55 protein-coding genes and 4 pseudogenes (1 of these 59 running past the window's edge) are annotated in these 57,671 nt (G+C 39.2%); 52 read left to right on the top strand and 7 right to left on the bottom strand.

Features of this window, described 5'->3' with window-relative positions:
• A protein-coding gene (locus G5B06_RS12610) for a YodL domain-containing protein (RefSeq protein ID WP_118338489.1) crosses the window boundary here: on the top strand, nucleotides 1–529 show its 3' portion. Its footprint begins 323 nt before the window's first position; the window shows 529 of its 852 coding nt (coding positions 324–852); the start codon falls outside the window, past its left edge; it ends in the stop codon at nucleotides 527–529.
• Between the two features lie 82 nt (nucleotides 530–611).
• Here G5B06_RS12610 and G5B06_RS12605 read toward each other — a convergent pair whose 3' ends face one another.
• Complete coding sequence (locus G5B06_RS12605; RefSeq protein WP_029730851.1) at nucleotides 612–812, bottom strand: helix-turn-helix domain-containing protein; 201 nt, start codon at nucleotides 810–812, stop codon at nucleotides 612–614.
• 103 nt (nucleotides 813–915) lie between these two features.
• On the opposite strand from G5B06_RS12605, the gene G5B06_RS12600 reads away from it, so the two are divergent.
• Complete coding sequence (locus G5B06_RS12600) at nucleotides 916–1,353, top strand: hypothetical protein (protein WP_055282517.1); 438 nt, start codon at nucleotides 916–918, stop codon at nucleotides 1,351–1,353.
• Nucleotides 1,354–1,416: 63 nt separating this feature from the next.
• Here G5B06_RS12600 and G5B06_RS12595 read toward each other — a convergent pair whose 3' ends face one another.
• Both G5B06_RS12595 and G5B06_RS12590 read right to left on the bottom strand, forming a co-directional pair.
• Nucleotides 1,417–3,069 (bottom strand): relaxase/mobilization nuclease domain-containing protein, encoded by a 1,653-nt coding sequence (locus G5B06_RS12595; protein WP_173772212.1) that lies wholly within the window; start codon nucleotides 3,067–3,069, stop codon nucleotides 1,417–1,419.
• A complete protein-coding gene (locus tag G5B06_RS12590) occupies nucleotides 3,041–3,430 on the bottom strand; it encodes a plasmid mobilization protein (protein ID WP_173772211.1) in 390 nt (129 codons plus the stop codon). Before G5B06_RS12590 ends, G5B06_RS12595 begins: the two co-directional genes overlap by 29 nt.
• 362 nt (nucleotides 3,431–3,792) lie before the next feature.
• Between G5B06_RS12590 and G5B06_RS12585 the strand changes: the two genes are divergently transcribed.
• From G5B06_RS12585 to G5B06_RS12555, 8 genes and pseudogenes are all read left to right on the top strand, one after another.
• Nucleotides 3,793–4,053, top strand: coding sequence for a DUF6870 family protein (locus G5B06_RS12585; protein ID WP_044994015.1), 261 nt, complete (start codon nucleotides 3,793–3,795; stop codon nucleotides 4,051–4,053).
• Nucleotides 4,054–4,227: 174 nt separating this feature from the next.
• Nucleotides 4,228–5,883, top strand: coding sequence for a recombinase family protein (locus G5B06_RS12580; RefSeq protein WP_029730856.1), 1,656 nt, complete (start codon nucleotides 4,228–4,230; stop codon nucleotides 5,881–5,883).
• Nucleotides 5,871–6,068, top strand: a pseudogene (locus tag G5B06_RS19805) (hypothetical protein); the annotation flags it as partial. The gene G5B06_RS12580 and the pseudogene G5B06_RS19805, both read left to right, overlap by 13 nt.
• Before the next feature lie 207 nt (nucleotides 6,069–6,275).
• Nucleotides 6,276–7,370 (top strand): recombinase family protein, encoded by a 1,095-nt coding sequence (locus G5B06_RS12575; RefSeq protein ID WP_244094565.1) that lies wholly within the window; start codon nucleotides 6,276–6,278, stop codon nucleotides 7,368–7,370.
• 2 nt (nucleotides 7,371–7,372) lie between these two features.
• Nucleotides 7,373–9,067 (top strand): recombinase family protein, encoded by a 1,695-nt coding sequence (locus G5B06_RS12570; protein WP_029730858.1) that lies wholly within the window; start codon nucleotides 7,373–7,375, stop codon nucleotides 9,065–9,067.
• Nucleotides 9,060–10,670, top strand: coding sequence for a recombinase family protein (locus G5B06_RS12565; protein WP_173772210.1), 1,611 nt, complete (start codon nucleotides 9,060–9,062; stop codon nucleotides 10,668–10,670). Before G5B06_RS12570 ends, G5B06_RS12565 begins: the two co-directional genes overlap by 8 nt.
• A complete protein-coding gene (locus tag G5B06_RS12560; protein WP_029730860.1) occupies nucleotides 10,667–11,002 on the top strand; it encodes a DUF6050 family protein in 336 nt (111 codons plus the stop codon). Before G5B06_RS12565 ends, G5B06_RS12560 begins: the two co-directional genes overlap by 4 nt.
• A 123-nt stretch (nucleotides 11,003–11,125) precedes the next feature.
• Nucleotides 11,126–12,445 carry a hypothetical protein gene (locus tag G5B06_RS12555; RefSeq protein ID WP_029730861.1) on the top strand — a complete coding sequence of 440 codons (1,320 nt, stop codon included), beginning with the start codon at nucleotides 11,126–11,128 and terminating at the stop codon, nucleotides 12,443–12,445.
• 97 nt (nucleotides 12,446–12,542) lie between these two features.
• Here the strand turns inward: G5B06_RS12555 and G5B06_RS12550 are convergent, their stop codons facing one another.
• Nucleotides 12,543–13,166 (bottom strand): helix-turn-helix domain-containing protein, encoded by a 624-nt coding sequence (locus G5B06_RS12550; RefSeq protein ID WP_173745063.1) that lies wholly within the window; start codon nucleotides 13,164–13,166, stop codon nucleotides 12,543–12,545.
• Between the two features lie 253 nt (nucleotides 13,167–13,419).
• Between G5B06_RS12550 and G5B06_RS12545 the strand changes: the two genes are divergently transcribed.
• The 3 genes from G5B06_RS12545 (at nucleotide 13,420) to G5B06_RS12535 (ending at nucleotide 15,674) form a co-directional block, all read left to right on the top strand.
• The gene (locus G5B06_RS12545; protein ID WP_021860389.1) at nucleotides 13,420–14,355 is read left to right on the top strand and encodes a ParM/StbA family protein; all 936 of its coding nucleotides are present in this window, start codon (nucleotides 13,420–13,422) and stop codon (nucleotides 14,353–14,355) included.
• A gap of 12 nt (nucleotides 14,356–14,367) precedes the next feature.
• A complete protein-coding gene (locus tag G5B06_RS12540; protein ID WP_021860390.1) occupies nucleotides 14,368–14,721 on the top strand; it encodes a hypothetical protein in 354 nt (117 codons plus the stop codon).
• Nucleotides 14,722–14,864: 143 nt separating this feature from the next.
• On the top strand, nucleotides 14,865–15,674 hold the full coding sequence (locus G5B06_RS12535; RefSeq protein ID WP_173772208.1) for an HNH endonuclease: 810 nt from the start codon (nucleotides 14,865–14,867) through the stop codon (nucleotides 15,672–15,674).
• 112 nt (nucleotides 15,675–15,786) lie between these two features.
• Here G5B06_RS12535 and G5B06_RS12530 read toward each other — a convergent pair whose 3' ends face one another.
• A complete protein-coding gene (locus G5B06_RS12530) occupies nucleotides 15,787–16,140 on the bottom strand; it encodes a helix-turn-helix domain-containing protein (protein WP_021860392.1) in 354 nt (117 codons plus the stop codon).
• A gap of 178 nt (nucleotides 16,141–16,318) precedes the next feature.
• Here G5B06_RS12530 and G5B06_RS12525 point away from each other — a divergent pair, with 178 nt between their 5' ends.
• The 9 genes and pseudogenes from G5B06_RS12525 to G5B06_RS12485 all read left to right on the top strand — a co-directional run bounded on the left by G5B06_RS12525 (nucleotide 16,319) and on the right by G5B06_RS12485 (nucleotide 24,026).
• The gene (locus G5B06_RS12525) at nucleotides 16,319–17,290 is read left to right on the top strand and encodes an AAA family ATPase (RefSeq protein ID WP_021860393.1); all 972 of its coding nucleotides are present in this window, start codon (nucleotides 16,319–16,321) and stop codon (nucleotides 17,288–17,290) included.
• Nucleotides 17,287–19,140: a recombinase family protein gene (locus G5B06_RS12520; RefSeq protein WP_173772206.1), complete on the top strand. Its 1,854-nt coding sequence runs from the start codon at nucleotides 17,287–17,289 to the stop codon at nucleotides 19,138–19,140. Before G5B06_RS12525 ends, G5B06_RS12520 begins: the two co-directional genes overlap by 4 nt.
• Nucleotides 19,133–19,849, top strand: coding sequence for an integrase (locus G5B06_RS12515; protein ID WP_173772205.1), 717 nt, complete (start codon nucleotides 19,133–19,135; stop codon nucleotides 19,847–19,849). Before G5B06_RS12520 ends, G5B06_RS12515 begins: the two co-directional genes overlap by 8 nt.
• A 40-nt stretch (nucleotides 19,850–19,889) precedes the next feature.
• Nucleotides 19,890–20,261, top strand: a complete 372-nt coding sequence (locus G5B06_RS12510) for a hypothetical protein (protein ID WP_114001415.1) — start codon at nucleotides 19,890–19,892, stop codon at nucleotides 20,259–20,261.
• 131 nt (nucleotides 20,262–20,392) lie between these two features.
• Nucleotides 20,393–20,650 (top strand): annotated as a pseudogene (locus G5B06_RS12505) (sugar transferase); the annotation flags it as partial.
• Nucleotides 20,651–20,696: 46 nt separating this feature from the next.
• Nucleotides 20,697–21,092 carry a hypothetical protein gene (locus tag G5B06_RS12500; protein WP_173772201.1) on the top strand — a complete coding sequence of 132 codons (396 nt, stop codon included), beginning with the start codon at nucleotides 20,697–20,699 and terminating at the stop codon, nucleotides 21,090–21,092.
• The gene (locus tag G5B06_RS12495) at nucleotides 21,058–22,524 is read left to right on the top strand and encodes a hypothetical protein (protein ID WP_173772198.1); all 1,467 of its coding nucleotides are present in this window, start codon (nucleotides 21,058–21,060) and stop codon (nucleotides 22,522–22,524) included. The genes G5B06_RS12500 and G5B06_RS12495 overlap by 35 nt, the downstream gene beginning before the upstream one ends.
• A gap of 1 nt (nucleotide 22,525) precedes the next feature.
• On the top strand, nucleotides 22,526–23,473 hold the full coding sequence (locus G5B06_RS12490; protein WP_173772197.1) for a sugar transferase: 948 nt from the start codon (nucleotides 22,526–22,528) through the stop codon (nucleotides 23,471–23,473).
• A gap of 13 nt (nucleotides 23,474–23,486) precedes the next feature.
• Entirely contained in the window at nucleotides 23,487–24,026 is a 540-nt protein-coding gene (locus tag G5B06_RS12485; RefSeq protein ID WP_173772195.1) for a hypothetical protein, read from the top strand.
• Here the strand turns inward: G5B06_RS12485 and G5B06_RS12480 are convergent.
• Nucleotides 23,972–24,490 carry an IS110 family transposase gene (locus G5B06_RS12480; protein WP_173772193.1) on the bottom strand — a complete coding sequence of 173 codons (519 nt, stop codon included), beginning with the start codon at nucleotides 24,488–24,490 and terminating at the stop codon, nucleotides 23,972–23,974. The two genes, G5B06_RS12485 and G5B06_RS12480, sit on opposite strands and share 55 nt — an antisense overlap.
• Before the next feature lie 449 nt (nucleotides 24,491–24,939).
• Between G5B06_RS12480 and G5B06_RS12475 the strand changes: the two genes are divergently transcribed.
• From G5B06_RS12475 to G5B06_RS12455, 4 genes are all read left to right on the top strand, one after another.
• Complete coding sequence (locus G5B06_RS12475) at nucleotides 24,940–26,280, top strand: lipopolysaccharide biosynthesis protein (RefSeq protein WP_173772191.1); 1,341 nt, start codon at nucleotides 24,940–24,942, stop codon at nucleotides 26,278–26,280.
• A 5-nt stretch (nucleotides 26,281–26,285) separates the two neighbouring features.
• Entirely contained in the window at nucleotides 26,286–27,497 is a 1,212-nt protein-coding gene (locus G5B06_RS12470) for a glycosyltransferase (RefSeq protein ID WP_173772189.1), read from the top strand.
• Nucleotides 27,498–27,513: 16 nt separating this feature from the next.
• Nucleotides 27,514–28,209 carry a CatB-related O-acetyltransferase gene (locus G5B06_RS19255; protein WP_202030858.1) on the top strand — a complete coding sequence of 232 codons (696 nt, stop codon included), beginning with the start codon at nucleotides 27,514–27,516 and terminating at the stop codon, nucleotides 28,207–28,209.
• A gap of 117 nt (nucleotides 28,210–28,326) precedes the next feature.
• On the top strand, nucleotides 28,327–28,791 hold the full coding sequence (locus G5B06_RS12455) for a hypothetical protein (protein WP_173772187.1): 465 nt from the start codon (nucleotides 28,327–28,329) through the stop codon (nucleotides 28,789–28,791).
• A gap of 147 nt (nucleotides 28,792–28,938) precedes the next feature.
• On the opposite strand, the gene G5B06_RS12450 is transcribed toward G5B06_RS12455, so the two are convergent.
• Entirely contained in the window at nucleotides 28,939–30,195 is a 1,257-nt protein-coding gene (locus G5B06_RS12450) for a transposase (protein ID WP_173772185.1), read from the bottom strand.
• A gap of 583 nt (nucleotides 30,196–30,778) precedes the next feature.
• Here G5B06_RS12450 and G5B06_RS12445 point away from each other — a divergent pair.
• The 26 genes and pseudogenes from G5B06_RS12445 to G5B06_RS12320 all read left to right on the top strand — a co-directional run.
• Entirely contained in the window at nucleotides 30,779–31,552 is a 774-nt protein-coding gene (locus G5B06_RS12445) for a NifB/NifX family molybdenum-iron cluster-binding protein (RefSeq protein ID WP_148447085.1), read from the top strand.
• A gap of 560 nt (nucleotides 31,553–32,112) precedes the next feature.
• A complete protein-coding gene (locus G5B06_RS12440; RefSeq protein ID WP_173772183.1) occupies nucleotides 32,113–34,731 on the top strand; it encodes a cation-translocating P-type ATPase in 2,619 nt (872 codons plus the stop codon).
• A gap of 2 nt (nucleotides 34,732–34,733) precedes the next feature.
• The gene (locus tag G5B06_RS12435; RefSeq protein ID WP_294409018.1) at nucleotides 34,734–35,948 is read left to right on the top strand and encodes an AI-2E family transporter; all 1,215 of its coding nucleotides are present in this window, start codon (nucleotides 34,734–34,736) and stop codon (nucleotides 35,946–35,948) included.
• Between the two features lie 59 nt (nucleotides 35,949–36,007).
• Nucleotides 36,008–36,421: pseudogene (locus tag G5B06_RS19635) on the top strand (EamA family transporter).
• A gap of 13 nt (nucleotides 36,422–36,434) precedes the next feature.
• A complete protein-coding gene (locus G5B06_RS12425; protein WP_173763022.1) occupies nucleotides 36,435–38,408 on the top strand; it encodes a bifunctional metallophosphatase/5'-nucleotidase in 1,974 nt (657 codons plus the stop codon).
• Between the two features lie 173 nt (nucleotides 38,409–38,581).
• Nucleotides 38,582–39,004 carry a MarR family winged helix-turn-helix transcriptional regulator gene (locus tag G5B06_RS12420; protein WP_148447076.1) on the top strand — a complete coding sequence of 141 codons (423 nt, stop codon included), beginning with the start codon at nucleotides 38,582–38,584 and terminating at the stop codon, nucleotides 39,002–39,004.
• 4 nt (nucleotides 39,005–39,008) lie between these two features.
• A complete protein-coding gene (locus tag G5B06_RS12415) occupies nucleotides 39,009–39,452 on the top strand; it encodes a hypothetical protein (RefSeq protein ID WP_148447074.1) in 444 nt (147 codons plus the stop codon).
• Nucleotides 39,449–40,126 carry a hypothetical protein gene (locus tag G5B06_RS12410; RefSeq protein ID WP_148447072.1) on the top strand — a complete coding sequence of 226 codons (678 nt, stop codon included), beginning with the start codon at nucleotides 39,449–39,451 and terminating at the stop codon, nucleotides 40,124–40,126. The genes G5B06_RS12415 and G5B06_RS12410 overlap by 4 nt, the downstream gene beginning before the upstream one ends.
• Nucleotides 40,127–40,571: 445 nt before the next feature.
• A complete protein-coding gene (locus tag G5B06_RS12405) occupies nucleotides 40,572–40,913 on the top strand; it encodes an AbrB/MazE/SpoVT family DNA-binding domain-containing protein (protein ID WP_244092697.1) in 342 nt (113 codons plus the stop codon).
• A gap of 3 nt (nucleotides 40,914–40,916) precedes the next feature.
• Nucleotides 40,917–41,210: a type II toxin-antitoxin system RelE/ParE family toxin gene (locus tag G5B06_RS12400; RefSeq protein WP_173763023.1), complete on the top strand. Its 294-nt coding sequence runs from the start codon at nucleotides 40,917–40,919 to the stop codon at nucleotides 41,208–41,210.
• Between the two features lie 162 nt (nucleotides 41,211–41,372).
• Entirely contained in the window at nucleotides 41,373–41,663 is a 291-nt protein-coding gene (locus G5B06_RS12395; protein WP_148447067.1) for a hypothetical protein, read from the top strand.
• Between the two features lie 146 nt (nucleotides 41,664–41,809).
• Nucleotides 41,810–42,082: a hypothetical protein gene (locus tag G5B06_RS12390; protein ID WP_148447065.1), complete on the top strand. Its 273-nt coding sequence runs from the start codon at nucleotides 41,810–41,812 to the stop codon at nucleotides 42,080–42,082.
• A 440-nt stretch (nucleotides 42,083–42,522) separates the two neighbouring features.
• Nucleotides 42,523–42,990: a DUF6075 family protein gene (locus G5B06_RS12385; protein WP_117548357.1), complete on the top strand. Its 468-nt coding sequence runs from the start codon at nucleotides 42,523–42,525 to the stop codon at nucleotides 42,988–42,990.
• Nucleotides 42,977–43,141: a hypothetical protein gene (locus G5B06_RS12380; RefSeq protein WP_166462287.1), complete on the top strand. Its 165-nt coding sequence runs from the start codon at nucleotides 42,977–42,979 to the stop codon at nucleotides 43,139–43,141. The genes G5B06_RS12385 and G5B06_RS12380 overlap by 14 nt, the downstream gene beginning before the upstream one ends.
• Nucleotides 43,142–43,156: 15 nt before the next feature.
• Nucleotides 43,157–43,933, top strand: coding sequence for a ParA family protein (locus tag G5B06_RS12375; RefSeq protein ID WP_173772181.1), 777 nt, complete (start codon nucleotides 43,157–43,159; stop codon nucleotides 43,931–43,933).
• Entirely contained in the window at nucleotides 43,926–44,831 is a 906-nt protein-coding gene (locus tag G5B06_RS12370; protein WP_117640271.1) for a ParB/RepB/Spo0J family partition protein, read from the top strand. Before G5B06_RS12375 ends, G5B06_RS12370 begins: the two co-directional genes overlap by 8 nt.
• Nucleotides 44,812–45,948, top strand: a complete 1,137-nt coding sequence (locus G5B06_RS12365) for a DUF6017 domain-containing protein (protein WP_173772179.1) — start codon at nucleotides 44,812–44,814, stop codon at nucleotides 45,946–45,948. Before G5B06_RS12370 ends, G5B06_RS12365 begins: the two co-directional genes overlap by 20 nt.
• 6 nt (nucleotides 45,949–45,954) lie before the next feature.
• Complete coding sequence (locus tag G5B06_RS12360; protein ID WP_117944182.1) at nucleotides 45,955–46,293, top strand: DUF6050 family protein; 339 nt, start codon at nucleotides 45,955–45,957, stop codon at nucleotides 46,291–46,293.
• A 109-nt stretch (nucleotides 46,294–46,402) separates the two neighbouring features.
• A complete protein-coding gene (locus tag G5B06_RS12355) occupies nucleotides 46,403–46,759 on the top strand; it encodes a helix-turn-helix domain-containing protein (RefSeq protein ID WP_005338503.1) in 357 nt (118 codons plus the stop codon).
• A gap of 445 nt (nucleotides 46,760–47,204) precedes the next feature.
• Nucleotides 47,205–47,840: a sigma-70 family RNA polymerase sigma factor gene (locus G5B06_RS12350; RefSeq protein ID WP_055149770.1), complete on the top strand. Its 636-nt coding sequence runs from the start codon at nucleotides 47,205–47,207 to the stop codon at nucleotides 47,838–47,840.
• 3 nt (nucleotides 47,841–47,843) lie between these two features.
• Complete coding sequence (locus G5B06_RS12345; protein ID WP_005338497.1) at nucleotides 47,844–48,266, top strand: RNA polymerase sigma factor; 423 nt, start codon at nucleotides 47,844–47,846, stop codon at nucleotides 48,264–48,266.
• A 407-nt stretch (nucleotides 48,267–48,673) separates the two neighbouring features.
• Entirely contained in the window at nucleotides 48,674–54,655 is a 5,982-nt protein-coding gene (locus G5B06_RS12340) for a SpaA isopeptide-forming pilin-related protein (RefSeq protein ID WP_173772177.1), read from the top strand.
• Between the two features lie 100 nt (nucleotides 54,656–54,755).
• Nucleotides 54,756–54,908 (top strand): hypothetical protein, encoded by a 153-nt coding sequence (locus tag G5B06_RS12335; RefSeq protein WP_004612794.1) that lies wholly within the window; start codon nucleotides 54,756–54,758, stop codon nucleotides 54,906–54,908.
• Between the two features lie 39 nt (nucleotides 54,909–54,947).
• Nucleotides 54,948–55,475 (top strand): PcfB family protein, encoded by a 528-nt coding sequence (locus tag G5B06_RS12330; RefSeq protein ID WP_117944180.1) that lies wholly within the window; start codon nucleotides 54,948–54,950, stop codon nucleotides 55,473–55,475.
• A complete protein-coding gene (locus tag G5B06_RS12325; RefSeq protein ID WP_173772176.1) occupies nucleotides 55,472–57,367 on the top strand; it encodes a VirD4-like conjugal transfer protein, CD1115 family in 1,896 nt (631 codons plus the stop codon). Before G5B06_RS12330 ends, G5B06_RS12325 begins: the two co-directional genes overlap by 4 nt.
• A gap of 135 nt (nucleotides 57,368–57,502) precedes the next feature.
• A pseudogene (locus tag G5B06_RS12320) lies at nucleotides 57,503–57,631 on the top strand (Maff2 family mobile element protein); the annotation flags it as partial.
• Between the last annotated feature and the right edge of the window lie 40 nt (nucleotides 57,632–57,671).

The following is a 57,671-nucleotide window of genomic DNA, read 5'->3' as shown; positions in this document are numbered from 1 at the left end:
ATCTTCGGAAAACGGTGGACTTACGAAGGATACAGTTGGCTATGAAATAGAGGGAAAAGACGGATCATGGGAAGTAATAGATTATCTGCTGGTAGAAGGCAAGAATTATTTCCTTATGGAACATGAGCAGTATGGGAAAGATGTTGCGTATGTAGTTTTGAACCAGGACGGCAAAGTGATTGTAGATAGCACATATAATGGATTTGATGATGCAGTAAAACAGAAAATTCTTGATTCTCTGCATCCGCCAGTGCAGGAACAGACAGAAAATAGTAAACCGAAACTGGATAACTGGCAGAAGTATCTGGAAAATGGGGAATACCTGAGAAGTGCGGAAATTACAGAGGAAGCAAATTATAATATGATTGACGGACTTAGAAATAATTCTGCACCGAAAGATAAAAAGAAGCGTCCAAAAGAATCCGTTCTTGCGAAGCTGAATGAGAAAAAGGAAGAAGTTGCCAAGCGTAGTGGACAGAAAGCAATGCAGCAGATAATGGGACAAGACGTGGAGCGTACAAAAAAATAAAAATGAGAGGCTGGTCACAGTTGTGGCTGGCTTCTTTTTTTGCATAGAAAAAGACTGGCCAGTGCCGAATAATCAGTTAGGGCTAGTCTTTATAGTGTGTTGCAATATCTTCAATTTTACAATCCAGAATATTACAGAGAGTGTTGATGGTGTTCATACTGACACCTTCATTATTCTGCAAACGATGTATCAGGGACTTACTGAAATGATATTCTTTGTGAAGAGTGTATTTTGTGATACCTCTTTCCTGCATGGTAAGCCACAATTTATCATATTTAATCAACGGCTATCTCCACCTTTTTCTTGTCTTTCCCTCATTATAGGGTTAAGATAGAAAGTAACAAAGGTTCTGTTTTCGGAACCCATATCAATGAGGAGGAGATGGATTGAAAAAGCAGAGGATAAAAGGAATTGTACTGGTAGTTGTTTGTTTCATATGTGTATTGTGTATATGTAGTGGGTTTTATAGAGTGCAGTCGAAGGAACTTTCGGAAATTCCTGATGCAGTCAATAGTACGAGATTTAACACTACGGAACATTTAACAGTTGTAGCAAATCAGGAGGAAATTGCTGATAAAAAGGAACTGGCAAAACAGATTATAAAAATGTGCAGGGAAAATTCTTTTCAGTCTATAAAGTTTTCTTATGATATGGTATGCCCGACAGAATTACAGATCAATGTATATAAGACGGAAAACGACTTTAACGATAATAAGCAATTCTGTGAGATAGCGTATTTATCAGATGAAGAAAATGGGGAATATGATATTATCCACAACCCTGAAAAATTTATATTGTATGTAGATGGAGAAAAGGTAGAATAGAGAAATAGAGGTTTGCTTCCCTGGATTTAAGGAAGAACCTCTATTTTTATGAAAAAAAGTCGGTTATGATTTTTCTTGTGTATGTTCACGCTGGCGATTTTGAACTTGTGAGGTTCCAAGAATAATATCCACATTGGAACACACTGTACGGAGTTCCCGTTCATGTTCCCGTCGGGCATTAAAGTCTTCACGTTGCATCGTCTGTAATTCTGTTAAGCGATTCTTTTCCTCACGCAGCATTTTTAATGTAGGAAGTTTATTGCCCTGTGATTTTTCTTTGAGTATTCGGAGGGCAGATTCATAGAGTGTAAGTTCTGCCCGGTGATCATCATAAAATTTTTCTTTGTTCCGACTTTTGCGGTAATCAGAATATATAGATTTATTGGCAAGATACTGTCCGGTATAATGAATCTGTTCATTGACATTCTTCAAAGTATTCTCTGTGGATTTTAGTGTATTTCTTGCATCAGTGCTTTGAGCAGAGGCATCGGAAAGAGCTGTATCTAAATCTGCCTTGGATTGAAAGCCATGTTCCTGTACATAGGCAACTGTCTGAGCCATCATTTTCAGGTTAGACAGTTTTACTTTTTGAGCATACGCCTGACTTTGCTGTGCTTTAATACAATGCTGCAAATCTGTTACCAACCGTAAATCAGATTTTATAAAGAGGAAAGTATGTGGAGCTTCTGTAGTTGTAGCAGTGTAGGCAGAAACTGTTGGAGTTGAAGAATTAACAACTTGAGAAATATCAGGAACCGGATTTTCAGTAATCTGTGAGGTAGAATTTTCTTGAAATATTTGCAGAAGATGTTTTTCCTCATAAAGCGTACCAAGGCTTCTTCCAGTAATGTATTTACTGCGATTGGGATGCAGGTAGCTGTATCTGCCACGACTGACTTTGAATGTAATATTATATTTTTCAGACAGCAATCTGGAAAAATCTTCTTGTGATATTGCCTGTGAAGCAACTGTATCAATCGCATCACGAAGATATTGCTTCTCGGTTTGAAAAGTAGTCTGCCTTGGAGTCAGCCCTTTCTTTTCAAGCTGTGCATTGTGTTTATCAAGTTTTTTTTGTCCTCTGCGTTTTGCCCAGTACTCTTTTTCAGATATTTTCCTTTCCGCAGGTGTTAGAAGGTCTACCTGGTTCAACCCATTGGCGGTACACATATCCATGACTTTTTGCTTTAAATAGATTCGGTATCTATCGGAAAGATGATGTTTATAGCCAGCTTTTGAATCCCGGTCAAATTCCATATAGGGCTGAGGCTCAGTGTCATATTTGCGGATACTGTTGATTACGATATGCACATGAATATTGCCACTACCATTATGACCGTCAGTGTGAGTACAGACAAGTGCCTGGTGTCCGGGAAAATTCTCTTTGGCATATTCTACGCCAAGCTGCTGCGCCAGTTCTCCGGTCAATCCATGTTCATCCCGGTCCTTAGGATCGAAGCTGATGATATAGTGGTGGGATTTAATTTCATTGTAAGCCTGGTTCTTATGAAAATAAGCATTTGTTTCCTGACATTCCGCTGCAAAAGTAAATGGATCGCAGTTTATTCCATCAAGATAGTATTCCTCACGAATAAGCATATGACCGTTTTTATCAAGAATAGGCTTCTGTGTATATTCATCATGCTGAAAAATCAGATAACGTTCAGCTTCTCCATAATCTGCATTTTTACTTGCGATATGTTTCAGTATTGCCATGAAAGTCACCTGCCATTTCCATTACCTTATATTTCATTTCATATAAATCTCGAAGTCGCTTATTTATTTCTCCACGCATTTCCTGAGAAAGAATCCCACCCTGATTAAAATATTTTGCAATCTGATTGAGGTTGCTGCCTATCTTTCCAAACTCTGCGAGCAGTTTCTTTATTTCTGGAACATCAGCAACTATTTCAATTTTGGTCTGTACTTTTCCTTTTAAAACTTGTGTTCGCACATAAGAAGCTAATGACATATTAGCTTGTTTGGCGGCAGTTTCGATAATTGAAAATTCTGTCTCAGTGAAACGAACGGTAATACGATGGTTACGATACATTTCTTCCTTTTTAGGTCTTGTCATAATTTTAATCCTCCAGTTGTTTTTGTAAGTAAAATTCACAGTCTGCTGTGAAAGTTAAGTAATAAAAAATTATTACGCTGTGACCATGCAAATGGGAACCAATGAAACAATCATTGATTGTGCTTGAGGGTATGGGGAGTAAAATCCCCATCAAGTTGCCTGCTGTCAAAATCCGGGAACCGGGTTTCTGGCAGCCAGGGCGAAACTTGCTCTAAGAAAGAAATCCCTCTACTAATAAGGCTTTGGAAAGCCTGTTTACCAACCCTCAAAATGAAAAAAATAAAAAAACACGAAATGCAGGTTGGTAAATACCCTCTGCCGAGCTTTATAGGTAGAAGTAATTTTTTCCGGGAGGTGTAAAAATGGCAGAGAAAGAATTACCAACACCAGAAGAAATGCAGGAGATGGCAGAGATAGATATTAGAACGGTAGACACAAGCAGTCTGGTAGATATAGAGCAGGTGCAGATACAAACAGAACTGCCACAGGAGGAACGGATTGCAGATTATATTAGGCAGATTAAAAATCCGTATTGCTATATCTCCCATGGAGTAGCGGTAAAAATAAGTTTTACTGGAAAATGTACACTGGAAGAAAGCCTGAGCAGGTGTATCTCGTTATGAAAATGAAGAAAAACAGGATGGAAAGAAATTTAAAAAGAATGAAAAAAGGTATAGCAGTGAGCCAGAAGTTATGTTAATATGGTGTTGGGTCAAAATTTAAAAGCATTCAAGAAGCCATGAATTTCTTGGTTTACACTGCCGGATGGCATAGTAAATTAGGAGGTTGATGGCTTTATGTATTTCAATCAAAAGTCTATATTAGCAGCGGACTATCTCAGACTCTCCAGAGAAGACGGAGATAAATTGGAAAGTGATAGTATCCGCAATCAAAGAAGTCTGATTAACGATTTTGTAAAACAGCACCCAGAGATCACGTTGGTCGATGAATATGTTGATGATGGTTACAGTGGAACAAATTTTGAACGTCCTGCATTTAAGCGATTGCTTGAGGATGTGAAGAAAAAGAAAATCAACTGTATTATCGTCAAGGATTTATCCAGACTGGGAAGAAACTATATTGAAACAGGAAGATACCTAGAAAAGATATTTCCGTTTCTTGGAGTAAGGTTTATTGCAGTTACAGATCATTATGACAGTGCAGCAGAATCGGATGATGCAGACCAGATCATTGTTCCTTTTAAGAATCTGATAAATGATGCTTATTGCAGGGACATCTCAATTAAAATCCGAAGTCAGTTAGATGTAAAAAGAAAAAATGGACAGTTTATTGGCAGCTTTGCCGGGTATGGCTATCAGAAAGATCCAGAGAATAAAAATCATCTCATTATAGATGAATATGCAGCAGATATAGTCCGATATATTTTCAATCTGAAAATGGACGGTTACAGTCCTCAAAGGATTGCAGAGAAGCTGAATGAAATGGGAGTGCTTCCACCAATGGAATATAAACGAAGCTGTGGTATGAATTATAATAGTGGATTTCGTTCAGGAGCCAAGCCTAAATGGGCGGTCACAACTGTAAATCGCATTTTGACAAATGAGTTATATACAGGAACAATGGTTCAGGGAAAGAATCGTAAAATCAACTATAAAGTAAAAGAGTGCAGACCAGTAGCAGAAGAAAACTGGATTCGTGTAGAGAAAACGCATGAAGCGATTATTGCAGAGGAAATATTTCAGTATGTACAGTCATTGATGGAACTGGATACTCGCACAGCACCAGAGGAAGAATCCGTATATATTTTTTCGGGATTTTTGCGATGTGGAGATTGCGGGCAGAACATGGTGAAGAGAAGCACAACAAAAAATGGAAAGCGGTATTATTACTACCATTGTTCTACATATAAAAATGGAGATGGATGCAGTTCACATCTGATTAGTGAAAAGACGGTTCATAAAGTTGTTTTGGATGCTATACAAAGGCAGATTGCCTTATTGGTAAATGCGGAGAATATCATTCAGAACAGTGGAATGAAAAATTATAAAAAGACAGAACTGGATTCACTGGAAAAGCAGTTGGTGGTTCTGCATGAGGAAGTAGAGAAGTATAAAGATTTAAAAACCCGGTTGTATCAGGATATGTTAGATAACATTGTGACGAGAGAAGAATACCATGAGTATAATCGGAGATTTACAGACAAGCTGCATAATGCGGAAAAAGCAGAACGTGAATTAGAGCAGAGGAAAGAAAAGGTATCTGCGGAGGGAAAACGGGAACACCCTTGGATTGAGGATTTCAAGTATTATCAGAATATTACACAGCTTGATCGTAAAGCGGTAGTTACTCTGATTGATAAAATCATTGTGTATGGAAAAGACCGTCTGGAAATTTGCTTTAAGTATGCAGACGAAATACAGGAAATGACAGAAGCAGCTCAGAATATTCGGGAAATGGAAGAAAGGGAAGGTAGATTTAAATGCGGTGCGTAAGTTATACAAGGACTACATCGTGCAAAAATACAAAGAAAATTCCATCAGATATTATCCAACAGCAGAATGAACATATTCAGAACTATATACAATCACATGGTTGGAAGCTGGTAGCAAAATACAGTGACCGGAAAAAGGATGAAAATGAAAATACAGCTTTTGAAGAAATGACGGCAGATGGGATTAACCGTAAATTTGATATGGTGGTAGTAGATAGTGTTGACCGTTGCGGAAAATATATTTCCTGTGCGGAAGATGTACTGGTTAAAACATTCTTTCCGGCGGGACTTCACTTTGCGATAGTACAGAGCGATTTTTGCAGTATTGGAAAAAGCAGGGAAGAAATAGACGAGTATTTCAGAAAAGAGAAAATTGCGGTACAGGTAAAGAGTATGCGTGAATATGCGATTCGTGAACAGGTAGAGGGATATTATACAGTTCACGATGAAAAATATGGATACATACTTTCAGAAGATAGAAAAGAATTAATTGTCGAGGAAGAGGCTGCGAAGATTGTACGGGAGATATTTCAAATGACATTGGCAGAAATCTCTATAAAAAAGATAGTAGCCATTCTGAATGAGCGAGGAGAAGAATCTCCAATGGTACATAATGCGAGAGTGGGGCATAAGCACTGGCCGCATTATGAAAATAAGTGGAGCGAAGGTGCTTTGCGGAGGATTTTAGAGTGTACAGCATATGATGGCTATTGGCAGAAAACAATCAACGGAGAAGTTTGTACGCTTTCAATAACACCAATACTAGATGAAGGAGTTTTTGAACAGGCTAGAAGACTTATTAAAAGTCGAACAACTACAGATAATATCATAGGTGGGAAGCCGGGGCCATATGTAAGAAAAATCTATGATGAAGCAACTGGAAAGCCGTTGTACCTGAGAAATTTCCGAAGTGGTGACGTTGCTTTTGTGTTCAATCCGCAGATGAGTGAATTACCAAAGAAAAGAAAAATTTATATAGAAGAAGCTAAGGTTACAGAGGCAGTAAAAAATGCAATTTCTCTGGAAATGGATATGGCTGAAAAAATGAAGGCATATTTGCAGACAGAAAAAATGCAACAGCTATTACAGAAAGAGACTCAGCAATATTCAGAAAAGGCATGGATGATATTCCAGGAAATGGAGCAGGTAGAGAAAGACCGTATTCCTTTATATGAAAAATTCCGGGACTATGAGATTGGTCAGACAGAATATCAGGAGAAAAAAGAAGAAATACAGGCGCAGTTGCAAATGTATGAAAACGATTTTGAAGGACTGATGGACAGGCTTGCAAATATGAAAAAGGCTTATAGCGAGGAAAATGAATGGATAAAAACATTTCAAAGGGAAGAGTTACCGGAGAAGCTGGAAAGTCAACATGTTAAAAAATGGGTAGATAAAATAATTGTTTCAGATTTAAGAGATGTGCATGTATACCTGACAATGCAGAACTGGAAGAATTATTTTCCAGAAGAATGGATGGAGGAATAGCAATGGCAAGGAAAAGCAGAAGAAATAAAAATGTTGAGGCTGTTAGTAATCAGATTATAGAAAACTGTGAGAATCTGATAGATACCGGAGCGTATATTCGATTATCTGTTGAAAATGGTGGAAATGAAACGGACGAAACTTTAGTTGTACAACAAATGCTGGTTGAAAAGTTCATAGAGGAGCATCCGGATTTAAAATTGGCAGGTACATATATAGACAATGGATTTAGCGGAACTAATTTTGAACGACCAGGCTTCTTGAAACTCATGGAAGATGTCCGGTCAGGAAAGATTCAGTGTATTGTTGTAAAAGACTTATCACGTTTTGGCAGGGACTATCTGGAAACAGGATATTATCTGGAAACGATTTTACCAAGGTTAAATGTAAGGTTTATCGCAATTACAGATGATTATGACAGTTCCAGAAAAGAGGACAGGGAAAACATCAGTGTTCCATTAAAAAATATGGTTAATGCCATGTATGCAAAAGATATGTCAAAAAAGATTCTGGCTGCAAAAGATGCACAGCGAAAAAAGGGAAATATTACTTTATCAAAAGTAGCATTTGGATATGTCCGTTCAGAGGACAGGCACAGACAGATTGTTGATGAAGAGGTTGCACCATTTGTAAGGATGATATTTCAGTGGTATATGATGGGAGTCAGCAAAAAGAAAATTGCCGATAGATTAAATCTCATGGGAATTGCAACACCTGGACAAAGAGAAAAAACTGGTGTATTGACTGTTCCGTTAGAACAGACAAAGTGGAGAACGGATACAGTAGATAAGATTGTGAATAACCCTACATATGTTGGAGATATTGTAACCGGAAAGTTGAAGCAGTCATTGTATAAAGGGATAAAGCAGTATAGAACTTCGCCGGAGGACTGGAATGTTCAGAGAGATATGCATACGCCGATGATCGCAAGGGATGATTATGAAGAACTGCAGGAAAGGTCAAATAAAATAAAAAAGGTCACAAGAAACTGGCATTTAAAATATATGGAGGACAGAGAAAAATACAAAGACTGTTTTCCAGGTATGGTTCGATGTGGAGATTGTGGACGTCCAATGTATTGTGTCCGCTATACCCATAATTATAAGACAATGGAGAAAGTAGGAATTTATTATACCTGTTCTGCTCAAAATTATACGAATAATTATTGCAGTCAGAAGATAGAAGAAAATCTGCTGAAGATACTTGTGATGGATCAAATTCAGATTCTTATAAGAAGTATGTGTGACAGAAAAAAGCTGTTACAAAAATTGAAAAGTGATTCCAGTGAGAAAAATGCTTTTTATGAAGCAGGTGCAAAAGTGCGAATGTTGGAAAGAAAAATAGCGCAGGCAGAAGAAAAGAACACTGTATTGTATGAGGACTATGTAGGTGGGATTGTAGAAAAAGAGGACTTCGATATGATGAAAGAGCGTTATATCCGGGAGTTACAAAATCTGAGGGATGATTTGCAAATTGCAAAACAGAATCAAAGAATGTTGGAGAAAAAAACTGACAGATATATGAATATGGTCAGCAACTTGGAGCAGTATCTTTCTGACAGGAGCTTCAATGAAGCACTGGTACAGGAACTTGTAGAATATGTGGAGATATATAAAAACGGAAGCATTCATGTGTGCTTCAAGTGTGATGATAAATATAAACAGATAACAGAATTGATAGAGGGTGTTAAAAGTGCGTAAGAATGGATTGTATCTGAGGTTATCTATTGCAGATGGAGATTTGGGAAAAGACAATAAGGATGAAAGTAACAGTATTGATAACCAGAGAACGCTTCTTGTAAATTTTGTTCAGGACAGGGATGATCTGTCAGATGAATATATAGAGTATGTGGATGACGGTTATTCGGGAACTAATTTTGAACGTCCGGCGTTTAAACGCATGATAGAGGATGCGAAAACTGGGAAAATAGATACGATTATTGTAAAAGATTTTTCACGATTTGGCAGAGATTATATTGGTGTAGGAGATTATCTGGAGCAAGTACTTCCAATACTGGGAATCCGTTTTATCTCATTAAACAATAATTATGACAGCAATGATTATTTAGGAAAAACTATGGGAATGGATATGGCAATTCACAACTTGGTCAACAACCTTTATAGCAAAGACATTTCTAAAAAGCTGAAAAGTGCATTGAGAGTGAAATGGAGAAATGGTCAATGGACTGGTGGGAAGCCTCCATTCGGATATTTGCGAAATAAAGAAACTGGAGAATGGCTGATAGATCCGGTAGCTGGAAAGTATGTAAGAATGGTTTTTGATAAAGCAATTGAGGGATGTAATACTTCTCAGATTTCATATTACATGAATGAGCAAAAGATTCCTACGCCGGGAAGATATAATAAAGAGAATGGTCTTACGCATTATGGATATAATCAAAAAATGCCAGAGTCGGAAATTCTGTGGGATTGTGGCATGGTTCGAGCCATTCTTGGAAGATATGAATATACAGGAGCTTTAGTGCAGGGAAAACGACAAAGTATTGCGGTTGGCAGTAAAGTAACCAGAAAATCGAGGGATAAAGATGTGGTTATTACAAAAAATGTTCATCCGGCAATCGTGTCAGAGAAAGAATATGAAATAGCAAAGGCAACTATCGCATTTATGAAAAAACCAGATTACCGGGGTACAAGAAAGTTTGCATTGAAAGGAAAAGTCAGATGTGGGAATTGCAGACGATCAATGGTATTGATGGAATCCGGTGCTAATGACAGGGTATATTGTCCACATAAAAAGATGACAGGAAAATTTGCCAAGTGTTCAGACGAAATGGTTTCTGTTTCAATTATAGAAGGGCATGTATGGTATGCTTTAAAACGTGTCCTTTATGTATTGGATGCTATACAGTTGGATTTTGAGGAAAAGACAACTAATTTAGATAGTGTCAGAAGAAAAAAGATAAAACAGCTAGAGGCTGAGAGTAATGTGTTAAAAAGTGAGAGAATACGTCAGTATGAATCGTATGCGGAAGGTATTATAACGAAAGAAAAGTATATGATGAAAAAAATGCAGATTACGGATCAAATGAATGGCATACAGGCAGAGATAGAAACACTCACACGTTTATCGGCGGAGGAAGAAGCATATAAAAGTAAAGTGGCATCTGCTGTTGAATTACTGGAAGGGGAAATGCAGCATGAGAAGATTACAAAAGAACTTGTAAATGCCACGATTGATACAGTTTATGTATATGATAAAAAGAGGATAGAGATAGTATTCAGTTTTGATGATGTTTTGATGAAAGCAATAGAAAAATACCAGAAAGGGGTAAAGGAAGCATGACATTTAAAAATTTTGTATGTAAAGGAATCTTAGTATTTGCAGGGCTGCTTCTGCTTGGATGGATTGGAAAATATATTTATATGGTGGATGGGGAAATTGACTGGTTCAGATTTATGCTGGTTTACGGAGTGCCAGTGGGAATCCCACATATGTTTATTATAATTCCCTGGCATTGGGATTTATCCGGTATCCTTGGAATGGTTGCTCTGTGCGTAATTGTAGGCGGGATATTTGGTTGTGTGATTGCAGCATGGCTTGGAATCCGGGCGGTATGGTATATGGTGGGATTTCCAATTAGCAAGATTGTGGCGATACATAAAAGGACTTGCTAAAAATAATAGTATGAAATATGACCACAGGTGTAAAGTGATATGCCTGTGGTTTTATTTTGCCATTTATATGATGCGGAAGATGTGATAAAATATCAATCAATAAATCAATGGGAGAAATGAGATATGTTAGATGATGAAAAATGCCTGTGTGGTTCAGGACGCTTGTATTCCATGTGTTGTAAACCGTTTAGTGGACAGGGAATAGAGAATTATAAAAAAGAAATCGACAGCAAAAATTATATTAAAGCGTATTATGTAGCTGTGGCGATGCTTTCTGATTATCTGGAAGATGTAAGAAAGCATACGAACAGAATATTGAAGGATAACCCTGTAATTGGAAGATTTGTGTTACATAAAGATGTAAATGCACTATCGGAGTTGGCAGATCGTATTTTTCACTGCATACCAAAAGGAAATACAGATAACTGGGGAGAACGATTTGAATTTATAAAAGGATTGGTGGATGCAGAGGACTGGAAGAATGAATGTGAATATTATCAGCTATTGTATTATGAACTGAATAATGATAAGGGAAAATTCTCAGAGCAGATTGAGGCTATTGTAAAAAATACAAAAGTGGATGTACATACAGACCAGAGAATGTTGGAACTGTTGCGGTCTGTCATTTTACCGTCAGGACAATTAACGGAGCTGCTTAAATTGGATGATATTTTGATTGAAAAGACGGATAGTTCCTTAATGAAATTGAAATATAAATTTGATAAGGCAATACAGCTTGCATTGGTTTCTGATAATACAAGTGCGAAAAAGATTGCAGATGAAGTGATGGCAGAACTGGAAAAAGAAGATTTATATACAGAAGATGAAGTGTATTCGCAGGATGTTATTGCAATGATGTATGAAATGTATCATAACTTTGATCCAGACGTAAAGTGGCTGGAAAAAGCATTGCATGTGCGTGAAAAAATGAACATTAAAAAGTTTACTGAAGCCGGAAAGGTAAAATATTATTCTGACATTGCCTATACATACTGGAAAATGGGAAATTATGAAGTTGCAGAACAGGATTTTTGCACAAGTCTTGAGTATGCAAAAACAGCATTTGCACAGATATATTTGTTGGATTGTTTGGTAGAACAAAAGAAAATCAAAAATCTGAAAGAGTATCTGGAGAGTGTGGAATTTGAAGATATGGGAGCCGATAGCATAGACTTTCTTATAATTGTAGGCAATGCAGCTATACAGCTTAATGATAACGACAGTATAGAACTGATCAAGCGTTATATCAAGGAAACAAATATAGAAGTTCCATATTATAAGTTTTACTTGAAAGAATTAGAGTTAGAATTAGAAAAGAAAAGTGGTAAAATCATGCGACTGCTTAATAAGCTAAGTCCATTGAGAAAGTATCTGATCCTGCAACCACAATTAAACGGAATTGGAATTAATGTAGAAAAAATTTTGGAAGATCTAAAAAAATAGACTATACATGATGAGTGAGGGAAACGTTTTGTGACGCTTCCCTCAAATTTTTTTCTATAATCATTTTCTGTAATAGTGATAAGGAATCCTCCGAAAATTATTTAGTGTCACGCAGACAGTCTTTTATGAGTTGAACAGATTTTAAGATCCATTCCATTTCTTGCGGTGTGCAATCAGATAACAGGTTTTGTATTTTCTGATAAGACGGATCTGAAAAAGTGGAATCCGGTATGTTATTAGTGGAATTACTCGCAGGAGCAGTCTTGTGAATTTCTGTATTGTCATTAAGAAGCTGATTCTCTAATTCCTGAAGCGTTTGAGTATATTGTTCCCTTTCAGAGCCGGTCATTTTGTTTAAGAAAGAAACGTAAGTGCTGAGCTTCTGATTGATTATTTGATTTTTGAATGAAAGAGTAAGGGTGTCAGGAATGATATTTCCGTTTGTATCTTTCTGAGAATCAAAGTTTAAATCCAGTTGCTCGTTCATTTTAAATATAAGTGAGAGCAGATCGGAAACTGTATGAATATCAAAATCCATAAAAATATTGATACTAATGCCCAGGGCCTGTGATATTTTCAAGAGTTGCTCCGGCTTGGGCTTGCGTTCATCAGACTCGTATTTTTGCAAAGTGCTTATGCTTAAACCAGTAGCCTGTACAAGTTGTTCCTGAGTGAACCCATGCATAGTTCTAAAGTATTTGATTTTTTCGCCAACGGTCATTATCGCTACCTCCATAAAGGGATTATAACATATTTTTTACTGTTAAATACACAAAAATATATAAAAATGTATTGACACATACAAATGTATGGTATATATTAAAAACACATACAAAAGTAATATTTAAGTAAAACAAGACATACAAAAGTGATAGCAAGAATGAGTTAAGTGATACTTAAATAGAAGCAATTTTGGAACAAAAATATATGTTAGTGCAACTTAAAGTACAGTTAAAAAACAGGAGGAAAAAGCGATGGCAGAAATCATTTTTGGAATTGATCATGGAAATGGAAATATGAAGGGAGAGAATGTATGCTTCCCATGTGGACTTGTCAGATATGTGTCTGAACCGGGACGCTTTATGAATGAAGATATTTTGGAGTATCAGGGAACATATTATACCCTGTCAGATACAAAAATGCCGTTTAAAGCTGATAAGACAGTAGATGATGATTACTTTATTCTCACATTATATGCTCTTGCAATGGAAGCTCGTAATAAAGGAATTACATTAACGGGAAAAGATGTAGTGCTTGGCGTGGGATTGCCACCCGCAGATTACGGTCAGCAGGCAACTTCATTTAAGAAATATTTCTTAGATCATGCAAAACATGGAATCAGTTTTAAGATGAATGGAAAATCCGTTAATTTCTATTTAAAAGATGTATTTGTCAGCCCACAGAATTTTGCAGCAGTCATGTGTTTTAAGGCAAGTCTTTTGAAGAAATATAGAACGGTAAACTGTATTGATATTGGGGATGGAACAGTTGACCTTTTGGTAATCAGAAATGGAAAACCGGATTTATCAGTTCGTGTCAGTGATCGTTCCGGTATGGCTGTTCTACGGTCTGAAATATCCAATGCGATTCAACAGAACTATGGCATTCATTTGGATTCGTCAGATGTAGAACAGGTTTTAATGCAGGAAGAAACCATATTAGATGAAAAAATCATACTGGAAATTCAGCGAATGGCAGAAAACTGGTTACAGAGAATTATCAATAAACTACATACCCATGTAACCGACTTTAGAACAAATCCGGCGGTCTTTCTTGGTGGAGGAAGTCTTTTACTCAGAAAACAGATTGAAAATTCCCCGGAATTTAAATATGTGGAATTTATTGATGACGTCCGGGCGAATGCGATTGGATATGAAAAACTGACAACAGCACGTCTGCGGAGAGGGTAGGAGGTGCTGGTCATGGGACAGATTAAGGTTGTATTGATATTTAATGAAGATGATGAACGTCAGAGAGAAGCAGGAGAATACTTAAAAACCAAGAAAAGATGCAAGACAGCACTTGTGACAGAATTGGTTCAGGCGTGGATGAAGAATGGAGAAGCAGGAACAGGAACATACACAGGAGCAGTGAGCATAGACGCTATCAAAAAACAGTTACTTCAAGACAAGGAGTTTTTGTTAGAAATAGAAAAATCAATGGGCGGAACGAGTTGTCGAGAAGTCGAGGAAACAGAGCCAGAAGATAGTGATAATCTGGATATGGACGAGGATATGATGCTTGCAGGAATGTCAATATTTGAAAACGAAATTTAAAATGTATCGAAGTACCGCTGAACATAGAATAAGTCTGTTTGGCGGTATTTTTATGCTTTTTTGTTATAGTGGGATATGATAGAATAAGTTTAAATCCTTTGTAACTAAGGGGACCTTGGAATTATAGAAAGAGGAAGTTGCATATGAGAGAAGCTGATTTTTCAGAACGTATTAAGACAATTCTTTGTGAACGTGTTGGGGGCAGATGTTCAAATCCAAATTGTAGAAGGGAAACATTAGGTCCTCATAGAGAGGGAGATAAACGATTATCAATAGGTGAAGCCGCCCACATTTTAGGAGCATCACCAAAGGGCGCAAGATATGATGCGAGAATGACAAAAGAAGAAAGAGAATCTATAAATAATGGAATATGGTTATGTAGTGCTTGTCACACATTAATTGATAAAAATCCAGACGAATATCCAGTAGAAGAATTGCTAAAGTGGAAGATGATAGCGGAATATGAACAAGAACGACGTCTGAAGGGAGAAGATATAGTTTCTTTTCAAAGCCAGCAGATGGAAAGGAAAAAGGAAGCATTAAAGCAGGTCAAGTATGCAACTGATTGCTTCCATGATTTGTTGGAATATTCATATAAATATTGGAAAATGAATTTTGCACAATCTTTTTCTAATCCGATTGATTTACAAAATGAAATAGATGATCATCATTTTATGTATGAAGAAGAATTGCTTCACATAAATAAATATCTTGAAAAAAGGGATGATCTTTATGAGGCGCTAAATCAACATTCTCTTGAATTGGGAAAACAAGTAGTAGAATTGTTGAATGAATATATAAATTTGACAACATTCCAATATTATGATGATGGTATAGGAATGGCTAATAATTATTGGTCTTCATTTTTTAATATGATTTCTAAGAATATAGATAATTTAAGAAAGATTAAAAAGGAAACAGATGATATACTATATTCTATGTATTCAGCTTAAACTGACGGAATAAACTACAATATAAAATCGTAATGGACAACATCGCAAGGAAGCAAGACCGCAAAAGTATAAAAGAAGGGTGCAGAAATAATAAAGTTTCTGCGCCCTTAAATTATTTGCCTGGTTTGTAGTTGCGTAATGCAGTTTTGGTTGATTTTATAATTTCCAGTAAAAATTCTTTTTCCTGATTGCTACAATCAGAAGTAAGCTCTTTTATATCGGCATCAAATTTTGAAACCAGTACAGGCGTATTGTCATATAAAAGCTGATCTACAGTAGTATCAAGGCTTTGAGCAATGCCGAGCAATGTTGCAAGGCTTAATTTGGTATGTCCGTTTTCGATACTGCTGACATAGGTAGGGGCAACGTCGATCATATTTGAAAGTGTTTCCTGAGTCATTTTTTTTGACAGACGTGCAGTGCGGATCCTTTTACCGATAGCAAGATAATCAATTTCTACTTCCAAACCTGTCACCTCCTAGACTTTGACTATTAGTTAAGATTTATTGCGAAACTCCACACACATTTGATATTCCTTATTGTATTCCCAAAAAAGATATATTATAATGAAATATAAGTAGAAGTTTAATGCAATTATTCACATGTAGTAGAAAAAAGAGCAAAAGACACCGGGGGCATCAAATTTGGAAAGTATAAATACGGGTGTTGAATTTTATTCAAATGTGAAAGCCTCGGAGGTGGAATGGGTATGGTACCCATATATTCCCTGTGGGAAGATTACAATGTTGCAGGGAGATCCGGGAGAGGGTAAGTCAACACTGATTATTCATGTTGCAGCGATACTAACAAAAGGCGGATATTTGCCAGATGGACAGAAGATAAAAAAGCCAGAGATGGTAATATATCAGTGTTCAGAAGATGGAAAAGGAGATACGATAAAACCAAGGCTGGAACAGGCTGGGGCTGATTGTAGTAAGGTTGCATTCATAAAGGAAGATAATGATGAATTGACACTGGAAGATGAACGTATAAGAAATGCTATTATACAGATCAGTGCGAAAATGGTTGTGCTTGATCCGATACAGGCATTTATCGGTCACAATGGAAATATGACAAATGCAGTAAAAATGCGAGAAATCTTATCAAAGTTATCCAAGGTGGCAGCAGAAACTAATTGTGCAATAGTATTAGTTGGACACATGAACAAAAGTGGTGGTGGAAACCAATTATACAGAGGATTAGGCAGTATTGACATTGCGGCAGCAGCGAGAAGCATTCTTATGGTATCCAGAGATAAAGAAGAACCTTGGAAACGGTATATGTTTCCGGTAAAATCAAGCCTTGCACCAGAAGGAGAACCAATAGGGTTTGAACTGGATAAGAAAAAAGGGTTTCGATGGATTGGAAAATGCCAGATAAATGTGGAAGAGTTGCTTAATGTTGAGAAAAGCACAGGAAAGAAAGATATTGCTGTAGAATATCTGCAAAAACTGTTATCAGTAGAAGATTTAGCAAGTACCTATATTTATGAAAAAATGAAAGAGTATGGTATTGCAAAAAGAACGGTACAGGAAGCAAAGAAAATTGCTGAAATAAAAGCATATAAAAAAGGTAAAATCTGGTACTGGCATATGGAAGTGGGGGACAGCATATGAACGAACAGGAAAAACATGCTGCAAGCCAGGAAGAACGGAAAGAAAAGATTCGTGCAAGGTATAAGGGCGTGGATCGCAGCGAATTAGAGTTCATTCCTGCGAAACAGAAAGAAAAATTATTTGAAGATGCAGGCACCAAAAGGGTGTGTGCTTATTGCCGTGTGTCTACAGATGATGCCAATCAGACATCTTCATATGAACTGCAGAAAAATCATTATGAAGATATGATAAAGGAACATGCAGGGTGGACACTGGTTGGGATATATGCGGATGAGGGAATTTCCGGCACATCTTTACAGCATAGGGATGAATTTAATCGTATGATCGAGGATTGCAAAGTAGGGAAAATAGATTTAATAGTTACCAAAAGTGTATCACGATTTGCCAGAAATATTGTGGATTGTATTGCTAAAGTTCGTGAATTAGCAAATATGAAACCGCAGGTAGGCGTATTTTTTGAAACAGAGCATATTTACACACTTGATAATACGAGCGAAATGATGCTTGCAGTGTTATCGGCAGCAGCACAGGAAGAATCACATACGAAAAGTGAAATTATGAATATTTCTATTGAACAACGGTTTTCAAGAGGAATATTTCTGACACCCAAACTCTTAGGTTATGATAAGGACGAGGATGGGAATTTAGTTATTAATGAGTCGGAAGCAGATACGGTTCGCTTGTGTTATTATCTGTTCCTGAGTGGCTTTCCTACTTCTGAAATTGCTGAAATTTTGATGGATTTAGGACGTAAAACTAAATTAGGAAATACAAAGTGGACAGGAAGTACAGTTGTAAATGTTCTACGCAATGAAAGGCATTGTGGGGATGTTTTATCAAGAAAAACTTTTACACCTAATTACCTGGATCATAAATCAAAGAAAAATAACCATGATCGGAACCAATATAGACAGACCGATCACCATGAAGCTATTGTGAGCCGGGAGATTTATAATGCAGCGCAAAAAATGCTGGATGCAAGCAAATATATGAAAAAAGGGTATCCATTGCCAACTTTACAGGTAGTGGATCAGGGAGCTTTAAAAGGCTTTGTGCCTGTAAATCGTGCATGGAATGGATTTTCGTCAGCAGATTATGAAAAGGCATCATTAAGTGCTTATTCTGAAAACAATAATGAAATTTGTGCAGAGAAAACGGAAAACCGAGGATTTGATTTAAGTGGTTACGAAATTGTGAGGGCGCAGTTCTTTTCAACAAGATTTGATCCGGCAGTAACGATTTCTTCGGGGAAAATTGTATTTAATACAGCTTGTTTGAAGAAATTTGAAGATGTAGAGTATGTAGAATTGCTTTTTAATTCTGTGGAAAAGTGTATTGCAGTTCGTCCATGCGAAAGAAGCAGCATAAATGCTATAAAATGGGGAACTATACGAGATGGACGATGGGCGGTGCTTCCAAAAAGCTGTAAAGGATTTTCAGAGCCATTATATGAGCTTATGGGATGGAATAAAGAATGCAAGTATAAATTGCGTGGACAGTTTTGTGGTAGTGCAGATGAGCAGGTAATGATTTTTGAGTTAGAAGAACCAGAAGTGCTTGTACAGGAGAAAAATGCAGAACAATCTGCGGAAGAAGTGGAGAAAAAGCCAGAAGAAGCTCAAAAGCCAGTAAAGAAGATACTTTATCCGGAAGCCTGGATATATAATTTTGGAGAGTCTACAAATAGAACAGTATTTTTACAGAGAGTGGCATATAGAGGAAACTGGGATATACTGCGCCCTGCAACAACTGTTGAAGGGATGGAGATTATAACCAGAGAAGTTCTTGATGATCTGTTGGAGTCAGCAGAGAAATTGATAGATAAAATGAGGTGTGCTAATTATGTATGATACAGCGGAGTATACGGACGAAAAAGAAATTGTTGATCAGAAAGCAATCGAGTTGGCAAAGGATTTTAGTTATGAGGGGTATCAGGTTGTCAGACGAGAACTGTTTGCTCATTTAAGGGAACCGGCTGTCGTGATCCGGAGAGATAGTGTGACATTTAATACAGCCTGCATCGCTGGTTTAGAGGATGCAGTTTACATACAGATACTTGTGAACCAGGATAATAAGAGAATGGTTGTCCGAAAATGTGAGGAAAATGATAAAGATGCACTTCGTTGGTGTGTGGCAAAGCCAGATAAGCGTAAAAGCAGAAAAATGACAAACAAAATCTTCTCTGCAATGATGTATGAAATGATGGGATGGAATCTGGATTGCCGATATAAGATTTTGGGACACAAGATTACTTTTGAAGATGAAACAATTTATGTGTTTGACTTGATGGAAACGGAGATATTCCTGGATATTAAAGGGAAAAGAGCGAAAAAAGACACAGAAAGTCAGACTACTATTGAAAATGCTAATAATATAGAAGAAACAGCATCAAGTGATACAGATACTGAATGTTCAGCAGAAGAAATAAAGAGAAAGAACCGTATACCATTTTATCCAAAGGAATGGAAAGATTCTTTTGGTTTACCAGTGGAAGAACATAGGAAAGCACTGGAAATAAATATGCTGGATGGTTATGCAGAATTTACAACAGGAAAATAGACAAAGGGGAAAGTCTGCCCTAAAGATGGGAGGTATCAGTGTGCAGGAACATAATATAGTGATACCAGGGATTTCGCTATGCCAAAAATGGGGGAAAATACGGATTTTTCATTCAACGATAGTGGCATTGGGCGAACCAAAGTACATACGATTTTTGTTTAACCCTGAAAAGCGGGGATTGGTGGTACAGGCATGTGCCAGAAAAGAAGCAGAGTGTTTTCGTGTGCCTAAATATAACCCGGAAAATTGGGAATTTAAGATCAGCAGTGTGCCAATGCTGCGAATGATATGGAAAACGTGTGAATGGGATACAGAAAAGACGTATCGTTTGACGGGTATATGCCATTCAGAGTACAATCTGGTGGAATTTGATATGAAGCAGGCAACGGTGCTGACAGTGGAAGAATTTTAAGAAAACAGCGTAAAATAGGGACTTCTGAGAGATCAGAGGTTCTTTTTTTGTGCTGTTTTTGAGGGTGATTGCATGGTGTGGTGATGAAAAATTTTCTCTGAAAAAAAGTTGTTTCTATCTTTACATCAGGAGGGTCTATGAGTTTGGTGGGAACTAGACCGATTCTGCCGGATGAGCTGGAGCAGTATGAGCTGCATCATAGGGCTAGGATTGCGATTAAGCCGGGGATTACCGGGATGTGGCAGGTTAGTGGCCGAAGTGATATTACGGATTTTGAGGAGATCGTGAGGCTGGATACGGAGTATATTTCGGAGTGGAATATTGGGTTGGATATAAAGATACTTTTTAAGACTGTGTTGGCGGTTATTAAGAGGGATGGAAGTTGTTGATGTCGAATGTTGGACTTGACTGTTTGAGTTAGATGGGTATAGTCTAGTGGCAGCTGAAGAGTTTAACAACCCAGAAAAAACGGTAGTCAATATACAGGGGCTACCTTCGTTTTATTGGATGCACTTCAATGATGGAATCCCATATCGGGAATTGAAAAGATTTACATTAAGCAATATCGCAAGAGGAAATCTTCTTCAGCAAGCTGAAAAAATGAAACGTCGTGGTATGACGGAAATTTCTACTATTAAAGCGGTAGGCCATGTGATTGGAAGAACGGACTGGGATGAAGCTTGTACTAAAGAGATTAATCCCAAAGTACAATACCATTTCTGTAATGAATCATTAAGAGATTCATTCTATTCAGGAAATTGGGAATATCAGAATTGTGAAAAGGAGGACTGCGATAGTGCATATAGTAACTGGCAAGGAATCGCTATTTAGAGTTAGGAAAAATGGCTATTTTGTTCCATTGTTCTTAGTTGGATTATTAGTTACCGTATATGTATTCTTAAACACACCGTTATTAGCCGGAACAGAGATTTTTTTTACTATACCGTTAACGTGGACAATTTGCATCTGCATATTTAGCGATATAATTGCATACCACGAAAATGGTTTTGCATTAAAAATTTTTTATTTGCTTTTGACATTAAAATATTTAATGCTACCAATATATACATGCTATATCGGGGAATTTAGTGGGGAATTTGGTTATTATTCTCCCGATGCATATGTTTTTGCAATTATTATGCAAAATTTGGAATTGTTGGTTAGCTGTAGTGTGATTAAGTATTCATATGGAAGAACCTATATTAAAGAAAGACAAAAAAATCAAAATAGATATTCATATTTCAATAAAATGAGTTTGGGCGGCTTGATTGTCTTGGCTGGCGCTGTAGGTATCGTGGCAATTAGAGGATTAAATCGAATGCTCAGTAAGATGAGATTCGGCCTTATTACTGAAGCTATGGATGAAGAATCTATGTATGGCTACGACATTTGGTTGGCGCAAACAATGATGGCTTTTTTGGTTATTATGGTGGTTGAGTTTTTTTCTGAAAGAGAAGAAAGAAAACCAGGAATAGTAAACTGCATAATACCGGTTATAACAGTTGTTCTTACGTGTCTATGTACATTTGGAAACAATAGAACGATGATAGTTTATTATGCGATTTGCGGTCTGACAGTCCTGCTGAAAGCTTTTCCTGAAAAAAAGAAGCTTTTTTACTCGATAGTTGGCCCGTCGTTCTTATTAGTGGTTATCAGCTTTACATTGCTTAAGCAGTTTCATGTAGATTTAAGTGGAACTTCTGGAATGAAAACGATGCGAACAGATGTTTCTGGTATCCAACAATATTTGACATCATATTTGTGTGGTACGGAATCCATTGCGAAATGTTATCATTTGTATAGTGAAACCGGCAATCAAATGCAACTATTGACGCTGTTTTCGGATATTGCCAATAAAACAAGTATTCTTGGATTGCCTGGATTAAATCGAATTGTACAATTATTTAAAAATATACCTACATCGTATAGTTTGGCAATGTATTGGGTTGAAATTGTTCCGATTGTAGGGCAGGCTATTTTTTACGGTGGTTATGTGATGGGACCATTTATTGATGTGATTGCTTATATTGTTGTGATACGCTTGCTAGTGCGGTGTGAGATAAAAGGGAAGCTAGCAAATGAGATTGAAAGCGCATATTTGTTCACATGGCTGGCTGGTATATTTTCTTTTTGTATGTGTCGATCTTTAGCGGTTATGTACGCCAATTGCAGCTATATCCCATTTTACCTATCAATTGCACTAATGATTAATAAATACCTAAGAATAAGGCGAAGAAAGAAAAAAATGGGGGGAATTAATTAGTATGGAGAATACTTGTGTATATGCGCCGTTGGTTTTGTTTGTGTACAATAGACCTGATCACGTGAAAATGAATCTAAGAAAGTTAAATACAATTAAGTGCATTGAGAATACTGAATTGTTTGTTTTTTCAGACGCTGCCAAAGGAGAAGATGATAAAAAAGCGGTTGAGGAAGTAAGACGATTTATTAATGATTTTATTGTAAATGAGTCGAAATTTAAGTCGATAAAAGTATTTTTGGCAGAAACTAATAGGGGGTTGGCTGATTCAATTATAAATGGTGTCTCGAGTATAATACATCAATATGGTCGTATTATAGTGTTAGAAGATGATTTGGCTGTGTCAGATGATTTTATTGAGTATATGAACGATGCCTTGAATTTTTATAGTAACAAAGAAAATATATGGGCAATTAGCGGTTACACATTTCCAATGAAAGCTTTAGAGGATTATCCTGAAGATATTTACATTGCCTGCCGTGGATGTAGTTGGGGGTGGGCGACATGGGAAGATCGATGGAAAACAGTTGATTGGGATGTGTGTGATTATAAAAATATTAAGTTTAATATAAAAAGAAGATTGGAGTTCGGTAAATGGGGGCAGGATATGCCATTTATGTTGGATGCCAATATGTATGGCTATAATCACTCGTGGGCTATACGTTGGTGTTATTCGGCATATAAACAAAACCGCTATACTGTGTATCCTAAGTTTTCTAGGATAGTGAGCAATGGTACTGATGGAAGTGGAACTAATTACCAAAAGAAAATAACCAAATATAACAGTGTTCTATATGATGGTGAGAAAAAATGTGTCTTTTCAGATGTTGTGGTTAATGAAAAAATCAGAAAAGAATTTCGACGGCATCATATGAATTCATTGGGAATTATTAGAGCAAGTATAAAATGGGGATTAGTTAAGTGCGGAATTCTCAGACATAAAAGAAAATAATGAGAGGATTAAAATGTTGTTGGGTCACTATTGCTATAGAGTGGTTGAAAAAATCCTGCGGAAGGGAAACATAATAATTACATATTTTACTTCTGTAGGACTAAAAAATATTAATATGGGATTAGTTGCAGATCTTTCTGAACCATATATTATCGAGAAAAAAGAATTATATGCAGATGACTTATACTTGGGACCGGATTTTTTAATTGACAAATACACTTTATTGGATTGTAGTATAGTGAATTCGCCACATCTTGAGTTTGTGAAATCATTTATAGATAAAACAAATTGTCAAGATACAGATTATGCAAGAAGATGGGAAATGGGAACATTGGATTGGAGAAGACCGATGCCGATATGTATAAGTATAGATGAATGGAAAAAAGCATCACCACTGAAATATAATGAAGTACTCAGTGATGCTTACGAACCCATTAAAGTATATCACTACAATGATAAATATTATATATACGATGGGAAGCATAGAGCAGCCTTGTGCTACTTACTGGATAAAAAGGTTAGGTGCAATGTGATCCCGTCAGGAAAAGCCTGATCCAGAAAAGAAGTCAGCTTGATCTTTGCAGAGGTACGCTGCTTCATAAGTACCTGACGGAAACGACCGAGGTTCTTGAGGTGCATGAGATCAATATCTTGCTTATCATAGAACCGATGAGGCTGCACCATAAGGGTCTTGGCAATCAGAAGCGTGTCAACACGATCCGTTTTTGTCTTGCGAATGTTGTTTTTTCGCATAGCAGACGTTTGGATCGGATTAATGACACAAACATGAAAATGCCTGGAAACGAGGAATTCGACAAGGTTATTGCCGTAGTGAGCCGTTGATTCAAGACCAATGACGAGGCTGTCTGATTCAAACTGATTCAGTTTGGACAGCAGCAAACGGAAGCCGTCACTGTCGTTTGAGAATTTGAACGGTTCTACGAGCACTTCGCCGTCAGACGAGATGATGGAAGCGAAATGGTTGAGCTTGGCAATGTCAATGCCGACGTAAATCATGGAATTTCTCCTTCCTCGTGTTGATGCTGCGACATCCGTATACGATCATCATCGTAGACTTGATTGAAATCAGTGCTCAGCTATGGCCTTAACCGTCGCTGTCACATCCAGCTAATGAACAATTCAGATGATGTAACGGCTATACACTCCTTAAAGTAGTTGAACTACAGAAATTAATAAGTAGTCCACAGCATCTGAATGTATCTTAGTCGCTGGCCAACAAAAATGAAAGGAAAGTATGATTTTCGCTTCCGTATTTATCATACAAAAGAAAAATGGGAAGTTCTAGGTCAAAGAAGGCTTTTAGAAACACAATATGTCAATTACTGCTAGAAGCGATAACAGCGATTTGTGGCTTGATCTTGCCGAGACTCATCCTCTCATATTTTGGGTCAACATATAATGGAATAGTGCAATCAATAAGTCAATTTATAAGCTGTATTGCGCTTTTGAAATCAGGAATTGGTAGTGTTACGAGGGCCGCTTTATATAAGCCTTTATCCAAGAATGATAGCATCGGAATAAGCGAAATAATTAATGCAACAGAACAATTTATGCGAAGAATCGCAGTGATATTTGGGATTTTTGTGGTGGCTTTTGCATGTGTATATCCACTTATTGTTTCCGAAGATTTTTCATGGTTCTTTGCTTTTACACTTGTATTAGTATTGTCTATTAGTACTGTTGCGCAATACTTTTTTGGCATGACATATCAAATGCTAATAGAAGCAGATCAGAATAATTACATAATTGCTATTACCCAAATGATTTCTATTATTGCTAATACAGCAATATCAGCATTACTAATTGTGCTAGGTTTTTCAATCCATGTGGTAAAATTAGGTAGTGCGATAGTATTTGTTATTCCGCCAGTTTTCTATTTGTTGTATGCCCGTAAGAAATATGGTATTGATAAAAAAGTGCCAGCTAATACAAAGCTAATAGCGCAAAGATGGGATGCGTTCGGTCACCAACTTGCTAATTTTATTAATAACAATACAGATATAATAGTTGCAACTGTATTCCTAGGAGTCCGAGAGGTTTCTGTATATGCAGTGTACAGTATGATTTCAAGTAATATAAGAAAAATAGTCAATTCAGTATCATCCGGAACCACTGCAGCCTTTGGTAATATGATTGCAAGAAATGAAGATTCAATACTCAAAAAAAGATTCGAGCAATATGAATTGCTGACTTTTCTTGTATGCTATATTTTATTTACTTCGGCGGCAGTTTTGTTTATACCATTTGTTGCAATTTACACAAAGGGAATAACGGATGTGAATTATATACGTTACGGTTTGGCCGTTTGTTTTTGTACAGCCGAGTTTTTTGCATGTGTTAAATTAGTGTATGAAAATGTGGTTTTTGCAGCGGGAAAGTTTAAACAGACAAAAAAGACAGCTTATGCAGAGGCGGCAATTAATATCATTGCATCAATCATATTGGTGCAATTTATAGGGCTTTCTGGTATTTTGATTGGAACAATATGTGCAGGAGTATTTAGAACATTGATGTATAATATGTATGCATCGAAGAATATAGTTCATCGATCTTCGTGGAGGATATTACCTAAAATTATATATGTTGCAATATGTGTAGCCATTTCCGCATATATAGCAGGGTTGTTGCCAGTTGCTAAAGTGAATACTATTGGCGCATGGCTGGTTTGTGCATTTGTCGTCACGATATGTTTTACGATAATTGGTGTTACGTTCTCGTATTTGTTTTTCAAAGATGACACTAAAGCTTTATTCAATATGGTGGTTGGAATACTTAAAAGAAAATAATAAGCTTGAAAAGAGGAATTGCTTTAATGAAAATACTATTCTCGGTTGTTGTGCTAAAGGGAATTGGAGGAATTGAGTCCTCATTGTTAAATATATTGAATAATTTGTGCTGTGATACAGGATATGTAATTGATCTTTGCGTTATAGGAAATTATATCTCGCCTACAACGGTTATTCCCGGAAATGTACATGTTATCCAGGGAAATCGAATTCTTGAATATGCGTGCTCAGAACTAAAGGATTTGAAAAAAAATAAATCAAGGTCACAGATTATAATGGCTGTTTTAGTTAAATGCTTAAAAAAAGCGATTGGATATAAAAGAATATTAAATTTCTGTCTTAAATCCATGAAGAATAAAGAAAAATATGATGTCGCAATTTCATTTTCAAATGATAAGTTTAATGGGGAATATATTGGTGGATCCGATGATTATATTCTTAGATGTTGCGATGCACAGAGAAAAATTGCATGGATACATAACGATGCTAGACAGCATGGAATGACAAAGGAAATATGTTTGGCGCATTATAAAGATTTTGATTATGTGGTTAATGTTAGTGAGGGTTGTAAAAAAATTTTTGATGAGATAGTACCTGAGTATAAAGGTAAATCAAAGGTTGTGACCAATACATTGAATCTAATGGGCATAGAAAAAAGAAAATCAGGAACATCTCCATATAAAAGTAATGGAAAAATTAACTTGCTTACAGTTGCACGAATGGATAACCAACAGAAGCGAATCGATAGAGTACTAGATTGCTGTAGAAAGTTTAAAGAGGAAAAAATAAACAATGTTTTCTGGACAGTAGTTGGTGATGGACCGGATTTCGAGATGCTAAAAAAACAAGCGGCTCAATTCGAATTAGATGATTATTTAGTGTTCGTCGGTAGAAAGAGTAATGCTATCCCGTACATGCAGTATGCGGATTTGTTTGTTCAAACATCAGATTATGAAGCGTATAGCATGGTGTTAATAGAAGCTCTTTCTGTTGGATGCCCTTGTATATGCACAAATTATGAGTCTGCCCATAATATCATTGAAAACGATGTAAATGGTTGGCTGGTAGAAAAAACAAGCGAGGCTATTTATGAAAAAATAAGAGAAACAATAGAGAGAATGGATTCAGTGAAAGCTATGAAGAAAGATTGCATCAATTCATGTATTAAACTAAATAGAATGGCTTTGGACTCTTTTGAACAGTTGATAAAAGAGTGATAGGAGAGGGAGATATATGCTAAAGAACATAAAAGATTATTTGTGTAGGATTCCTTATTCTATTAAGCTTGTGATCTTCAACAAAACGCATGTAAAGAATTTCTTATTTACTTCTTCACAGGTAACTAAAGATAAGATAGGACATAATGTATACCTTGGAAAAGATGTTAAGTATGTAGGTGAGATAAAATCTGGTTATATAGGGGATTATACATACATAAATGGAGCATTAATTTATGATGGGGTTTCAATTGGTAAATACTGCTCCATTGCATACAATGTTTGTATTGGCCCAGGAGAACACTATTTGAATAGGTTGTCAACTTATCCAGTGAAGATACGCTTGTTGAACAAATCATGGGAGGGAGTGTTTCCGGAAACAAAAAATACAGTGATTGGGAATGATGTTTGGATTGGAAATAATGTTACCATTATGTCTGGTGTTAATATTGGAGATGGTGCTGTTATTGCAGCGGGTGCAGTGGTGACACATGATGTTCCTGCTTATGCAATTGTAGGAGGAGTTCCAGCTCGAATAATCAGATACCGTTTTAATGAATTAACGATTGAGAGATTGCAAAAACTGGAATGGTGGAATAAGGACTATAGTTGGATTTGTAAACATGAAGTGTTATTTTGCGAAGACATTTGCAAAACGAGTGATGCTGTAAGTGAACTTTTTACCTGCGAGAGGGAAAATAGAGAAGGTTGAGGCTGATTTAAAAAATGCATCACGTATTTATATCCCAATTAAGCTTGAACGCATAGCTTTAGACGATAATGTGAATTATGAACTGGCAATATTTTGCAAAACAGGGGAGAACTGAATATGTTGTCAAAGCTGATATATGATGAAAATGGTTGGCTGTTTGAAAATCCCCAGGAGAATATTGTTCACGATATTACTATTGATGACATTTACCAGCTTCTGAATTACGCCGAACAAGATGAAATGTGGGCTGTAGCTGTTAAAACAGAAGTGACCAACAGAGATGAGGCAATCAAAAACGGTACATACGCAAAGAAAACGGACTGGCTTACTGAAGAGTTTCAAATAATGCAGACAAGTGGGACTGTGATTCAGATGCCATTTGGACTGCGTATTATTACATTTCCAAGCAAGCGGCAATTATTCCGTGGCGAAATCCAAGATTATCATCGGTCGATACCATCTTTGAACCGGATGTTTAAGGATGACATGGATGAGAAGGAAAAAGAACTCACTCGAGTAATTGAGCATTTAGGGACCACAGTGGGGTCAGGTACCAATGTGGTAAACATAGCGTCAACTTAAGAGAAAATCAGTCTTAGAGAAGCAACAGATTTTAAAGAGAAATAGGAAAAGAAGAAGCAGGGAAGAAAAATAAGCGTAGGAAACCAGGGTCATACGATCAGAAAAATCGAAAGCCTGAATAATAAGCAGAAATTATGAAATTAAAGATTAAAAAGAAACTTTAAGATTCCTGAAATGTGTACGTCCTTTGGCTTTGTTCTTCTTTCTGCGGAAGGACCTGCCAGGAAGGATCTGCGAGCGGCACCGGCAGGCATCAAGAAAGAGAGAATCAATGGAAGAAAGGGAAGTTTTGCAGGATAAAATCTGAGGAAAAATCTTTTTCATGCGGCCAATGATATAAGATCTATTAGCCTGATAACGGTGTTTGTTAGAACTTTTAGAAGAAATACGGAGTTGCTGATCAACATCATTTTTAATGAGAGAAGAAAGATTGGAGAGAAGCATAGAGATATAAAATTCCTGAAAAACAGAGACGGAGGTAGCACCATTGAAATCTTCAATGGCGAGTCTGCTTTTCAATTCCTTATATTTCGTTTCCACAGGCCAGCGGTAAAAGTAGAGTTCACGGAACATATCGGGAGTAAAAGAAGAGTCGAGAAGATTGGTGGCAAGGTATTCTTTGGAACCATTGTCAAGGATAACTTCGATAACCCGAACAGTAATACCAGAGATTATGGAGAGGGAGTCGCCGGAACAGTTTTTAGAGATCTTGAAGTTGTCTTTCAGGCGCATAAGACAGAGATGCCCCTGAGAAGTACAGTGGCAGAAGAGATCCTGAGAATAATAGCCCCGGTCAAAAATAACGATACTGTTATGGAAGATCCCGAGATCTTTAAGGATTTTGAGATGTTCGATAGCGGCAGAACGTTCGGAAGCAAGATAATGATGTAGAGAAGCGTGGACGATATAATCATCGAGGACATCATAAATAATAGAGGAAAGAGCCATGGAGAACTGGCGGTTAGGATCTGGATGCCCAAAAAGTTTTCCAAAAAAGTCGAAGTTAGAGGGGGAATTAGGAAGTTCAAGTTTGGAGCCATCAACGGCGAAAAGATGGAGGCCATGCCAAAGTTTTCTGGCAGGGATATGCTTGTAAAAAAGGTCAACGGAGAGGTAGAAAAGCTCCTTAAATAAGTCAGGGGAAATAAACTGCCTGGCTTTGGAAAGAGCCTGTTTGGAAACGGAAGGAAAGTCCAGCTGAGGGAGATCTTCACGGATAGAAGAGAGATTTTGATACATGGAAGCTTTGGAAGAATAAAAAAGATACATAATAATGTGGAGCATAGAGAGTTTACGGCTGCGGATGAAACGATTTTTGGCGCGATGGGGTTCCAATTTGGAAGGATCTGTAATATAATTTTTAATGAATTGGATGATTGTTTTGCAGATAGTGATTCGATTCATAGAAACCTCCTGAAAATGTAATTGAATTTCTCCGGGGCGGGAGATACTATTTGATTAAGAAGCCGCGAAGCGGCTGCATTTTTGGGAGGTTTTGTCAATAGTTTTTTTAAGAAAAGAAGGAAGAATTCTTTGAAATGCAGGTAAAACAAGGCTTGAGAGAATTCTAAAATTTTTATGAACTTCTTAAGTTGACCACAGTGGGGTCTGACCACAGTGGGGTCAGGTACTCGAAAGCTGGGATAAAAGTTCTGTGAAAAGAGTATAAACTATAAACTATAAACTGGCATCTGCTTGCGGAACACACTAGGCAATGCTATTAAGCTAGATGTTCGATAAAGTGTTCGGTATGATTAAAAGAAACATGTATGTAATAAAATTACAAGAAAAAGAGTGAGAATTATCGGTTTTGGACACGACAAACAGACAGATCAGGGTCATCTGTCTGAGGGGAAAAATATTCCATTGTTTTTACCACAGTGGGGTCAGGTACTCGAAATGAGGGATGTGGGCATATGTCAAAAATGTTATTGACATATGCCTTTTATAGAGCTATTATATAAGAAAAGCGAGAAAGGAGCAGTTTATGCCGAGACCAGTAAAATGCAGAAAAGTTTGCCATTTCCCCAATGTTTTAGAATTTCTTCCGGCAGACGATACTGACAAAAAAACACCCATTGTTCTGACGGTAGATGAGTACGAGACAATCCGTCTTTTGGACAAGAAAGGTTATAGTCAGGAGCAGTGCGCAGCATCTATGCAAGTCGCAAGAACAACCGTTCAACGGATTTACGAGATTGCCAGGAAGAAAATAGCAGATGCTCTCATTGATGGATATCCACTCAGAATCGAGGGTGGGGATTTCAGAATCTGTGACGGCCAGAGCAGTAACTGCAACCTTGGAGGGTGTTACAAGCAGGAAATTTACAAAAAATATGCAGTGGAAAAAGGAGAGGGTATCATGAGAATAGCAGTAACATATGAAAACGGACAGATTTTTCAGCACTTCGGACACACAGAAACATTTAAGATTTACGATGTAGAGGAAGGAAAAGTAGTACATTCAGAAGTAGTAGATACGAATGGAAGCGGACACGGTGCATTGGCGGGAGTTCTTAATGCATTGAATGCAGATGTTTTGATCTGTGGCGGAATCGGAGGCGGCGCACAGACAGCGTTAGCGGCAGCCGGCATTAAGCTTTTCGGAGGAGTTTCCGGAGATGCGGATGAAGCAGTAGAAGCTTTTATCAATGAAACACTCGATTATAATCCGGATGTTAAGTGTTCTCATCATGAGCACAGCCACGGGGAAGGACATACATGTGGCGAGCATGGATGTGGAAGCCATAGCTGTCATTAAGAAAAATAGCAAAAAATAATAATACACAAGGATGTACAAAGGCGTTTTGCAGTCATTATTACAAAGAGTTTTTGTTTTTATCAGCAGTGATAAAAAATGTACAGGTAGTTCGAGGACTGAGAAAAGGAAAAGACCAGGGAAGAGTTGTGCAGGGTAATATTGTAGCTGATCAAAGTAATAAATCTTAAAAGGTAATAAAACGGCTGCAGGTCCATAATGTTTCCAGGGTAACGGAAGGACTCCCACTCAAAAAATGGGAGTTTTTTTGTTGCCGGAGTATCATATTTGCAAGGTGTGATTTATAAAGTATCTTGACAGAGGTACCGATCCTGTTATACTATTAAACCTGATAAAGGGGAGTAACCTACGTTTGGAAATCTGCGTTTGCAGTGTCGTCAGTACGGTGGAAACATCCGGCGCTGCAGGGAAATGGTGAGACTTTTATTGCATTTTTTGTTATGCAATAAGGGTTTCTTTTTTTATATCATTTATCAAAAAAATCCTTTATTGCATAAAAAAATTACAGTTGGTGAATATTTGCAAAAAAGGAGGTAAAGGTAATGAAGGAAATTTATCAGCAGACAGCAGAGGAAGTTCTCGAGCGTGTGGAAAGCAGGGAATCAGGGCTTACCGATGAACAGGTCAGACGGTCCAGAGAGAAGTGCGGATGGAATGAGCTTGCAGAAGGAAAGAAAAAAAGTATTTTGCAGATCTTCTTTGAGCAGTATAAGGATTTTCTGGTGCTGATCCTGATCGCATCGGCAGTGATATCCGGTATGCTTGGAGATGTGGAAAGTGCAGCAGTTATCGTGATCGTTATCACGATCAATGCGATCTTGGGAACTGTGCAGACAGTAAAGGCTGAGCAGTCCCTGCAGAGCTTAAAGAAGCTTTCCGGACCGGAGGCAAAGGTATTGCGTGATGGTGTGGCGGTACAGCTCCCGGCAAGAGAACTGGTTGTAGGAGATGTGATCCTTCTTGAAGCAGGTGATATGATCCCGGCCGATGGAAGACTGCTTGAAAATGCAAGTCTTAAGGTCGATGAAAGTGCTCTTACCGGAGAAAGTCTTGCAGTTGAAAAGAGTATGGACACTATTTTGGAGGAAACACCGCTTGGTGATCGGACAAACATGCTGTTTTCCGGAAGCTTTGTCACATATGGGCGTGGCAGAGCAGTTGTAACGAATGTGGGAATGCAGACAGAAGTTGGAAAGATTGCGGGACTTCTGAAATCAACTTCGGAAAAACAGACGCCACTTCAGGCGAATCTGGATGATTTTGGAAAGAAGCTTTCCATTCTGATCCTGATATTTTGCGGAATTCTGTTTGCGATCAGTGTATTCCGCGGAGAGAAGATCAGCAGTGCATTTATGTTTGCAGTAGCACTTGCAGTCGCAGCGATCCCGGAAGCGTTAAGTTCTATCGTGACAATTGTGCTTTCTTTCGGAACACAGAAGATGGCAAAGGAGCATGCGATCATTCGTAAGCTTCAGGCTGTGGAAGGTCTTGGAAGCGTATCTGTTATCTGTTCGGATAAGACCGGGACGCTCACACAGAACAAAATGACAGTGGAAGATTATTATATTGATGGAAAAAGGATCACAGCAGCTGCAATCAATGTGGCAGATCCGGCGCAGAGATGTCTTTTGGACTACAGCATTTTATGTAATGATTCAACAAATGAAAATGGTGTGGAGATCGGAGATCCGACGGAAACAGCATTGATCAATCTGGGCAGCCGGTACGGGATCGAGGCTGCAGAGGTAAGAACGCTTTATCCAAGGGAAGGAGAGCTTCCCTTTGACAGTGACCGTAAGATGATGTCAACACTTCACAGGATCGATGGCGAGAACCGTATGATCGTGAAAGGTGCTGTTGACCGGCTTCTGGAGCTGACCGACAGGATCTGGACGAAGGACGGAGTGCGGGAAATCACAGAAGCAGATAAAGAAAAGATCCAGAGACAGAATCAGGAATTTTCAATGGAAGGGTTGCGGGTACTGGCATTTACCTATCGTGAAATTCCAGAGAACCATGTATTGACGACAGAAGATGAGAACCAGCTGGTATTTCTTGGTCTGATCGCTATGATGGATCCGCCGAGGGAAGAATCAAAGGCTGCAGTTGCAGAATGTATAAAAGCGGGGATCCGACCGGTCATGATCACAGGAGACCATAAGATCACAGCAGCGGCAATTGCAAAGAGGATCGGGATCTTATATGATCTGTCGGAGGCCTGTGAGGGTGCTGATATTGAAAATATGAATGATGAGCAGCTGAAGGAATTTGTTCCGAATATTTCCGTGTATGCAAGAGTGTCACCGGAGCACAAGATCCGTATTGTCCGTGCATGGCAGGAGAAGGGGATGATCGTGGCAATGACCGGAGACGGTGTGAATGATGCTCCGGCATTGAAGCAGGCAGACATTGGTGTTGCAATGGGAGTGACCGGAACCGAGGTCGCAAAGGATGCTGCAGCAATGGTGCTTACAGATGATAATTTTGCAACAATTGTAAAAGCTGTGGAAAACGGACGAAATTTATATCAGAATATCAAGTATGCGATCCAGTTTCTTTTGTCCGGAAATTTTGGTGCAATCCTGGCAGTTCTTTGTGCATCCCTTGCCGGACTTCCGGTTCCCTTTGCACCGGTACATCTGCTGTTTATCAATCTTTTGACAGACAGTCTTCCGGCGATTGCGTTAGGCGTGGAGCCGCACAGCAGTGAGGTGATGAATGAGAAACCAAGATCAGCAGACGAGTCAATACTGACAAAGGATTTTCTTGGTAAAATCGGGCTGGAAGGCTTTGTGATCGGTGGGATGACGATGATCGGATTTTTGACAGGATATCATCAGAATGGTGCGCTGCTTGGAAGTACCTATGCCTTCGGAACACTTTGCCTGGCACGTTTGTTCCATGGATTCAACTGCAAATCGGATCATCCGGTTATCTTTACAAAACGTTTCTTTAATAATAAATGGCTTCAGGGGGCATTTGCACTTGGTGCAGTACTCATTACCGTTGTACTGACGGTTCCCGGCTTTCATCTCCTGTTTAAAGTAGAGACCCTGGATCTGATGCAGCTTGGCTGTGTATATCTGTATGCATTTGCAAGTCTTCCGATCATTCAGCTGCTTAAATGGGTACGCATGAAATTAAGAAAAAGAGGAGAATGATAGTGGATATAAGTAAAATATCTGTAAAAAAAATCCGGGAGCTTATTGTGTTTACAGCATTTCTTGTGATCGCTCTGTGGAAATTTGATGTGGTGCTTGATGTGCTGAAAGCAATATGGGGGATCGCATTTCCCTTTGTACTTGGCGGAGCGATCGCATTTGTGACCAACGTGCCAATGAGCTTTTTGGAAAAGAAAATTTTTGGAAGGGTAAAAAAAGAAAATAAGATAGTCGTAAAACTGGCAAGACCGATAAGTCTGCTTCTTACGATCGTATTTGTGGTTGGCGTGATCGTACTGGTGATGTTTGGTGTGATCCCGCAGCTTACGCGGACAATGGGAACCCTGATGATGAGCATCGCTGATTTTATTCCGCAGATGCAAAGCTGGATCCGGGAATTTTCCCATAATAACCAGGAGATCATGAAGCTGGTAGATCAGGTACAGTTTAATCCGGATCAGGCGATCAAGTGGGGGATAAGCCTTCTTGGAAACGGTGCAGGAAATATGATGAATACCACAATGTCAGCAGTGGGTTCCATAGTCAGTGGATTGGCAACCTTTTTTATTGCTTTTTCATTTGCCTGCTATGTCCTTTTTCAGAAGGAGAAGTTGCATGTGCAGATCCGAAAAGTATTTTTCGCTTTTCTTCCAGGGAAAAAAGCAGATGCTTTTCTTAAAGTCTGTTCTCTGACTTATCGGACATTTGCAAATTTTCTTGCAGGTCAGTGTCTGGAAGCCGTGATCCTCGGCTGTATGTTTGTTGTTATATTGAGTATTTTGAGGATGCCATATGCACTTCTGATCGGAGTTTTGATTGCGTTTACGGCATTGATCCCGATTTTCGGGGCCTTCATCGGATGTGCGGTGGGAAGCTTTTTGATCTTTATGGTAAGCCCGAATCAGGCGATCTTATTTATTATAGTATTCCTGGTGCTGCAGCAGATCGAGGGAAATCTGATCTATCCTCATGTTGTAGGTGAATCCGTAGGGCTTCCGTCGATCTGGGTTCTTGCAGCAGTTACGATCGGCGGAAATCTTATGGGAATTGTAGGTATGCTTGTTTTCATTCCGCTGCTTTCCGTGTTCTATACTATTTTTCGGGAATTCGTATATCTGCGCCTGAAAAAAAAGCATATCAAACAGGTGACAAAGACAGAAATAGAGGAATATACGGAGGAGGAAATTGTAAATAGTGACATATCAGAGGGGAAATGATATGATGGACTTGTATTGGGATAGTTAAGAAAAATCTTATATTTAAGGGGGGAGTTACTATGTGGTTTGTGTTTGCCTTACTGTCTGCTGTATTTGCGGCGCTGACCTCCATACTGGCCAAGATAGGTATTGCCGGTGTTAATTCGAATCTTGCAACAGCGATTCGAACGATGGTGGTGCTGGTTATGGCGTGGGGAATGGTTTTCCTTACAAATACCCAGGGAGGGATCGCAGCGATCAGCAAAAAAAGCTGGCTGTTTCTGATCCTTTAAGGTCTGGCAACGGGTGCTTCGTGGTTATGCTATTATCGTGCTCTGCAGATAGGAGATGCATCGAAGGTTGTGCCGATAGACAAGCTGAGTGTCGTGATCACACTGGTACTGGCTTTTGTTTTTCTGCACGAGAAATTTACAGCAAGATCTCTGCTTGGGTGTGCTTTGATCGGTGCAGGAACATTGCTGATGGTTTTATGAAAAGGAGAGGGTTATGAAAACACGAAAGAAAATTTCAGCAAGGCTGCTGGCGATCATGCTTGCTGTCACATTGCTGCTTCCCCTTACATGGAATGTTCCGGTGGAAGCGGCAGAGACAAAGCAGATCGACGTTTTGTTCAGTCATGATACACATTCGCATTTGAACAGCTTTTCAACCATTGTAGATGGGGAGCAAAAAGAGGTTGGCGGATTTGCAAGGATCAAAACCCTGATCGATGAAAAGAAACAGGAAGATCCGGACACCCTGGTGCTGGATGGCGGCGATTTTTCCATGGGAACACTGATCCAGACCGTATACGATACGGAGGCGGCAGAGCTTCGGATGCTGGGATATCTGGGGTATGATGTGACGACTCTGGGAAATCATGAATATGATTATCGTTCAAAGGGACTGGCAAATATGCTGGAGGCTGCGAAGGATTCCGGTGAGACAGTGCCGGCGCTGGTGGTGTGCAACGTGGACTGGGACAGCATGGAGCAGGATGGATTAAGCGATGGTCAGAAGCAGATCCGGTCGGCATTTGAAGACTACGGTGTGAAGGATTATGTAGTAGTTCAAAAGGGAGATGTAAAGGCTGCAGTAGTCGGCGTGTTCGGTAAGGATGCCCTGGAATGTGCACCGACCTGTGAATTAAAGTTCAAGGATCCGGTTGAGGCCGTAAAACAGACGGTCGAAGAGATCAGAAAAAATGAAAAAGTGGATATGATCGCCTGTGTGTCCCATGGAGGAACCTGGGAGGATGAAAACAAATCGGAGGATGAGATCCTTGCAAAAGAGGTGCCGGATATCGATCTGATCATCAGCGGACATACGCACTCAGAGCTGAAAGAGGCAATTCAGCATGGGAACACATATATCGTATCCTGCGGCGAATACGGAAGAAATCTCGGCTCACTTTCCATGACACAGAAGCAGGATGGACGTTGGGAGCTGACATCCTATGAGCTGATTCCTGTTTCTGAGGAGATAAAACCGGATCAGGCGACACAGAAACGGATCGATGCCCTGATGGATACGGTAGATAAGAATTATCTTTCCGATTTTGGCTATACAAGGGAAGAGGTTCTTGCTGAAAATGATGTTGAATTCAACAGTCTGGAAGAAATGGGCACGAAGCATGAAGAACTGAATCTTGGTGATATCATGTCCGATGCATACATATATGCAGTGGAGAATTCCGAGTATTATGATGGTGATCCGGTTGATGTAGCCGTTGTTCCAAGCGGAACCGTGCGGGATACATACACAAAGGGAGATATCACAGTAGAGGATGTTTTTAATTCCTTTTCACTGGGGATCGGAAAGGACGGTGTTGCCGGATATCCGCTGATCAGTGCATACCTGACCGGAAAGGAGCTGAAGCTGGCAGCGGAGGTGGACGCTTCTGTTTCGGATTTTATGACAACGGCAAGGTTATATTGCAGTGGATTGAATTTTGCATACAATCCACATCGGATGATCCTGAATAAGGTGACAGATTGTTATCTCACCAGGACAGACGGAGAACGGATCGAGATCCAGGATGATAAGCTGTATCATGTCGTGACAGATCTGTATACCGGCCAGATGCTTGGTTCAGTGATGAAAATGTCCTATGGACTGCTGTCTCTTGAACCGAAGGACAGGGATGGAAATCCCATTGAAAATCTGGAAGATCAGGCGATCATGGAAGATGACAGGGAGTTAAAGGCCTGGGATGCGATCGCAAGATATATGCAGTCCTTTAAAGATACAGATGGCGATGGAATTGCCAATGTGCCGGAATATTATGAGACGACACATGGACGTAAGGTTGTGGAGGACAGCAGAAATATCATTGATCTGGTGAAGCAGCCCAATAAGTTTTCGGCAATGATCGCAGGTATTTGCCTGCTCTTTATTGTGATCATTGTGCTTGTGGTATTTCTGATCCGAAGGATGATCCGCAGGATCAGAGTCAGAAAAGGAAAGAAAAATCCTAAATAAATATACGGCTTAGAAGAAAGCTGTCGCTTTAGTGGTTGATAGATCGCAAAGCGGCAGCTTTTATTTTGTGGCAGCTCTATATAAATGTTGAAAGAAGATATTTTATGGTTGACAAATATGGAGCAATGCCATACAATCGTTCTAAATAGAACAAATAGATATGGAGGAAGGTTATGTTTTTCTGGGATCAGCATAAAACGATAACAAGCTGTTATGAAAAAGTCACAGGGAGTGTATGCGAGAAATATCAGCTGACGCATATGGAGTATGATATCCTTATGTTTTTGCACAACAATCCGCAGCATAATACTGCGGCTGAGATCGTTAAGGTCCGTAAGTCGACGAAATCCCACGTGTCCTCTTCTCTGAAAAATCTGGAGAGCAGAGGTCTGATCGAAAGGATCCAGAGTGCGGACAATAAGAAGCATATCGAGATCGTTTTATTAAATAAGGCAGATCTGATCATTGAAGATGGAATAAAAGCACAGAAGGAATTTGCAAAGATCGCTTTGGACGGCCTGACAATGGAAGAGAAGCGTATTTGTAAAGAGGTGTTTCATAAGATCTGCGAAAATGCGGATAAATATATGAGGTGAGAGGATGAAAAAGAGATTTCATGTAAAGAAAAGGACTCTTTTGCTGATCGCGGGTATTGTATGGCTGATCGCCGGATTTAACGTTGCCAGACTTGGGATATTATCATACCGGGTGATCGATCGGAAGTGGTATCTGTATCTGTTTTCGGTCGTTGTATTTTTTTTGTTTGGCATGATGTTTTATAAGATGAGCAAAAAGCATACCAAAAGGATCCTGGGATATGAGAGTCACCGTCCGTTCTGGCATTTTTTTGATCTGAAAGCATATCTGATCATGACTTGCATGATGAGCGGAGGGATTGGTTTCAGGGCAGCGGGAATATTCCCTGATATCTTCGTTGCTTTTTTCTATTCCGGTCTCGGCTGTGCACTGGCCCTGGCGGGAGTTGTATTTACCAGAAATTATTTTTGTTATAAACAATTGATCACAAAGGAGCAGGAAGCATGAGAGAAAGCAGTAAGAAAAACATGCCGGACATTATGGAGGCAATATTTGACGCAGGATATTTGATCTTTGATCTGATCGCAGGAATTCTTTTCTTTGTATTTTCGAAGGGAAACCCTTTGTTTATCCTTTACGGAGTACTGACATTGACACTTTGTGGCGGAGATGCGTTCCATCTGGTGCCAAGGATCATCAGAGCTGTCCATGGAAGCAGTGAGAAGATCAGGAGACAGCTGGGAATCGGATTACAGGTATCTTCGATCACGATGACTGTATTTTATATTATTTTACTGTATGTATGGAAGCTTACCTTCCCGGAGCTGAACGCACCGGCTGCAGTGGAAGCAATGATCTGGATCTCTGCGATCATCAGGATCGTGGTATGCTTCCTTCCTCAGAATAACTGGTGTACAGATGATGGAAATATGAAATTATCCATCCTGAGAAATGCAGTTTTTGCAGTTACCGGTATCGGTGTGATCATTCTGTATGCGATCTCCGGAAATGCGAATGGGTATCACATGACAAGAATGGTTGCTGCGATCATCATTTCCTTTGGATGTTATCTTCCGGTAACCTTATTCAGCAAAACAAAGCCTAAGGTCGGATTACTGATGATCCCGAAGACCTGTGCATATATGTGGATCATTGCAATGGGACTTCAGCTTCTGTTTTAGCACAGCGTGCATTAAGTAACCGCCTGACCATAGTGGCACAGTGGGGTCAGGTACTCGAAACCCGGGATAAAAGTTCTGTGAAAAGAGTATAAACTATAAACTGGCATCTACTTGGATGCCAGTAAAAAAATAACAAGGTGCTTTAATGAGTTAATTTGAAAAAGAAAATGCCAACTTGTGATAAGGAAAAAAGAGTGGTATGTCGACAAAACCTTTATTTTACAGGAAAATTGAGAAATTATATCCAAAAATCTGTGTCTTGATGATATGGTGGGCTTACATATTGAGAGTGCGGTAAACTATTGACTTTAATGAAAACAGCCTTTATAATAAAATTAAAAGTAAAGAAACCAAGAAAATAAGAATACAAAGAAATGTATTTGAATAAGATAAGAAGGAGGTAGTAAATATGCCTACAGCTGTAATGAAAAGAAGGGACACGAAAATGAACAGAAAAGTTCTTAGTATTTCTTCAAAGCGACAGATTACGATCCCACAGAAGTTTTACCAGTCACTAGGCTTTGGTGATGAAGCGGAATGTGTTGTGCGTGGTGATGAACTTATTATTCGTCCAATTAAGACTGTTGCAGGAGGTGAATTTGCTGAGCAGGTTCTGACCGATCTGATTAAGGAAGGCTTATCAGGAGAAGAATTGCTTGCGGAGTTTAAAAAACGTCAGGCACAGATCAGACCGGCTGCAGAAGCAATGCTTGCTAAGGCAGAGGATATTGCAGCAGGTAAAGCAGAATATGCAACCTATGAAGATGTCTTCGGAACGGAGGATTGATTCATGCTGCCAGTGCGATTTGATCCTCCGGCGGCAAAATATATTAAGAAGCTGAAGGATAAGAAACTAAAGAAATTGTATCAAGAAGCTATTGATAAGATTAGGGAAGATTATACAATAGGTGAAACGAAAACGGGTGATTTGATAGGCTTTTATGGCTATGATATTTACTATAATAAGACCAATTATGAACTTGCATATACGATTGAGCGGATAGATGGTGAATTGGTAGTTGTTGTTATGGCCGGAACCAGAGAAAATTTTTATGACGAATTGAAGAGATACATAAAAAGATGACTATGACCACAGTGGGGTCAGGTACTCAAAATGGAAGAGGGGTATTAATAGAAACATATTGGAATGTAAATTTGTTTGGGGATCTCTAGGGGTCAGGCAATCGAAAGTGATATAATAGGTTTAAATGATTAAGAATATAAATGATAAAGGATGATATAGTTAATGGGAAAAAATAAAGAAAAAAAGCAATTCCAATTAACAGATAAAAAAAGTTGTATTATATATCTATATAAAATTATTACATCAAGTGAGATTTGCATAGATACATTAAAAAGATATAACATAGAAACAGAAAAAACATTAAAAAAATATAAGGAAAATGATTTAATTCCAATAGAGGTATATCAAGATATATGTCATAAAACGTATAATGTTATGGAATATATCTTGAATTTGTTGGGAGATGCTCAAACTTCATCAATATCTTATTTTAAATATAGAAGTCTTATATAAAAAAGAATTAACAGAGGGATAACAGATATTCAGATTAATCCGCATAATGATGAAATGAAATCGCTTTTATCCGAATTTAATAAAATGAGAAATTGGTTAAATCATGTTCCTGAATCATTATTAGTTTCAGAGATGGAATTAATAAAATGGATTTGTCCTTAGATCCGGTAAAAATTGTTCATTATAGTTTTGTTTCTTATGATTATTTTGAACATTTGTATTTATCTAATATCAATTTTTACAAAGAGGTAAGAAGAATTATACAAGCGGCTAAACAAGATTATTCTTTGCTAATGGAAAAATCAATACGATATGAGCGGATATATAAAAATGAACCACTAAATAAAGAAAGGGTTGAAGTTGCAAAAATGTCTGCAAAAGTTCAGGGCCTTAGAGAAGAAGCAACCTCTAGGGAGTAGACCGGAGGAACACTAGGGTCAGGTACTCGAAATCTGGGATAAAAGTTCTGTGAAAAGAGTATAAACAGGCGTTAGTGAGCAGAGATAGGTAGATCAATTACCTGGTACAATACATGTCGAGACTGTGGTGTTGCTACAAAGGAAGAATATGTAGAAATCCTTGAATTTACGCACTTTGTAGAGTTTTTCAGTTTCAGAAAAATAGGTGGAAATCACAAAGAAAAGAGCCTTGTGAAGAAAGTAACCGTTGTTGTTGCGTTAGACCTCGGGACGGGGAACACAAAGAATCTTGAATATGAAAATGAATAGAGAGCTATCAGATCATTGATAGATTATAGGGATACTTGTTAAAAGCGGGTGTCCCTATTTTTTATAGGGCATTTCAGAAATGGAGTGTCTTTTTTATACCAAAATATTAAAAATTCAGGAGGAAAATGAAAATGACAAACACAGCGTTAAGAGCAGAGAATAGCAATTCTCGCACAATTACTTTCAAGAGCAGGGAACACGAAAAATTTTATGAGGAATATCTGAAAAAATGCAGATATCAGGATGTCTACCATCGGGCTTTGATTTATTGCCTGGGTATCGACAGAGACACAAGAGATAATGTGAATAAAATCTATAATTTTAAAACTGGATGTGTAAAAACGGAATGCCTGCAGGAAGGGTGGCAGACCAGTGGAAGTTTACGAATTGTCCGTATGGCATTTAACCTGTATTGTAATGGAACACCAAGCGTCGGAGATTACGAAGCAGAAGAAGATCAGTTGAAAGAATGTCAGTGTTATACCGTAGAGGATCTGTTTTGCTGTGGATATGCCCGGTATTTCTGGGAAGCTATTAAAATCCGTTATCCAGAGTATTGCTTTTACAAAGACTGGGAGGATATATATGCTGAAAATTAGATTACAGGGTACTTTGAGGGACATTCAATGGTTTCGACGTATTTTGGAAAATCATAAGGAATTGGATGTCCTGGAAGTATCTGATGCTTATGCAAATAAAGGAACAAGTAAATATTTTCGTGTTTATGTAGAAGTAGAAGAAAAACAGTAAATCGGAGGAAGGTATATGTGTAAAGTAATTGCTATTGCAAATCAGAAGGGCGGAGTAGCCAAAACAACGACAACCATCAATCTGGGAGCCGGACTGACAAAGAATGGGAAAAAAGTAGTGCTGGTAGATGCAGATCCGCAGGGACATCTGACAATGGGAATGGGATTTCCCAAAAATCTCAAAGTGACTTTAAAGAGTATGATGGAAAATATCATCATGGGACTGGAGTTTGATCCAAAGGAAGCAGTCTTGCACCATGAAGAAGGGATGGATCTGATTCCGTCCAATAAATTGCTTGCCGGAATGGATATGTCCTTATTTACTGTTGAGGATAGGGAAAAAGTACTGAAAGAGTATCTGGAACTATTGAAAGATGAATATGATTATATTCTGATTGACTGTATGCCATCATTGGGAATGCTGACAATCAATGTGTTGAGTGCAGCGGACAGCGTTCTGATTCCGGTACAGCCACAATATTATGCGGCGGATGGACTTATGGAATTACTGAAAGTGGTAAAAGGAATCCATCAGAGGTTTAATCCGGAATTGCAGATAGAAGGTATTTTGTTCACAATGGATAATTGCCGTTACAATAATGCAAAGAGAAACAAACAGGCAATTAAAACTACATATGGAAATGACATTAAGATTTTTGAGCAGACGATTCCGAGAACGGAAAGTCTTGCAGAAACGGCATCTGAAGGTGTAAGTATATTTGCTTATGATGGAAAAAGCAAAGGGGCAGACAGTTACAGAGAACTGGTTCAGGAGGTGTTGAAACATGCGTAGACCGAAAAAAGAGATTCAGCTTACCTCTTATGATGAGTTACTGGGATTAGAAGAATCACCGGAAAAGAGTATGAACCAGGTTGTGGAAATAGAACTGGAAAAGCTCTATCCTTTCAAAAATCATCCATTTCATGTAAGCGATGATGAAAAAATGGCTGAGACAGTAGAGAGTATTAAAAACTACGGTGTTTTAAATCCTGCTCTGGTAAGACCCCGATCAGAAGGTGGATATGAACTGATTTCAGGTCACAGGAGAAAAAGAGGCTGTGAACTGTGTGGCAAAACAACTATGCCGGTCCTTGTCCGAAACTATACAGATGATGAAGCTGTCATAATTATGGTCGATTCCAACATTCAGCGTGAAAATATTCTGCCAAGTGAAAAGGCCCATGCCTATAAGATGAAATATGATGCTATGAAGCACCAGGGAAGTAAAGGTGAAAAATATACGGCAGATATGGTTGGTGAAACAGCCGGGGACAGTGGAAGAACTGTGCAGAGATATATCCGTCTGGCTTCATTATCAGATGGATTATTGGAATATGTGGACGATAATAAAATCCCTATGATAGTGGGAGAAAAATTGTCTTATCTGAAACCACAGGAACAGGAATGGCTTCTGGAAGGAATTGTCAACAGTAATATCTTTCCGACAAAACAACAGGCAGAACAATTAAAGGAATGCAGTGCAAATGGAAAATTAAATCAGGGTTATATCTATGCCGTTTTATTGAAAAAAGAAAACAGTAAAATCAATGTAACCATTCCGGCAAAAAAAATCGGCAATTATTTTCCAGAGACATATTCTAAAGAACAGATAGAAGAAGTTATTTTTATGCTTTTGGATAAATGGAAACAAAACAGAGAAGGAGTAGCAGATGCAGAAGATACAGTTTGATTATTTTACGGGAATGGAAGCGGAACAATATAGCTTTTATCGTGTCCCGAAAGTGCTGTTTACAGAACCATGCTTTAAAGCTCTTTCTTGTGAAGCAAAGGTATTATACGGTCTGATGCTGGACCGTATGAGCCTGAGCATTAAGAACCGATGGCTGGATTCAGAGGACAGAGTATATATTATTTTCACGGTGGAAGAAATTGCAGAGCTGATGAACTGTGGAACCCAAAAGGCAGTGAAGCTGGTAAAAGAGCTGGACAGTAATAATGGGATTGGACTGATTGAAAAGAAACGTCTGGGACTGGGAAAGCCTAATGTTATTTATGTGAAAAATTTTATGCTCAGAGAAGTGCCAGACCAAAAGCCGATGGATAGCTGTGCAGATTTGCAATCTGAGCAGGGAAACCATGAAGAATGTGCAAATCTGCAATCAGAAGCTGAGAATAGGGAAAAAACAGGCACTTTTCTGAATTGTGAAAATCATCATTCAGGAGTAGTGAAATCCACAATTCAGGATTGTGTGGAATCACAATTACAGAATGGTGAAAATCACAATTCAGGAATGATGAAAACCACAAATCAAGAATTTCCAGAATCACAATTCCAAAATTGTGAAAATCATCATTCAAGAATAGTGGAAATCACAAAACCAGAATATCCGAAATCACAATCTAATAATACTGATATTAACAAGACTGATATTAGTGAAACTGAGATAAATCAATCCTATCCAATCATATCAGGCAATCTGAAAAAGAAAAGAGATGTGATGGAGGAGATGCGGGCATATCGTGAAGTGATTCATGAAAACATAGATTATCAATATCATGCCAAAGAAGATGTGGATGAACTGGTAGAACTGATGATTGAAGTTATGATGATGCCGGAGGACAGTATGATTCGGATCGCAGGGACAGAAAAGCCAGTTGCTTTGGTGAAAAGCAGGTTTATGAAGCTGAATTATTCACATATCGAATATGTGCTGTTTTGTCTGAACCGAAATACGACCAAGGTTGGAAACATTAAAGCATATCTTTTGACTGCCTTGTATAATGCCCCGGCAACGATAAACAGCTATTATCAGGCAGAGGTTAATCACGATATGTATGGAGGATAAAGGAACATGAGAAATATGATAAAAAAAGTTATTGTTCCAGCACTGGTGATTGCTGTATTGTTTGCAGTGCTGAGACCGCTTTGTATCCAGGATGGGAAGTGCAATTATTTATTGCTGTTGCTACTGATGGGGATACCATTCGGAATTGGAAAAATGTGTGTCTGGATGGTTCCAAGAGGGTTTGACCTTGGAGGAACACTGGCAGTATGGACAATGAATTTTCTGATCGGAGGATTGATAGGAAGTGTCGTATTGCTGGCAATGATTGGACAGGCAATCATTTATCTTAGTGTTTTCCTGCTCACAGTTATTACAGGAATACATAAAATACCGAGAATAAAATGAAATAGATCTTTTGAAAAGCAGCTAAGACAAAATTAGCTGCTTTTTTTCTGGAAACTTTGCGACACAATGTCGTAAAGCTAGGATAAATTGCAGGAAAGGAGACACCGTATTGAGCAATCGTGCAATTTCCACAGAACTTATTGAATTGGGAGAACGGATCAGAAAACGCAGGCAGGAAATGAAGTTGTCACAGGAATCTTTTGCGGAAAAAGCAGGTATCAGTGTCAATACGGTCAGCAGGATAGAAGGAGGGCAAACGGCAATGTCTGTTGAGATTTTCAGGAAGATGATTGAGATCCTGGAAACAGATGCCAATATCCTGATGGGAAAAGAGGGGGACGATGCAGAAAAAAGAAAGCAGTTTGAGGAAGTATTTTATCGTATTCAGAAGATGGAATGGAAAGAGCAGAAAATTATTATGCAGACAATAGATTCGCTGATAGACAGTTTTAATGAGTACAGGTGAAATTTCACCATATATGGGGTGTAAAACAAAAAAACTCCCCATATATGCTAAGGATAATAGTTTTTTGTGCTGTTAAAATAGCAAACAGAGAGAAAGAGACAGAAACAAGGAAGGGAGACAGGATTGATGACCAGACAAGAAAATTTAATCTATCGGAAGCAGTGTCCCTATGATGCAATGGGAGACTATTCTGTTTTGATGGAAAATGAAAAGAACATAAAAACGGAAAGAAATGCAAAGAAGTCTGACCGGGACATCAGACGGAAAATAAAATAGAGGATGCTGTAAATTAGCAGAAAGGGCAGTAAGGAAGTTTCAGGCTCTCGTTAAAAAAAACGGGTGTGCCGGAAGCTGTTTTTTACTGCCCTTTTGCCAGTAAATCAGTAATAATCCTATCCTTTCTGCTGATGGGCTCCTGTTGCCAGTAGGCAGAAAGGTGGTAATTATGCTGACATTGCAGGAATTGAAACAGGTTGTAGGTAACAGGAAAGAAAAAAGAAAGGTTCCGTCCGCCAGGTATTTGAGAGAAAACGATGTGGCAGTTGTAAAGCATAGACTGATAGATGGTGCGGAAATTATTGCGTATCAGACAGGATATGTTTTCTATTGTGCAGGTGATTATGGAACGGTTTTTCCTTTATTTACCTGTCGAGATTATGTATATGAAGCAGGAAGAAAAATAACAGTTGTTAAGGAAGATTTTTTTGATAATCAGCCCTGGTATGTGCGGTTGATATTAGAAGGTGAAGATCGGCTGTGCAGGAACAGGGAGGTACGAGAACATAATAATTGCATTTCATACAGCCATATTTCAGAAGGCTGGTGCGAATTGGTGGATAAAAGGCAGAATGTACTTGAAAAACTGATTATAGAAGAAGCTATTGGAGAATTCATGGATCTGCTGACTGACCGGCAGAGACAGGTGATCCATCAAATTTATTTTCAGCAACGGACACAAAGAGAAGTGTCACGGGTGTTTGGAATTACAGAACCGGCAGTATCAAAATGTATTTCACAGGCAAAGCAGAAAATGAGAAGAAATGCAGGCAGACTGACCGGAGTGCTTCAGAAGGGAGAATAAAAGATGCGTGGTAAAAAACCAAAGGAAAGACAACGGTATGTGCTGCGTGTAAATGAAACTCTCGTAGAAGTTACCAGAGACGTATATCTGGCATGGTACCAGTCAAGAAGAAAAGAAAGATACCAGCTTGAAAAAATGCAGAAAAATGGTGTATGCGGAATAGAAAAAGTAGGAGAAACGAGTTACAACAGTTATTTGCATATATTATCACCAGAAGAAATAGTCATCAGGGTGTCAGAAATACAAGAGCTGCAGGAAGCACTGAAATATTTGTCTGAAGAAGAAATGGAATTGATAAGACTATTATTTTTTGAAGAGTACACAGTTAAAAAAACAGCACAGTATTTCGGGTGTTGTACAAAGACAATCAGAAACAGGAAAAACAAAGTATTGCAGAAACTAAAAGACAGGCTGGAAACTTTGTAAGTTTTTGCTGTTTCAAAAAATTTTCTAAAAAAATTTCAAACAGGTTAATTTTTGCCCTTTCACACATGCGGTTAGTGGAGGGGCAAATGTCTATTTTAATTCAAAACAATAAATTCCCTCCTAAAAGTGAACCTTGACAATTTCATATCAGCAGCAAGAGGATACCTGAATTTCCCAGCTACGCATCTGGCGGCGGGTATTCGGTGGCAACGTGAAGGGCAATGGATGAGAGGCACCCTTGGCAGGAATGATTACGAATTACCTCTTGCGGCTTAATAGCTCAATCCTGTTTTTATTTAAAAGTCAATCCAAGACACAAGGGAGGTGGTTTCTATGATTGATTCATGCAGGTGTAAGCCTGAACGAAAGTGGAGTAAATTATCGAAGAAAGAGAGGACTCAGTCAAAATGAAAATGCGATTTAAAAGATTCTTGTCGGGATTTATGGCAGTTGCAACTTTGGCGTCTGTTATCGTTCAACCAGTCACGGTTTCTGCTTCTGAATTAGAACCGGAGACAACTTCATTTGAACAGCAATATCCGGAACTGCAGGATGTGCAGGATACTCTTGATGAAGATGAAATTGTGAAAGCAAAGGATATTGAGATTCCCTATGGAGAAGAATTTGAAGTGAAAGTCGATCTGTCCGGTATAGAGGGCGTGAATGAAAAAAAGGTGAAAGTTTTATTCCATGAAGCAAAGAGTGAAGCCGGTACAGATTTTGACGCACATACACCGGATACCTACAAAGCTGTCTATGCAGTAGAGCCAGTCAGCGGTCATCCAGCTTACAGAGTAAGCAGAAACATTACGGTAAAAGAGCCGGAAACAGAAGCACAGACAAAGAGTTCTTCTGAAAATACAGCTGGTGAAGGAAATGCCGGTGAAACAGAAGATTCCGGTAATGCGGATGAAGATGCTGATTCGGACGGGTCAAAAGAAATTGTAACTGATCTTACAGATGAGCAGGAAGTGACGACAGATGAAGAATCCGGTCTGGCTGTTTCAGAAGTAATGGATCAGGCAGCGGAGAACGGTATCGACCTTTATTCTATGGAAGAAGGAGAAGCGGTTACTTTCATGGCAACAGACATTGCAACACAGAGTACCAAGAAAGTTACAGTAACAAGAGGAACCTGTTATCAGTATTCGGATTACGGGTATGGAAGTTATCTGACTTACAAATATACGGTTCAGTTTGGTAATGTTTCTGCAACAGCATATTGCGTGGAGCCTTCTAAATCCAGTCCGGGAAGTGGTACTTATGATATTACAAAGCTCAGTGATGGTAAGAAGCTGGCAAAGGTTTGTTACTATGGCACAAAGGCTTCCGGTGATGAAGGATTTTTCACAGAGGAAAATGGATATGGAAACCTAAGTGCAGGTGCCAGATTTATTCTGGTACATCTGGCAGCATCTTATGCTAATGGTGGAGATTCTGCCTTTTCCGGTGCAAGCGGTACAGCAAAGACGCTTGCAATGAAACTGTATAATTACTGTATTTCACAGCCGGAGATTCCAGATGTAGATATGAGTTTTTCTGATGCAGATGTGACAGCCTATGTAGATGGCAACAGCCAGAGAACAAAGGAAATCATTTTTAAAGCAGATGAACTGCAGAGTATCACAATGAAACTTCCAAGTGGTGTGAAACTTCACAACGTGACAACCGGAAAGACAAGCAAAGCTGGTGAAGCAGTGGAAATCAGTGGTGGAACCAAGTTTTACTTATCTGCACCTCTTACACAGGTACAGGATGTCGCAGGAAGCTGGTCGGCAACGATGAAAGGCAGTGTAACAAAAGATTATTCTGCATATAAGATCAGTACCGGATCTGGTTCACAGGACCTGGCCCTGGTATTTGGTGAAGGTGTTGATGATGAGAAATATGTGGACTTCAAAGTAACCTGGGTGCAGCACGCAAGTGTGAAGGTGATTAAAAAAGATGCAAAAGCAGACGCAAAGCTGTCTGGTGCAGTGTTTGGTTTATACAGTGATGCAAACTGTACAAAGCTGATCACAAAGTTACCGGCAACCGATGCGAACGGGGAATCGTCCGTACAGATCATTAAGACACAGGACACTGTATATCTGAAAGAGATTACAGCTCCGACAGGATACCGTATCAATGCAACTGCCTACAATGTAAAACTGGAAGTCAGCAAAACAACGACTGTGACTGTTCCGGATGAAGAACAGATGGGACAGCTGACTGTTTATAAAGAAGGTCAGGTTCTGACAGGTGCAGATGTCACCGAGAATGGAACAACATTTAAGTATGAGAAACGCAGACAGAAAGGTGCGATTTATGATGTGTATGCCGGAGCAGATATTAAAACTGCTTATGGTGCCAAGGTTTACAGCAAGGGTGATCTGGTCAAAGAGAATCTGACAACAGACTCGAATGGGGCAGTCATTCTGAAAAACCTGCATCTTGGTACATATATCATCAAAGAAAAACAGGCTCCGACCGGATTTTATAATGCCGGGGAAGAAAAGTCAGTCACTCTTTCTTATGCAGGACAGAATGTAGATGTTGTTTTTTCTGAGACAACTTTTACGAATGACAGACAGAAAGCAGAAGTAGTTGTGACAAAGCAGGATAAGGATACAGAAAATCCTCTGGATGGAGGAATTTTTGGACTTTATGCAGCCAGTGACATTAAAAATGCAGATGGAACGGTTGTTGTAAAGAAAGGCACTCTGATTGAGAAAGTGACAACTGGAAATGATGGAACGGCGAAGTTTACCGCAGATCTGCCGCTGGGATTTTCCTATGATGTAAAGGAAGTACAGGCTCCGGAAGGCTATCTGAGAAATGCGGATGATGTCTATACGTTTACTTTTTCTTATACAAACGATAAGGAAGCGAAACTGACATTTAAGCATACCTTCAAAAACGAGCGTGTGACAGCAAAGATTTCCTTACAGAAGCAGGACAAAGAAACAAAGAAGGCTGTTCCACAGGGAGATGCTACTTTAGAAAAGGCAGTCTATGGACTATATGCCCGTGAGGATATTGTCCATCCGGATGGAGCAACTGGTGTGATCTACGAAGCGGGTGAGCAGGTTGCCACTCTTACAACAGATAAGAATGGACAGGCTTCTGTAGATGGATTATATCTTGGCAATTACTATGTAAAAGAGATTACTCCTCCAACGGGTTACCTGGCAGATGAAGAAGAACATGATCTGGTCTGCAACTATGAGGGTGATTTTGTAGCGGAAGTAAAACGTGACTGTCTGTCTCTGGAACAGGTAATGAAGCAGCCATTTGAAATCATCAAGGCAGCGAACAACGGAAAGACAGATGCCGATTTACTGAAAGGTGCAGGATTTACCGCTTATCTGGTATCTTCCCTGACAGTAAAAGAAGATGGCAGCTATGACTTTGGTTCTGCCAAGCCGGTAGTGATCGGGGAAAATGGTGCAACAGAGATCTTTACAGATGAGAAAGGGTATGCCCGCAGTATTGCGATTCCGTATGGAACTTACATCGTCCGTGAAACAACCACACCACATAATTACACTCCGGTCAATGATTTCATCGTACAGATTACAGAGAATCATCCGACTACACCGCAGGTATGGAGGGTGTTGCTTGACAAAGAGTTTGAAGCGAAGCTGAAGATTATCAAACAGGACGATGAGACAAAGAAAGCAGTCCTTCAGAAAAATACGGAGTTTAAGATTTTTAACCTGGATACAGAAAAGTATGTGGAGCAGGTAACAACGTATCCGACGACGGTAAAACACAAATCTTATTTTACAGATGAGCAGGGATACTTAATCCTTCCACAGAATCTGAAGATTGGACATTACCGTATTGAGGAAGTGAACGCACCTTATGGATATACGCTCAATGAGAATTACTATGAGGTAGATGTAGATTCCAATACAGCATATCAGATGGACGGAACTTCCGGCGATGTGATCATTGAGATCGCATACGAGAATCATCCGGTTAAGGGAGAACTGAACATCGTAAAACAGGGTGAGGTCTTAAATGGTTATAAAGATGACTTTACTTATCAGAAAGAAACTCTGGAGGGAGCAGTCTTTGAGGTATATGCTGCCGAAGATATTTATACAGCAGATTTCCAGAAAGATGATAATGGAAACCGTATCCTGGAGTATGCTTCTGGGGAACTGGTAGGAACTGTTACCACGGATAAGGATGGAAAGGCACAGATCGCTGACCTTCCACTTGGAACCTATAAGATTGTTGAAAAGACAGCACCAGAGGGCTTTGTATTAAATGAAGAAGCACAGACAGTAACATTTGAATACAAAGACCAGAAAACACCAGTTATTGAGCAGACAGCAACCTTTGAGAATGACCGCCAGAAAGTGGAAGTGTCCGTAGTCAAACAGGATGCAGAGACAAAAACGGTTGTGGCGGGTGCAGAGTTTGGTATCTATGCAAAAGAAGATATTCTGGCACATGAAGAAGTGATTGTGAAGGCAGATACCTTACTTGGAAAAGCAGTCAGTGGGGAAGATGGAAAGGCAGTATTTGATGTTGACCTTCCATTTAGTACTTACTATATCAAAGAACTTGCAGCTCCGGCAGGGTATGTCTCTTCTTTTGAGACTTTGGAAGTAACTGCCAAATATCAGGGACAGGATGTGAAAATGGTAGAGCTGGAATCTGTATTTAAGAACCAGCCGACAAAAGTAACCTTTACGAAGTCCGATATTACGACAGGCGTGGAACTTTCCGGGGCAACGCTTACGGTGCTTGATAAGGATGAAAATGTGGTAGATACATGGAAGTCTGTAAAGGGTGAGGAACACTTGATTGAAAGACTCACAGCCGGGGAGACATATACTCTTCGTGAAGAAATGGCTCCTTATGGCTATCTGATGGCGGAAGAAGTTTCCTTTACTGTGGACGATACTGCTGAAATCCAGAAGGTAGAGATGAAAGATGCAGTGCCAACCGGAACACTTATCATCAATAAAAAAGGTGAGTTCCTGGAGAAAATATCTGCACTGGATTCCATTGGCGGATGGATGAAGCATCTGTTTGAATATCTTTCCGGTTCCCTGAAAGACGTTACTTTTGAGGTTTATGCCTTAGAAGATATAAAAGCGGCGGATGGTGAGAGTGAAGATTACTACAAAAAGGATGCACTGGTAGCAACGATCACGACGGATGAAACAGGAGTGGCGAAACTGACAGACCTTCCTCTTGGCAAATACTGTGTCAAAGAGAAAGAGACAGCAAATGGATATGTCCTGGATGGAGAAGCTCGTGAAGTGGATCTGACTTACCGTGACCAGAATACCGCAGTTGTTACTTATTCTGCTGACTGGCAGAACAAACGCCAGAGAGCAGAAGTAAACGTGTTAAAGAAAGAAAAAGATTCCGACCGTGTACTGGAAGGGGCTGTATTTGCCCTGTGCAATAAAGAAAATATTGTCAATGCAAAGGGCGATGTGATCTTGAAAGCGGATACGGTTATTGAGGAGCAGGCTACGGATAAGGAAGGAAAACTGACCTTTACGGCAGATCTGCCACTTGGCTATACCTACTATGTGAAAGAAACTTCTCCGGCACCGGGATTTGCGACAACAGACCAGGTACAGGAATTTACTTTTGAATATGGTGGGGCAGATAAGGAAACACTGTCTTATGTGTTTACTTTTGAAGATGAGCCGACAACCGTAGAGTTTACCAAAACATCCCTGACAGACGGAAAGGAGATTGAGGGAGCAAAACTGAAAGTTACAGATGAGAGTGGAAACACTGTGGATGAATGGACTTCTGGTAAAGAACCACATATCATCAAAGAACTGACCGCTGGCAAGAAGTACACCATGACAGAAACACTTCCTGCGGACGGTTATGTGACAGCAGAGAGCATCACTTTTACGGTGGAAGATACCGGTGAAGTACAGAAGGTGGAAATGAAGGATGATGTGACAAAAGTGCAGATTTCCAAGACCGATATTTCCGGTAAGGAGCTGCCAGGAGCGAAACTGACGATCCTTGATAAAGATGGAAAGACCGTAGAAAGCTGGACATCTGAGAAAAAACCACACTATATTGAGATGCTTCCAATCGGGGAATATATCCTCCGTGAAGAAACTGCACCGGATGGTTATCTGGTTGCAGAAGATGTGAAGTTTACGGTCAAAGATACTGGAGAAATCCAGAAGGTTGTGATGAAGGATGAGGCGAAACCAGAGGAAACTCCAACAGAGACACCGACGGAAACACCAGAAACCACACCAACACCGGAGACAAAAACCACAGAAGAAACAAAGAAATCGACTTCACCAAAGACAGGAGATAATACACCGATTCTGTTCTGGATTCTGCTTGCAGGGGCTGGAATGGCTGGTCTTGGTGGAACAGTGATTCTTCGCAAAAAGAAGAAATAAGAGATCATAAGATTTCTTAGTAATGGATGAGGGCATTTATGGACACAGGATTCATAGATGCCCTTTTATAAAATTTCAAAAGAATTAGGGAGAAAAGAAGATGACAAAAACAGTATTGATTGTTGCTGCAGCTGCAGTATTTCTGGTATATGGATTTGTCCTTTGGTGCTGTATCAAAGTGGGGGCGGAATCAGAAAAAGAATATATGAAACTGGCAGAAAAGAGAGGAAAGGAGCAGCAATGTGATAAATGAGGATAAGACAGCAGTGAGAGAAGAAAGGGCGTGGTGTGATTGCAGGATGAAGTGAATGAGAAAACAGTCTCACTTTGTATCCGCTGTGGCAAGGTCACTGCCAACTTGCTGAAAGCTACCATGGTAAAGGCTCTTGCAAAGATGGAGCAGGAGAAAAAACAGCAGGGACAGAAAACAAACCAGAAGCAGCCCCAGAAGGAAAAGGAGGATAAGACCTACAAGGGAAAACAGAGCCTTGATAAGCTGATGAAGCAGAATGTACAGCTGTCCAACATTGAGATCACAGATGGAAACATCAAGTCTTTTGAACGGGTAGCAAAGAAGTACAGCATTGATTTCAGCCTGAAAAAAGATGTGACTGCGGACCCGCCAAGATATTATGTGTTCTTTAAGGCAAGAGATGCTGATGTGATGACTGCCGCTTTTAAGGAATACACGGGCAAGTCTCTGAATAAGGACAAAAAACCATCTGTGAGGAAGAAGTTACAGCAGGCAATCACCAAATCGCTTGCAAAGCACAGGGAACTGGAGAAAACAAAAGGAAAGGAGAAGGAGCCGTCATTATGAGCAGATTACAGAAGTTGCTTGGTGTAGGAAAAGGATACCTGGAGAGATTACCGCCGGTGGATGTACATAAGCTGCTTCGGATTGTTCTGATGAATCTTCCATATATCGTGATCTTTTATGTGGGAAATAAGCTGGCATGGTTATATCAATACTGTGTAGGTGATTCCATGATAGAAAGACTGATGGTACTGATCTTAAATTTCCAGATGGCATTTAGCAGGATTCTCCCAAGTATGCATAAAAATGAATTGCTGGTTGGGATTACTGGAGCCGTGGCAGTGAAGCTCATGGTCTACATGAAAGGAAAAAATGCCAAAAAGTTCCGGCAGGGAGTGGAGTATGGTTCGGCAAGATGGGGGACGGCAAAAGACATTGCACCCTTTATCGACCCGGTATTTGAGAACAATATCCTGCTGACCATGACGGAACGGCTGACCATGAATGGCAGACCAAAGAATCCGAAATTTGCGAGGAACAAGAACGTGATCGTGATTGGCGGATCTGGCTCAGGAAAGACACGTTTTTATGTAAAACCCAACTTGATGCAGATGGGAAAATACATCAGTTATGTGGTCACGGACCCGAAAGGGACGATCATCATTGAGTGCGGAAAGATGCTGGTACGGCATGGATATAAAGTGAAAGTATTGAATACGATCAATTTTTCCAAGAGTATGCATTATAACCCCTTCCACTATATCCATTCGGAAAAGGATATTTTGAAACTGGTAAATACGATCATGGTGAACACGAAAGGGGAAGGCGAGAAGTCCAGTGAGGATTTCTGGACGAAAGCAGAGAGGCTTCTGTACTGTGCCCTGATCGGCTATATCTGGTATGAAGCACCGGAAGAAGAACAGAACTTTGCGACCCTGCTTGAGTTTATCAACGCTTCGGAAACAAGGGAAGATGATGAGACATTTAAAAATGCAGTAGATATGCTGTTTGAGGAACTGGAAAAGGAAGAACCGGAGCATTTTGCAGTGCGTCAGTATAAGAAATATAAGCTGGCGGCAGGAAAGACAGCAAAGAGTATTTTGATTTCCTGTGGTGCAAGGCTTGCACCGTTTGACATTGCAGAGCTTCGTGAGATCATGAGCTATGATGAGATGGAACTGGATATGGTAGGTGACCAGAGGACAGCACTGTTTATTATCATTTCTGATACGGATGATACCTTTAACTTTGTTGTGGCGATGATGTACAGCCAGTTATTCAACCTGTTATGTGACAGAGCGGACGATGTACATCATGGAAGATTGCCATATCATGTCAGAATCCTCTGTGACGAGTTCGCAAATATCGGTCAGATTCCAAAGTTTGACAAGCTGATTGCCACCATTCGTAGCAGGGAAATCTCTGCATCCATTATCCTCCAGTCGCAGTCCCAGTTAAAGACAATCTACAAAGATGCAGCTGAAACAATCTTAGGCAACTGCGACACGATGTTATTCCTTGGCGGTAAGGAAAGTTCGACCTTAAAGGAGATTTCCGAGACGCTGGGAAAAGAAACGATTGATTTATATAACACTTCGGACACCCGTGGACAGAGCCGTTCTTACGGGATGAACTATCAAAAAACAGGAAAGGAATTGATGAGCCGGGACGAACTTGCGGTCATGGATGGCAGCAAATGTATCTTGCAGCTTCGAGGTGTAAGACCATTTTTCAGTGACAAGTTCGATATTACCAAACACAAACGGTATAAGGAGCTGTCAGACTACGATAAGAAAAATGAGTTTGATGTGGAAGCGTATATGCGGCATCGGATGGAAGTGAAACTGACGAGGACACAGGAATTTGACATGTATGAGTTTTCGGAAGAGAGTCTGGCAGGAGAATTAAATACAGAAAACAAGGAAGCAGAGCATGTGAAAGATTCGGACACATAGCTCTTTTTTCTTTGCCATTATGGGAGGTGATGGATTTGAGAGATCATGAAAGGCCACCCGTAAGGGCAGAGCCGGAAAAGACTTCTTAAAGATAGAAACCAGAGAAATACAGAGATTTGAAAGGAGACAACGAATATGGCGTTTTTTAATCAGGCAATCAATATTTTGCAGACACTTGTGGTGGCGATTGGAGCCGGACTTGCAGTATGGGGTGTTATTAACCTGTTAGAAGGATATGGAAACGACAACCGTGCGACACGTTCGTAAGTGAAAAGCTTACGCACAAAGTCGAAGGGCAATTGTA

Origin of the sequence: Blautia luti (genome assembly GCF_013304735.1) — a bacterium.
Taxonomy (GTDB): Bacteria; Bacillota; Clostridia; order Lachnospirales; family Lachnospiraceae; genus Blautia_A.
The sequence above is the reverse complement of the archived record's forward strand: the minus strand, read 5'-3'. Positions and strand labels throughout refer to the sequence as shown.

What these genes read in the sequence shown, in the direction of transcription:
- G5B06_RS12595 (WP_173772212.1), bottom strand. Translation starts at nt 3,069, where the DNA reads ATGGCAATACTGAAACATATCGCAAGTAAAAATGCAGATTATGGAGAA.
- G5B06_RS12590 (WP_173772211.1), bottom strand. Translation starts at nt 3,430, where the DNA reads ATGACAAGACCTAAAAAGGAAGAAATGTATCGTAACCATCGTATTACC.
- G5B06_RS12585 (WP_044994015.1), top strand. Translation starts at nt 3,793, where the DNA reads ATGGCAGAGAAAGAATTACCAACACCAGAAGAAATGCAGGAGATGGCA.
- G5B06_RS12580 (WP_029730856.1), top strand. Translation starts at nt 4,228, where the DNA reads ATGTATTTCAATCAAAAGTCTATATTAGCAGCGGACTATCTCAGACTC.
- G5B06_RS12575 (WP_244094565.1), top strand. Translation starts at nt 6,276, where the DNA reads ATGCGTGAATATGCGATTCGTGAACAGGTAGAGGGATATTATACAGTT.
- G5B06_RS12570 (WP_029730858.1), top strand. Translation starts at nt 7,373, where the DNA reads ATGGCAAGGAAAAGCAGAAGAAATAAAAATGTTGAGGCTGTTAGTAAT.
- G5B06_RS12560 (WP_029730860.1), top strand. Translation starts at nt 10,667, where the DNA reads ATGACATTTAAAAATTTTGTATGTAAAGGAATCTTAGTATTTGCAGGG.
- G5B06_RS12555 (WP_029730861.1), top strand. Translation starts at nt 11,126, where the DNA reads ATGTTAGATGATGAAAAATGCCTGTGTGGTTCAGGACGCTTGTATTCC.
- G5B06_RS12550 (WP_173745063.1), bottom strand. Translation starts at nt 13,166, where the DNA reads ATGACCGTTGGCGAAAAAATCAAATACTTTAGAACTATGCATGGGTTC.
- G5B06_RS12545 (WP_021860389.1), top strand. Translation starts at nt 13,420, where the DNA reads ATGGCAGAAATCATTTTTGGAATTGATCATGGAAATGGAAATATGAAG.
- G5B06_RS12540 (WP_021860390.1), top strand. Translation starts at nt 14,368, where the DNA reads ATGGGACAGATTAAGGTTGTATTGATATTTAATGAAGATGATGAACGT.
- G5B06_RS12535 (WP_173772208.1), top strand. Translation starts at nt 14,865, where the DNA reads ATGAGAGAAGCTGATTTTTCAGAACGTATTAAGACAATTCTTTGTGAA.
- G5B06_RS12520 (WP_173772206.1), top strand. Translation starts at nt 17,287, where the DNA reads ATGAACGAACAGGAAAAACATGCTGCAAGCCAGGAAGAACGGAAAGAA.
- G5B06_RS12515 (WP_173772205.1), top strand. Translation starts at nt 19,133, where the DNA reads ATGTATGATACAGCGGAGTATACGGACGAAAAAGAAATTGTTGATCAG.
- G5B06_RS12490 (WP_173772197.1), top strand. Translation starts at nt 22,526, where the DNA reads ATGGAGAATACTTGTGTATATGCGCCGTTGGTTTTGTTTGTGTACAAT.
- G5B06_RS12485 (WP_173772195.1), top strand. Translation starts at nt 23,487, where the DNA reads ATGTTGTTGGGTCACTATTGCTATAGAGTGGTTGAAAAAATCCTGCGG.
- G5B06_RS12480 (WP_173772193.1), bottom strand. Translation starts at nt 24,490, where the DNA reads ATGATTTACGTCGGCATTGACATTGCCAAGCTCAACCATTTCGCTTCC.
- G5B06_RS19255 (WP_202030858.1), top strand. Translation starts at nt 27,514, where the DNA reads ATGCTAAAGAACATAAAAGATTATTTGTGTAGGATTCCTTATTCTATT.
- G5B06_RS12455 (WP_173772187.1), top strand. Translation starts at nt 28,327, where the DNA reads ATGTTGTCAAAGCTGATATATGATGAAAATGGTTGGCTGTTTGAAAAT.
- G5B06_RS12450 (WP_173772185.1), bottom strand. Translation starts at nt 30,195, where the DNA reads ATGAATCGAATCACTATCTGCAAAACAATCATCCAATTCATTAAAAAT.
- G5B06_RS12445 (WP_148447085.1), top strand. Translation starts at nt 30,779, where the DNA reads ATGCCGAGACCAGTAAAATGCAGAAAAGTTTGCCATTTCCCCAATGTT.
- G5B06_RS12440 (WP_173772183.1), top strand. Translation starts at nt 32,113, where the DNA reads ATGAAGGAAATTTATCAGCAGACAGCAGAGGAAGTTCTCGAGCGTGTG.
- G5B06_RS12425 (WP_173763022.1), top strand. Translation starts at nt 36,435, where the DNA reads ATGAAAACACGAAAGAAAATTTCAGCAAGGCTGCTGGCGATCATGCTT.
- G5B06_RS12420 (WP_148447076.1), top strand. Translation starts at nt 38,582, where the DNA reads ATGTTTTTCTGGGATCAGCATAAAACGATAACAAGCTGTTATGAAAAA.
- G5B06_RS12415 (WP_148447074.1), top strand. Translation starts at nt 39,009, where the DNA reads ATGAAAAAGAGATTTCATGTAAAGAAAAGGACTCTTTTGCTGATCGCG.
- G5B06_RS12410 (WP_148447072.1), top strand. Translation starts at nt 39,449, where the DNA reads ATGAGAGAAAGCAGTAAGAAAAACATGCCGGACATTATGGAGGCAATA.
- G5B06_RS12405 (WP_244092697.1), top strand. Translation starts at nt 40,572, where the DNA reads ATGAACAGAAAAGTTCTTAGTATTTCTTCAAAGCGACAGATTACGATC.
- G5B06_RS12400 (WP_173763023.1), top strand. Translation starts at nt 40,917, where the DNA reads ATGCTGCCAGTGCGATTTGATCCTCCGGCGGCAAAATATATTAAGAAG.
- G5B06_RS12395 (WP_148447067.1), top strand. Translation starts at nt 41,373, where the DNA reads ATGGGAAAAAATAAAGAAAAAAAGCAATTCCAATTAACAGATAAAAAA.
- G5B06_RS12390 (WP_148447065.1), top strand. Translation starts at nt 41,810, where the DNA reads ATGGATTTGTCCTTAGATCCGGTAAAAATTGTTCATTATAGTTTTGTT.
- G5B06_RS12385 (WP_117548357.1), top strand. Translation starts at nt 42,523, where the DNA reads ATGACAAACACAGCGTTAAGAGCAGAGAATAGCAATTCTCGCACAATT.
- G5B06_RS12380 (WP_166462287.1), top strand. Translation starts at nt 42,977, where the DNA reads ATGCTGAAAATTAGATTACAGGGTACTTTGAGGGACATTCAATGGTTT.
- G5B06_RS12375 (WP_173772181.1), top strand. Translation starts at nt 43,157, where the DNA reads ATGTGTAAAGTAATTGCTATTGCAAATCAGAAGGGCGGAGTAGCCAAA.
- G5B06_RS12370 (WP_117640271.1), top strand. Translation starts at nt 43,926, where the DNA reads ATGCGTAGACCGAAAAAAGAGATTCAGCTTACCTCTTATGATGAGTTA.
- G5B06_RS12365 (WP_173772179.1), top strand. Translation starts at nt 44,812, where the DNA reads ATGCAGAAGATACAGTTTGATTATTTTACGGGAATGGAAGCGGAACAA.
- G5B06_RS12360 (WP_117944182.1), top strand. Translation starts at nt 45,955, where the DNA reads ATGAGAAATATGATAAAAAAAGTTATTGTTCCAGCACTGGTGATTGCT.
- G5B06_RS12350 (WP_055149770.1), top strand. Translation starts at nt 47,205, where the DNA reads ATGCTGACATTGCAGGAATTGAAACAGGTTGTAGGTAACAGGAAAGAA.
- G5B06_RS12345 (WP_005338497.1), top strand. Translation starts at nt 47,844, where the DNA reads ATGCGTGGTAAAAAACCAAAGGAAAGACAACGGTATGTGCTGCGTGTA.
- G5B06_RS12340 (WP_173772177.1), top strand. Translation starts at nt 48,674, where the DNA reads ATGAAAATGCGATTTAAAAGATTCTTGTCGGGATTTATGGCAGTTGCA.
- G5B06_RS12335 (WP_004612794.1), top strand. Translation starts at nt 54,756, where the DNA reads ATGACAAAAACAGTATTGATTGTTGCTGCAGCTGCAGTATTTCTGGTA.
- G5B06_RS12325 (WP_173772176.1), top strand. Translation starts at nt 55,472, where the DNA reads ATGAGCAGATTACAGAAGTTGCTTGGTGTAGGAAAAGGATACCTGGAG.